The 57671-nt window shown below is 35.1% G+C and carries 52 protein-coding genes (2 of these 52 cut by a window edge); 16 read left to right on the forward strand and 36 right to left on the reverse strand.

All coding sequences use genetic code 11. From position 1 onward, the window contains the following. Together namA and P163_RS08710 are read right to left on the reverse strand one after the other, a co-directional pair. A protein-coding gene (namA, locus tag P163_RS08705) for an NADPH dehydrogenase NamA (protein ID WP_034889692.1) crosses the window boundary here: on the reverse strand, positions 1–126 show its beginning. The gene continues 954 nt to the left of window position 1, outside the view; 126 of the gene's 1080 nt are visible here — the first part of the coding sequence; the start codon lies at positions 124–126; its stop codon lies beyond the left edge, outside the window. 122 nt (positions 127–248) lie between these two features. Beyond that, positions 249–926, reverse strand: coding sequence for a M15 family metallopeptidase (locus tag P163_RS08710; RefSeq protein ID WP_034889695.1), 678 nt, complete (start codon positions 924–926; stop codon positions 249–251). A 105-nt stretch (positions 927–1031) separates the two neighbouring features. Here P163_RS08710 and P163_RS08715 point away from each other — a divergent pair, with 105 nt between their 5' ends. Next, the gene (locus P163_RS08715; protein WP_034889698.1) at positions 1032–3488 is read left to right on the forward strand and encodes a zinc-dependent metalloprotease; all 2457 of its coding nucleotides are present in this window, start codon (positions 1032–1034) and stop codon (positions 3486–3488) included. Between the two features lie 84 nt (positions 3489–3572). Here the strand turns inward: P163_RS08715 and P163_RS08720 are convergent, their stop codons facing one another. From P163_RS08720 to dinB, 7 genes are all read right to left on the reverse strand, one after another. Continuing rightward, on the reverse strand, positions 3573–6035 hold the full coding sequence (locus P163_RS08720; protein WP_051931193.1) for a DUF5916 domain-containing protein: 2463 nt from the start codon (positions 6033–6035) through the stop codon (positions 3573–3575). A gap of 205 nt (positions 6036–6240) precedes the next feature. After that, positions 6241–6486, reverse strand: a complete 246-nt coding sequence (locus P163_RS08725; protein ID WP_034889701.1) for a hypothetical protein — start codon at positions 6484–6486, stop codon at positions 6241–6243. A gap of 85 nt (positions 6487–6571) precedes the next feature. After that, positions 6572–6817, reverse strand: coding sequence for a hypothetical protein (locus P163_RS08730; protein WP_034889704.1), 246 nt, complete (start codon positions 6815–6817; stop codon positions 6572–6574). A gap of 45 nt (positions 6818–6862) precedes the next feature. Further along, positions 6863–7648: a TIGR03915 family putative DNA repair protein gene (locus P163_RS08735; protein ID WP_034889706.1), complete on the reverse strand. Its 786-nt coding sequence runs from the start codon at positions 7646–7648 to the stop codon at positions 6863–6865. After that, positions 7642–8913: a putative DNA modification/repair radical SAM protein gene (locus tag P163_RS08740; protein WP_034889710.1), complete on the reverse strand. Its 1272-nt coding sequence runs from the start codon at positions 8911–8913 to the stop codon at positions 7642–7644. The genes P163_RS08735 and P163_RS08740 overlap by 7 nt, the downstream gene beginning before the upstream one ends. A gap of 4 nt (positions 8914–8917) precedes the next feature. Further along, positions 8918–11953, reverse strand: a complete 3036-nt coding sequence (locus P163_RS08745) for a DNA polymerase III subunit alpha (RefSeq protein ID WP_051931194.1) — start codon at positions 11951–11953, stop codon at positions 8918–8920. A gap of 107 nt (positions 11954–12060) precedes the next feature. Further along, positions 12061–13275 carry a DNA polymerase IV gene (gene dinB / locus P163_RS08750; RefSeq protein ID WP_034889713.1) on the reverse strand — a complete coding sequence of 405 codons (1215 nt, stop codon included), beginning with the start codon at positions 13273–13275 and terminating at the stop codon, positions 12061–12063. 128 nt (positions 13276–13403) lie between these two features. Here dinB and P163_RS08755 point away from each other — a divergent pair, with 128 nt between their 5' ends. Beyond that, positions 13404–14171 carry an XRE family transcriptional regulator gene (locus P163_RS08755; protein ID WP_034889716.1) on the forward strand — a complete coding sequence of 256 codons (768 nt, stop codon included), beginning with the start codon at positions 13404–13406 and terminating at the stop codon, positions 14169–14171. Positions 14172–14412: 241 nt separating this feature from the next. Here P163_RS08755 and P163_RS08760 read toward each other — a convergent pair whose 3' ends face one another. The 3 genes from P163_RS08760 to P163_RS08770 all read right to left on the reverse strand — a co-directional run bounded on the left by P163_RS08760 (position 14413) and on the right by P163_RS08770 (position 16369). Beyond that, positions 14413–14658 (reverse strand): hypothetical protein, encoded by a 246-nt coding sequence (locus tag P163_RS08760; protein ID WP_034889719.1) that lies wholly within the window; start codon positions 14656–14658, stop codon positions 14413–14415. A gap of 106 nt (positions 14659–14764) precedes the next feature. Beyond that, positions 14765–15004: a hypothetical protein gene (locus P163_RS08765; RefSeq protein ID WP_034889722.1), complete on the reverse strand. Its 240-nt coding sequence runs from the start codon at positions 15002–15004 to the stop codon at positions 14765–14767. Positions 15005–15112: 108 nt separating this feature from the next. Further along, positions 15113–16369 (reverse strand): 3-deoxy-D-manno-octulosonic acid transferase, encoded by a 1257-nt coding sequence (locus P163_RS08770; RefSeq protein ID WP_034889725.1) that lies wholly within the window; start codon positions 16367–16369, stop codon positions 15113–15115. Positions 16370–16467: 98 nt separating this feature from the next. On the opposite strand from P163_RS08770, the gene P163_RS08775 reads away from it, so the two are divergent. After that, the gene (locus P163_RS08775; protein WP_034889728.1) at positions 16468–17601 is read left to right on the forward strand and encodes a DegT/DnrJ/EryC1/StrS family aminotransferase; all 1134 of its coding nucleotides are present in this window, start codon (positions 16468–16470) and stop codon (positions 17599–17601) included. A 10-nt stretch (positions 17602–17611) separates the two neighbouring features. Further along, a complete protein-coding gene (locus P163_RS08780; protein WP_034889732.1) occupies positions 17612–18895 on the forward strand; it encodes a metal-dependent hydrolase family protein in 1284 nt (427 codons plus the stop codon). Between the two features lie 71 nt (positions 18896–18966). Here the strand turns inward: P163_RS08780 and P163_RS08785 are convergent, their stop codons facing one another. From P163_RS08785 to P163_RS08810, 6 genes are all read right to left on the reverse strand, one after another. Further along, entirely contained in the window at positions 18967–21339 is a 2373-nt protein-coding gene (locus tag P163_RS08785; protein ID WP_034889734.1) for a hypothetical protein, read from the reverse strand. 45 nt (positions 21340–21384) lie between these two features. Then, entirely contained in the window at positions 21385–22266 is an 882-nt protein-coding gene (gene fabD, locus P163_RS08790) for an ACP S-malonyltransferase (RefSeq protein ID WP_034889737.1), read from the reverse strand. Positions 22267–22361: 95 nt separating this feature from the next. Beyond that, positions 22362–22862, reverse strand: coding sequence for a pyridoxamine 5'-phosphate oxidase family protein (locus P163_RS08795; protein ID WP_034889740.1), 501 nt, complete (start codon positions 22860–22862; stop codon positions 22362–22364). A gap of 97 nt (positions 22863–22959) precedes the next feature. Further along, positions 22960–23826 carry a fructosamine kinase family protein gene (locus P163_RS08800; RefSeq protein WP_034889743.1) on the reverse strand — a complete coding sequence of 289 codons (867 nt, stop codon included), beginning with the start codon at positions 23824–23826 and terminating at the stop codon, positions 22960–22962. Continuing rightward, positions 23813–24295, reverse strand: coding sequence for a dihydrofolate reductase (locus P163_RS08805; protein WP_034889745.1), 483 nt, complete (start codon positions 24293–24295; stop codon positions 23813–23815). The genes P163_RS08800 and P163_RS08805 overlap by 14 nt, the downstream gene beginning before the upstream one ends. Before the next feature lie 2 nt (positions 24296–24297). After that, a complete protein-coding gene (locus P163_RS08810; RefSeq protein WP_316930069.1) occupies positions 24298–24771 on the reverse strand; it encodes a 2TM domain-containing protein in 474 nt (157 codons plus the stop codon). Between the two features lie 38 nt (positions 24772–24809). Here P163_RS08810 and P163_RS08815 point away from each other — a divergent pair, with 38 nt between their 5' ends. Continuing rightward, entirely contained in the window at positions 24810–25898 is a 1089-nt protein-coding gene (locus P163_RS08815; RefSeq protein WP_034889751.1) for an aminotransferase class V-fold PLP-dependent enzyme, read from the forward strand. A 9-nt stretch (positions 25899–25907) separates the two neighbouring features. Here the strand turns inward: P163_RS08815 and P163_RS08820 are convergent, their stop codons facing one another. The 9 genes from P163_RS08820 to P163_RS08860 all read right to left on the reverse strand — a co-directional run bounded on the left by P163_RS08820 (position 25908) and on the right by P163_RS08860 (position 34133). Continuing rightward, complete coding sequence (locus P163_RS08820) at positions 25908–26189, reverse strand: DUF427 domain-containing protein (RefSeq protein WP_034894161.1); 282 nt, start codon at positions 26187–26189, stop codon at positions 25908–25910. 1 nt (position 26190) lies between these two features. After that, complete coding sequence (locus P163_RS08825) at positions 26191–27159, reverse strand: L-histidine N(alpha)-methyltransferase (protein WP_034889754.1); 969 nt, start codon at positions 27157–27159, stop codon at positions 26191–26193. A gap of 14 nt (positions 27160–27173) precedes the next feature. After that, positions 27174–28340 carry an ergothioneine biosynthesis protein EgtB gene (egtB, locus tag P163_RS08830; RefSeq protein ID WP_034889756.1) on the reverse strand — a complete coding sequence of 389 codons (1167 nt, stop codon included), beginning with the start codon at positions 28338–28340 and terminating at the stop codon, positions 27174–27176. Between the two features lie 124 nt (positions 28341–28464). Further along, positions 28465–28878, reverse strand: a complete 414-nt coding sequence (locus P163_RS08835) for an energy transducer TonB (protein WP_034889759.1) — start codon at positions 28876–28878, stop codon at positions 28465–28467. 66 nt (positions 28879–28944) lie between these two features. Beyond that, positions 28945–29769 (reverse strand): thymidylate synthase, encoded by an 825-nt coding sequence (locus tag P163_RS08840; RefSeq protein WP_034889762.1) that lies wholly within the window; start codon positions 29767–29769, stop codon positions 28945–28947. 141 nt (positions 29770–29910) lie between these two features. Beyond that, positions 29911–31617 (reverse strand): NupC/NupG family nucleoside CNT transporter, encoded by a 1707-nt coding sequence (locus P163_RS08845; RefSeq protein WP_034894164.1) that lies wholly within the window; start codon positions 31615–31617, stop codon positions 29911–29913. Positions 31618–31627: 10 nt separating this feature from the next. After that, positions 31628–32248: a bifunctional nuclease family protein gene (locus tag P163_RS08850; RefSeq protein ID WP_034889764.1), complete on the reverse strand. Its 621-nt coding sequence runs from the start codon at positions 32246–32248 to the stop codon at positions 31628–31630. A gap of 86 nt (positions 32249–32334) precedes the next feature. After that, positions 32335–33303, reverse strand: a complete 969-nt coding sequence (locus P163_RS08855; protein ID WP_034889767.1) for an electron transfer flavoprotein subunit alpha/FixB family protein — start codon at positions 33301–33303, stop codon at positions 32335–32337. Positions 33304–33386: 83 nt separating this feature from the next. After that, positions 33387–34133 carry an electron transfer flavoprotein subunit beta/FixA family protein gene (locus P163_RS08860; RefSeq protein WP_034889770.1) on the reverse strand — a complete coding sequence of 249 codons (747 nt, stop codon included), beginning with the start codon at positions 34131–34133 and terminating at the stop codon, positions 33387–33389. A gap of 168 nt (positions 34134–34301) precedes the next feature. Here P163_RS08860 and P163_RS08865 point away from each other — a divergent pair, with 168 nt between their 5' ends. The 4 genes from P163_RS08865 (at position 34302) to P163_RS08880 (ending at position 40957) form a co-directional block, all read left to right on the forward strand. Beyond that, positions 34302–35279 carry a pyruvate dehydrogenase complex E1 component subunit beta gene (locus tag P163_RS08865; protein WP_034889773.1) on the forward strand — a complete coding sequence of 326 codons (978 nt, stop codon included), beginning with the start codon at positions 34302–34304 and terminating at the stop codon, positions 35277–35279. Between the two features lie 60 nt (positions 35280–35339). Beyond that, on the forward strand, positions 35340–37829 hold the full coding sequence (locus tag P163_RS08870; protein WP_034894167.1) for a DUF5686 and carboxypeptidase-like regulatory domain-containing protein: 2490 nt from the start codon (positions 35340–35342) through the stop codon (positions 37827–37829). Positions 37830–37897: 68 nt separating this feature from the next. After that, positions 37898–38410 (forward strand): inorganic diphosphatase, encoded by a 513-nt coding sequence (locus P163_RS08875; protein ID WP_034889776.1) that lies wholly within the window; start codon positions 37898–37900, stop codon positions 38408–38410. A 120-nt stretch (positions 38411–38530) separates the two neighbouring features. After that, entirely contained in the window at positions 38531–40957 is a 2427-nt protein-coding gene (locus P163_RS08880; RefSeq protein WP_034889780.1) for a sodium-translocating pyrophosphatase, read from the forward strand. 83 nt (positions 40958–41040) lie between these two features. Here the strand turns inward: P163_RS08880 and P163_RS08885 are convergent, their stop codons facing one another. Next, complete coding sequence (locus tag P163_RS08885) at positions 41041–41526, reverse strand: ferritin-like domain-containing protein (protein WP_034889783.1); 486 nt, start codon at positions 41524–41526, stop codon at positions 41041–41043. Positions 41527–41802: 276 nt separating this feature from the next. Between P163_RS08885 and P163_RS08890 the strand changes: the two genes are divergently transcribed. After that, positions 41803–42834 carry an App1 family protein gene (locus tag P163_RS08890; protein WP_034889786.1) on the forward strand — a complete coding sequence of 344 codons (1032 nt, stop codon included), beginning with the start codon at positions 41803–41805 and terminating at the stop codon, positions 42832–42834. Positions 42835–42884: 50 nt separating this feature from the next. Here P163_RS08890 and P163_RS08895 read toward each other — a convergent pair whose 3' ends face one another. Both P163_RS08895 and P163_RS08900 read right to left on the reverse strand, forming a co-directional pair. After that, the gene (locus P163_RS08895) at positions 42885–43526 is read right to left on the reverse strand and encodes a sterol desaturase family protein (protein ID WP_034889789.1); all 642 of its coding nucleotides are present in this window, start codon (positions 43524–43526) and stop codon (positions 42885–42887) included. Positions 43527–43537: 11 nt separating this feature from the next. Next, on the reverse strand, positions 43538–44152 hold the full coding sequence (locus tag P163_RS08900) for a deoxynucleoside kinase (RefSeq protein ID WP_034889792.1): 615 nt from the start codon (positions 44150–44152) through the stop codon (positions 43538–43540). A gap of 282 nt (positions 44153–44434) precedes the next feature. Here P163_RS08900 and P163_RS18290 point away from each other — a divergent pair, with 282 nt between their 5' ends. Continuing rightward, positions 44435–44599, forward strand: coding sequence for a hypothetical protein (locus P163_RS18290; RefSeq protein WP_156100676.1), 165 nt, complete (start codon positions 44435–44437; stop codon positions 44597–44599). On the opposite strand, the gene P163_RS08905 is transcribed toward P163_RS18290, so the two are convergent. Together P163_RS08905 and P163_RS08910 are read right to left on the reverse strand one after the other, a co-directional pair. Next, on the reverse strand, positions 44600–44986 hold the full coding sequence (locus P163_RS08905; protein ID WP_034889795.1) for a DUF6122 family protein: 387 nt from the start codon (positions 44984–44986) through the stop codon (positions 44600–44602). A gap of 67 nt (positions 44987–45053) precedes the next feature. After that, positions 45054–48350 carry an amidohydrolase family protein gene (locus tag P163_RS08910; RefSeq protein ID WP_034894170.1) on the reverse strand — a complete coding sequence of 1099 codons (3297 nt, stop codon included), beginning with the start codon at positions 48348–48350 and terminating at the stop codon, positions 45054–45056. A 63-nt stretch (positions 48351–48413) separates the two neighbouring features. Here P163_RS08910 and P163_RS08915 point away from each other — a divergent pair, with 63 nt between their 5' ends. Then, the gene (locus P163_RS08915) at positions 48414–48953 is read left to right on the forward strand and encodes a DinB family protein (RefSeq protein WP_051931195.1); all 540 of its coding nucleotides are present in this window, start codon (positions 48414–48416) and stop codon (positions 48951–48953) included. A 1-nt stretch (position 48954) separates the two neighbouring features. On the opposite strand, the gene P163_RS08920 is transcribed toward P163_RS08915, so the two are convergent. From P163_RS08920 to metK, 4 genes are all read right to left on the reverse strand, one after another. Next, positions 48955–49410 (reverse strand): universal stress protein, encoded by a 456-nt coding sequence (locus P163_RS08920; RefSeq protein WP_034889798.1) that lies wholly within the window; start codon positions 49408–49410, stop codon positions 48955–48957. A 38-nt stretch (positions 49411–49448) separates the two neighbouring features. Further along, a complete protein-coding gene (locus tag P163_RS08925) occupies positions 49449–50369 on the reverse strand; it encodes a 2-hydroxyacid dehydrogenase (protein WP_034889801.1) in 921 nt (306 codons plus the stop codon). 25 nt (positions 50370–50394) lie between these two features. Beyond that, positions 50395–51759: an acyl-CoA dehydrogenase family protein gene (locus tag P163_RS08930; protein ID WP_034889803.1), complete on the reverse strand. Its 1365-nt coding sequence runs from the start codon at positions 51757–51759 to the stop codon at positions 50395–50397. A gap of 160 nt (positions 51760–51919) precedes the next feature. Further along, positions 51920–53176, reverse strand: coding sequence for a methionine adenosyltransferase (gene metK / locus P163_RS08935; RefSeq protein ID WP_034889805.1), 1257 nt, complete (start codon positions 53174–53176; stop codon positions 51920–51922). A gap of 856 nt (positions 53177–54032) precedes the next feature. Between metK and P163_RS08940 the strand changes: the two genes are divergently transcribed. The 4 genes from P163_RS08940 to P163_RS08955 all read left to right on the forward strand — a co-directional run. Next, entirely contained in the window at positions 54033–55325 is a 1293-nt protein-coding gene (locus P163_RS08940) for an O-acetylhomoserine aminocarboxypropyltransferase/cysteine synthase family protein (RefSeq protein WP_034889807.1), read from the forward strand. A 94-nt stretch (positions 55326–55419) separates the two neighbouring features. Continuing rightward, entirely contained in the window at positions 55420–56433 is a 1014-nt protein-coding gene (locus tag P163_RS08945) for an alpha/beta fold hydrolase (protein WP_034889809.1), read from the forward strand. Next, the gene (locus P163_RS08950; protein WP_034889812.1) at positions 56396–57478 is read left to right on the forward strand and encodes an aspartate kinase; all 1083 of its coding nucleotides are present in this window, start codon (positions 56396–56398) and stop codon (positions 57476–57478) included. Before P163_RS08945 ends, P163_RS08950 begins: the two co-directional genes overlap by 38 nt. Positions 57479–57571: 93 nt before the next feature. Then, positions 57572–57671 carry the 5' end (the start) of an OsmC family protein gene (locus P163_RS08955; RefSeq protein ID WP_034889815.1) on the forward strand. It continues 323 nt past the right edge of the window, so only the first 100 of its 423 coding nucleotides appear in the window; it begins with the start codon at positions 57572–57574; its stop codon lies off the right edge, out of view.

The raw sequence follows: 57671 nt of genomic DNA on the forward strand, positions 1-57671 counted from the left end.
ATGCCAGTTATTACTAAATCCATCTTCGCTACTATACATACACATTGGCGAAACGGTAAGTCTATTTTTTATATGTAGATCTCCAATTTGGATTGGAGAGAATAATGCAGGTTCTTTTGTACTCATAATGTCTTATATATTTTGAATTTAACTCAATTTTGATGTCATTTTAGTCGTAGAGTAGTAGGTACATTACTATATCAAACTATAAAATTGCCATAAAATATATGATTATACAAGATTGAAAATTACTGTATCACAAAATCAAAATACGTGTTTGGAAATGGCTCCCCTCGTAATGTAAAATGCCACCACTCTTCAGAATAAGATCTAAATCCATTCCTGCTCATCACCAATTTTAGAAGTTCTCTGTTCTTATGTTGTTTTGCTGTAATACTGGTGGTATACAAATGGGAAACTTCTCCAAACAAATCATAAGTTCCACCCATGTCTAGTTCTTCCAAGGTATTAGCATCAATAATTGTTAAGTCTATTGTAGAACCCCTGGAATGACCAGATCTTGTAGCAATATACCCTAGATTAAAAAGGTTGCGTTTGTCTAGCTCTGGATAGAACTCCTCTTTACCTATTGTATCTTCCGGTTTTTTTGCCCATTCTATAAAATAATTTACAGCTCGTTGAGGGCGATAGGCATCAAATATCTTTAAACACAACCCTCGAGCTTCTAATTCTAATTGTACGTTTTTTAGCGCTTCTGCAGCTTGTTTTGTAAGAATAACTTCAGCTTCATTATATCCAGGAAGAGGTCTTCCAACAAAATTATGAGTACCTGCATATCTTAGATCTACCTGAATATCTGGAATAACCTGCTTTACTTTTACAAATTCTTTTGGTACTGCATTTTCATTGCAAATCTGCAGATTTGTTATGATGAAGAGAGAAATCAGAAAAACAATATGCTTCATTTATAGCTTCAATTTTTTGGAAAGTTAATTAAAAAATGCGCTTTTGAGGGGGGTATCTTTTTAAGATATCAGATGCTTTACATATCTTGAGGCTTAAAAAAATTTATGGTTAGAAAATTTTCGATAATAGTGCTCGCAGCGGCACTCGCAACAGGCTGTAAGAGCCAGGATATAATTTCCGGTAAGAACGGTAAAAGTGCTCAAACCACAACAGAACAGAAAAAGAAAAGCAATGGTCTAAAATCTTATGCGGAGGTAATTACTAAAGAAGCTAAGTCTGATGAAGGCCTATTTACAACTCATCAGGTAGGAGATAAATTATATTTTGAGATTCCATTAACACTTTTTGAAAAAGATATGTTATTGGTTTCAAGAATTGCAAAAGTGCCTTCAGGTTATGGCGGAGGCTATGTAAATGCAGGTTCTAAAGTAAATGAACAGGTGGTGCGCTGGTATAAGCGAAATAACACTATAGATATGAAGGTGATAAGTTTTGAAAATCAAAGCGATGAAGAATCACCAATTTATAAGTCTGTTTCTGCAAATAACTTTTCTCCAATTCTCTTTAGTTCTAAAATAGAAGCTTATAGCACAGATTCTACTAAAGTTGTGATTGAAGTGGGGGAGCTTTTTGAATCTGAAGTTGCTGCTATAGATGGACTTTCTCCTTCACTTAGAAAAGAATACAAAGTTAAAAAGTTTGATAAAAGCAGGTCTTATATAGAATCTGCACATGCCTATCCTAAGAATGTTGAGGTAAGACATGTGATGACCTATGAGGCAGAAACACCACCGGAAAGAGATCAAGCCGGTACAATTTCACTTTTAATGAATCAATCTATGATCTTATTGCCAGATGATAAGATGCAACCAAGAATTGCAGATGATAGGGTGGGATGGTTTAGTGTTAAGAAGTATGATTATGATTCAGATCAGTTAAAATCTGATGATTATGAAATTATTAGACGATGGAGATTGGTTCCAAAAGATATGGAAGCTTATAAGCGCGGAGAATTGGTAGAACCTGTAAAGCCAATTGTATATTATCTAGATCCGGCAACTCCTTTAAAATGGCGGCCATATTTTAAACAAGGTATAGAAGATTGGAATACAGCATTTGAAGAGGCAGGATTTAAAAATGCAATTATCGCAAAAGATCCGCCTAGTAAAGAAGAAGATCCAGAGTTTAGTCCGGAAGATATAAGATATTCCGTAGTTAGATATGTAGCTAGTACTACCAGAAATGCTGTAGGCCCTTCAGTTATAGATCCTAGAACAGGAGAGATCATAGAAAGTGATATTATCTGGTACCACAATCATTTAAGATCTTATAGAAATAGATTTATGATAGAAGCTGGAGCTCAGAATCCTGCTGCAAGGAGTTTGAATACTCCGGAGAAAGAAATTGGAGAGATGATGCGTATGGTAATTGCGCATGAAGTGGGACATGCATTAGGCCTGCCACATAATATGAAGGCTAGTGCTGCGTACCCCACAGATTCTTTAAGATCTGCTAGTTTTACTCAAGAATACGGTCTAACTCCCTCTATCATGGATTATGCACGTGTAAACTATGTAGCTCAACCGGAAGATAAAGGGGTAAGATATATTAGAATGATGGGACCATATGACAAATATGCTATTAATTGGGGGTATAGATATTTGCCATCTACTCAAAATTCTAAAGCAGAAAAGAAGACCTTAGATGCATGGATCTTAGAAAAGTCTGGAGATCCTATCTATGAATTTGGTGGTGGATATGACGGTGTAGATCCTCAAGCTCAAAGAGAAAGTTTAGGTAAAGATCAGGTTAAGGCTAGTGAATACGGACTCGCAAATCTAAAAAGAGTAGTTCCAAACTTAGTAGAATGGACGGCTGCAGATGGTAAAAATTATGATGATCTAGAAGAAGTATATAAAGAGCTTATCAATCTATGGAGAGGATATATCTACCATGTAGTTACAAATGTTGGTGGTGTGTATGAGACCAGAAAAACTAGTGATCAAGACGGTTTGGTGTACGCCGCTGTTCCCAAAGAGATACAAAAGGATGCAGTTAAGTTTTTAAACCAAAATGCTTTTAACACCCCAGATTGGTTGTTAGAAAAAGATATTTTAAATAGAATTGAGGCTTCTGGTGCTATAGAAAGAATTCAGAATTTACAAACAAGATCATTAAGCTATCTTTTAGATGAAGGTAGAATTAAAAGAATGGTGAGCAATGAGCAAATGAATGCAAGAGACGCCTATAGCGCCGTAGAATTTATGGAAGATCTTAGAAAAGGAATCTTTTCAGAATTGTATGCTGGAAAGATGGTAGATGCTTATAGAAGAAACTTACAACGATCTTTTGTGGATACAGCAGCTCAATATGTGCAAGAATTAAAAGCTCAGGAAGATCAGAAAATCTTAAAGTCTGATGTTATTGCGCTAATGAGAGGAGAGATGCAGCGTCTAAAGTCTGATCTAAATTCAAGAAAGATGAGATCTTCAGTTCAATTAACTAGATTTCATTGGGCAGATCTAATTGCTAGAATAGATGCAGGTTTAAGAATAGAGTAGCAACTCAATAAATCTATATACATCTAATAAAAAAGAGGTAATTCCCATAAGAATTACCTCTTTTTTTATATGCATACCTCAAAATTAGATCTTACCATAGGTGTTTGCCATTCTAGGTGGGTCTGGAGAGATCCTGTCATTTTTAAACCAATTTTTCATTCTATTGTAATCTAAAAAGTAACTCACGCGTAAAGACAAACTATTTATCTGGGGCTGATCGAACAGTATGTTGAAATTATTAGAGAAATTAATTTTTGAATTTTCTATGTAACTGTCTATCGCATTTCTGTAAAGTAATGTTAGCTGGCTTCCCGGAGCGAACCACCACGAATATCTAAGATCTATGTTCCAACTATTATAAGTAGTGTCAAATGTATTCTCAAATCCATTTCGGAGATGCAAGGTGCCGTTAGGCTGTAGATTAAAAAATCGATCATATTGAACTTCGGTATAGTAATGTCTAAATGCCAGATTTAGCGCCATTTTATTATTGAAAATATATCTTGATTCTAAAGAATTTATAATGGTATTTCTATTTCTAGAACCTATTACGATCTCATCATCTAAAAGATCTACAAAACCTTGTTCCTTATCAGAAAGGCTAATAGTAGTAGAAAGTAGTACTTTAAATTTATCAGAAACTTGAAAGCTTGGATTCACATCGATATTTAAGATGCCACGTCCTTTTTCATCATATTTATACCAATCTGCAGACGCAGATAATCGTAGCTTTTTACGGTAATCTGTACTAAAATATATCCATTGGTCATAATAAGAAGGAAGCTCTAGATACCTTCCGGCTACGCGTGGTTCATAAATATCCTGTGTTCCTAATGGAGTAGTTTCAAAACCAAATCCAAAATTGAAGAATTCTTTTGTAGTAAAGCTCGAGTTAAAATTTAAGATCAGATTACTAAAAAGGTCTGGTTCTAATCTACGCTGATGGAAAACATTAAAGTTAAGGTACATTGTATTTAAGAAGCCTTTAGGTTGCAAATACCTATATCCATAATATCCGGAATAATTAATGTAATTGGTAAATCCTGAATATCCCAGGTCATTAATATCATAATCCTTACTTCTATAATCCATCTGAACATTCAATCGGTTCTTTCCATTAATCTTCGCAATTCCAAGAACTCCTTCTGTTCCAAATTTTGTTCCTTCATCCATTACCCAGCTACCTTCTGCATTCGCCCAATAATTCATGGTATTCTTTTTATTGGTAAGATCTAGATAGAGCCCGGTAGCGTTGGCATCTCTAAAGTTTCCATCTCTTGTAGTATTAGTATTTACAATAGATACAGAAGAATTCTCTCCAAAGCGTTGGTCTAGTACAAGTATGTTATAATTGGTTAGCGGTTCTACTAATTGTTTTCTGAAAGTATTATTCTCTGTATTTTTTATAGTAGCGTATGTCTTTTTGGTAACGGCATTGAAAAAACCTATTCCTAATCCGTTATCTGTTCTTCCAGAAATCTTTAACGCGTTCAAAAGATCTACTGTTGTAGGAAATGAGGTAAACTCTTCATTTTCCAATAATTCTGGTCTTCCAGAGGGGTTTCCTCCAACTCTTCTGGAGTAAAAAAGATTCCCTTTAGAAAATAATTCTGTCCCTTCAGTAAAGAAGGGTCTTTGCTCATTATACTGAACTTCAAAAGCAGAAAGGTTTAAGACAGCATCATCAAATTTGGTTTGTCCAAAATCGGGTATAAGTATCATGTCTAAGGTAAACGCATCATTAATTCCATATTTAAGATCCATTCCTCCATTCACACTTACCTCTGTAGTTCCATCATAATTATTCAGATATGTAGAAATGTAAGGTTGAAATGAGAGACGGGTAGGAGTGTTGATATTTTGAATTCCGTAGATCTCTCCATCGTAGATAGAAAAGGAACCTTTAGAATTATCTACAGGGCTCCAGCTATATCTAGCACCACTCCTTCTATACTCACGCTCCATATTTAATCCCCATTCCTGAATATTTTTCTTAGGGAATCTAAGCTCAGAGTATGGAATAAATATTTCTACAACCCAGTCTTTTTCATTTATTTGAACCGCACTATACCAAACCCCATTCCAACTGGAATCTTCATTATCGTTGGTCATTTTAGCGTCGTACTGTACCCCGGCAGCAGTTATTATAAACTGTAGACTTTGTTGTCTATCATTATAGCCATTTAAGAGAATAAAGAAAAAATCATCATTACCAATATTGTCACGTTCGGTTAGTTCTTTAGGGATATTTGCAATGTCTGGATCATTTAGGGTGGCTCCAAAATAAATACCCAGATCATCGTACACGATCTTTACATTGGTTTGAAGGCTATCTGGTATGGCAATTCCATTAGTAGGCGTTCGTTCTACAAAATTGGTAGCTATAGGTGCGTGTATCCATACTTCATCATCTAAAACCCCATCAATTTTTGGTGCATTAGCAATTCTAATGATATTTATTGATTTTCTGGGGATGGTATCATTTTCCTGTGCATAGTTAAGCTGAAAAATGAAGAAAGTGATGATGATGATTAATATAGATTTCATTGATGAAGTTTCTTAATAGACATCACTTTAGGTAAATTGTTGCAGAAAATATTGAATAATTAATTTAAAATTTACAAATCGCTATAATTTAGGAGAATATGAAGGTGATTTTTAGTGATCTTTGATCGGTCTTTTTGAGAGATAGAAATAAAAAAACCGTCATTTAAGACGGTTATACTAAAAAATGAAAAATAAGAATTATTAATTACTCCAAATCATCTGCAGCTTCTTCACCATTTACATCATCTGTATCGTGAATTTCTTCATCAATTTCTTGTTTCAATTTTTCAGCGCCTTCTTCCATTTTATCCCCGGCTTTTTCAGCACCTTCTTTAATGTCCTTTCCAATAGCTTTAGCAGCATCTTCAGTTTTTTGTTGGGTAGATTCTCTGCAAGAAGTTAGAGAACCGGTAATTCCGCAGATCATAAGTACTAATAAAAATTTTCTCATGGGTTTAGATTTTAGATATTAATTTAATTAAAAAAAGCCATCACAAAGAAATTTGAGATGGCTTTTTAAATATTATAGTGAAATACTATTGCATGTCGTCTGCAGCTTCTTCACCGTTAACGTCGTCAGTTCCTTGAACTTCTTCATTCATTTCATTAGATGCATCTTGTGCAGCTCCTTCAATTTCGTCTCCAGCAGCTTCAGTGTTGCTTTCAATGTCGTTTCCAACAGCTTCAACAGCATCTTCAGTTTTTTCTTCTGTAGTTTCTCTACAAGAGTAAAGAGATAAAGTTAAAACTGCTCCTAATAATAATAAAGATAATTTTTTCATTGTGAAATATGTTTAATTAGTTGAACAGCAAATTTAAACTAATTTTTAATTTTGCCAAGAACTCTTTTCAGTTAAATATTTCCAATATCTTTTAGGCACATGTTGTATGTGAAGGCGCATATTTACTCGAGATTTGATGTTTGTGCTTTTAAAATATTGTTGCCATAATTGTTCAAATTCTATCTCTTCCTCCTTATAAACTGCAGAATTTTGCACATTTAGATCATTATTTTTTGTAATTTCAAGACTTATATAGTTGGTTTTTTGCAAATTATAGTATAAGCCTATCTTTCTTTTAAGGTCATAAATTATCCAATTTTGATCTGCATATCTTCTTTCAAAATGATCTAATATAATTGGAAGCACATTAAAATCTGGCTCCATAACGGCAAAGAATATATCATCTTTTGTAAGCTTAAATCTTATAAAAGCTTCCATTCTATGCTTCTCCCGATGTACCATTTTTACGATCTGCTGAATTTCGAGAACAACAGGATTAGAAAAATCCTTATCTACAGGAATTTTAGAGAAAAATATAAGCTTTATATAACTTAATAATTTCATCTCAATGCCCAATTGCTCGCTCAGGAAAGCGTAATGAACTTTTCTTAAAACTGCTGAAGACCCTTTTTTTATAAGACCGGAAGTGACTCTTTTTGCTTTAGAATTATCTGTTAGGACATTTTCTATAGTAGAGAACATATCGGGTTGTAGTTGCTCTGAATATGAAATTCCCAGCACATTAATTTTCTCATCGAAGATTTGAAAAATGCAAGTGAGAAAGCCTTCAAAGCTGCCGTCATAACTTAAATGAACTGGTTTTGTTACCATTTAGCTTCAAATAAACTTAATTGATTGCTGTAATCTTTTCTGAATTTTGATGCAGAATTCTGTAATATGAGTCCTTTTATCTTTACTGCTGTGAGGTCTCTTTTTTCAAAATCTCGAGAATCGCACGTTATAAAATATTTTGCTCTGTTTATAGCAATACCAATCTTTTTAAGATGATCCCAATTTAACTTGCTATATCTTCTTGCTTCAATTATTTTGTAAACAGACTTAAGACCTATTCCCGGAATTCTTGTGATAAGGCTTTTATCTGCTCTATTAATATCTATAGGGAACATGTCTAAATTTCTTAATGCCCAGCTAAGCTTTGGATCTATTTCTAAGTCTAGGTTTTGATTCTCCTCATTTAGAAGTTCTCGAATGTCGAATCCGTAAAACCTAAGCAACCAATCTGTTTGATACAATCTATTCTCTCTAAGCAGCGGCACCGGGCTTCCTAAAGCAGGCAGTCTGGAATCTTGAGCGATTGGAATATATCCTGAATAGTATACTCGCTTCATCTGGAATTTCTTGTAATAATAAGCTGCAGAATACATCACGTCTCTATCACTTTCTCCGGTAGCCCCAACTATCATTTGAGTGCTTTGCCCTGCCGGTGCATATTTAGGAGTGCTTCGAATCAATTTTTTTTCGTTTTGATAAATTTGAATACTATTTTTAACCGCTTCCATAGGTTTTATAAAGTCTTCATGCTTTTTATCTGGTGCCAATAATTTTAATCCTGAAATGGTTGGGATCTCAATGTTTACCGAAAGCCTATCGGCGTAAAGACCGGCTTCTCTCATTAACTCGTCACTGGCTCCAGGTATAGATTTTAGATGTATATAACCATTGAAGTTTTCTTCTAATCTCAGTTTTTTAGCCACTTGCACCAAACGCTCCATGGTATGATCTGGACTTTTAAAGATCCCGGAACTTAAGAATAAGCCTTCTATATAATTTCTTCTATAAAAGTTCATGGTAAGACTCACTACTTCTTCCACTTTAAATGCGGCCCTTTTTATATCGTTACTTTTTCTGGTAACGCAATAGGCACAATCAAAAATACAGTGGTTAGTTAATAATATTTTGAGAAGCGATACACATCTACCATCTTCTGTATAGCTATGGCAAATTCCCACGCCATCACTGTTACCCAATCCCTTATTTTTGTTAGATCTTTTGCTACCGCTACTGGAGCATGATATATCATACTTTGCAGCATCTGCCAGAATATCTAATTTTTCTTTTATTCTTTCGAAAGACATATTTTTAAGATTTGGTTTGAACTTCTTTTCGTTCTTCTAAACTTTTCATTTTTTCCAATCGGTGGCCTGTAGCCAAATTTTCTTCAGCAAAACGTGGATCTGTGATATAGGCTTCTTTTCTCATCTTACTGACTTCAATACTCAAAAAATCAAATTCTTCGGTTACTTTTCCATAGAGAGCATAAACTCCGGGGCCTCTAAAACTGAATTTCTTTGCTACTGGTGGAAACAGGATCGTATCAAAAAATTGACCTTCGCTATCTATAAAAGTTCCAAAATGCATGCGATCTCCTTTAGCAGTTTTGGTGTTTTTAACGGTCACCAAATAGCCGTAGATCAAAATATTCTTATTTAAAAAATCTTTAAGATCTTTCTGGCCGTGTGTGGTTTTAGGATCTTCTTTTAGAAGTTCAAAATGACCACACAAAGGGAATCCTAAAAGCTCTATTTGCTCAAAAGCTTCTTCTAAACTGGTAGTGTTAAGTGCAGGAAGTGTAAAATCTTTATGCTTCGGAACAAAAAGTGGTAACTGGTCTGGACGTTTTGGAGCTTTGCTAAGCTTAAAATGAGCTTCCCATAAGAGCTTATATTTATCTACTCCTGTAAACCGAAAAGCGTTGATTCTTATAAGAATGCTTAATTGCTCAATCCCAATACTTACTCTATTAATAAAATCTTCTAAAGATTTAAAAGCACCATGAAAATTTCTATTTTCTATAATTCTTTGTGCGGCGCGCTGCTCCAATTCTTTTAGATATCCAAAGCCCAGATAGATGGTTTTCCCGTGTATGGTATTATGAAAATCTCCTTTATTTATACAAGGTGGTTCTATAGTAGCCCCCTGCATTTTAGCCTCATGCACATACATCTCTGGAGAATAAAAGCCCCCGCCATTATTAAGGGTTGCCACCATATATTCTAATGGGAAATAAGTTTTTAAAAATAAACTCTGATAGCTTTCTACAGCATAGCTGGCAGAGTGGCCTTTAGCAAAAGCATATCCTGCAAAACTTTTTATCTGATCCCAAACTTCAAAAATGGTCTTCTCTGCTATTTTCTTTTCTTTACAATTAGAAATGAACTTTTCTTCTACCTGCTGAAATTCTGCTCTGGAACGATACTTCCCGCTCATTCCTCTTCTTAGCACATCTGCTTCTCCTAAGCTAAGTCCGGCAAAGTAATGTGCTACTTTTATCACATCTTCTTGATAGACCATAATTCCATAAGTATCGGGCATAATACGAGCCAGTTCTGGGTGCGCATTGCTGCGGCGTTCTGGGTATCTATGTCTCATAATATATTCTCGCATCATTCCGCTTTTAGCAACACCGGGTCTAATAATAGAACTTGCTGCTACCAAACCTAAATACGTATCGGTTTGAAGTTTTCTTAGCAACATGCGCATCGCCGGAGACTCCACGTAAAAACATCCAATACAAGAAGCTTCCCTAACCAGCTTGTTAATATTAGGATCCTGTTTCATTTTATGTATGTCGTGAATATCAAAAGGAGCAGCATTTGGCTGATTTTGTGCAATAATTTCTAAAGAATCTCTAATCTTTCCTAAACCCCGCTGCGCTAGGATATCAAACTTATATAAGCCAACATCTTCGGCAATTACCATATCAAATTGTACCGTAGGAAATCCTTTTGGAGGCAGGTCTAAAGCAGAAAAATAGGTGAGGGGTTTGTCTGAAATTAAGATACCTCCAGCATGTATACTAATGTAATTTGGCATTCCCTGAATAAGATCACCATATTTTAATACGATCTTATGTAAGTTGTCTATTTCAGATTTTGGAAGATATCCATCACATAGTTTGTCTATATCTTCTTTTGGCAATCCAAAAACCTTTCCTAATTCTCGTATCACTGCTTTGTATTGAAAGGTGTTATAAGTTGCTAACAGCGCAGTATTCGGAAACTCTTCAAAAATAAATCGGGTGATATCTGCTCTGTCATTCCAGGCAAAATCTATATCAAAATCTGGCGGACTCGTTCTGTATTCATTGATAAAACGCTCAAAATATAGATCGAGTTCTATGGGATCTACCTCGGTGATCTGCAGTAAATAAGCAACAATACTATTGGCGCCACTTCCTCTACCTACATAAAAATATCCTTTTTCACGAGCATATTCACAAATGCGCCAATTCAGAAGAAAATAAGAGACAAAGTTCAATTGCTTGATCACCTTCAGTTCAGAATTCATACGGGTATAAACCTCTTCTTTAGCTTCAGGATATCTAAAGGATACCGCTTTCTGGCATAATTCATCTAGCAATTGCTCATCAGACGCTCTGCTTTCCCTAAATATCTGCTGATTTTGAGGCTTCCTATTTGCTGAAAAATCAAAATGAATTTGACACTCGTCTAGTAATTTCTGAGTATTCTCCAGTATAAATGGAAAGTCTTCAAATTTTTCTTTCAACTGTTTTAGCGGAAGCATTCTTTCATCGATACCTGCCTGCTCTTCTGGCTGAAGTTTGCTTAGAATAGTATTGTTATCTATAGCGCGTAAAAGTCGATGCGCATTAAAATCTCTTTTATTTCTAAAGGTTACAGGCTGCAACACCACCAATTTTGTGGTGAGTTCTCTCAGTTTTGAAAATCTAAGTTTTCGCAATTCGTTTATAGAAACCCCTATAAATTCATTGGGTTGAAATTGAGTGATCTCTGCCGCCATGATCTTCTCGAACGGATAGATCACAAAAGCTTCTTTAAATGCAGGAGCTTTTTCCGGGATCGTAGATTTTTGATGCAGATGTATAGATAGATAATCGTTAAGTTCTTTAAAACCGTCGTTATTTTTAGCAATGGCGACAAATTGTTGCTGTGCACCATTTCTAAAATCAATTCCCAATACAGGTACTATGTTATATTCTGAAGCTTTTCTTACAAAATTTAAACATGCAGAAGTATTGTTGATATCTGTAAGTACCAACTTTTGAACATGATTTTCCTTGGCCAGTTCCAGTAAATCAATTTCTGAAAAAGTGCCGAAGCGCATGCTGTAATATGTGTGGTTATTTAGATACACGTTAGTATTGAGTATTGAGTAATTAGTATTTAGTGGTTGTTTTTTGTTGATATTTTGGTGCTTATATTTTTTTCATTCTAGCTTTAAAATTTTTTCTCAATTCTCAATTACTGTTTTCTATGTGCTAGTACCACCGGTGGTTCTCCGTTAAAAGGATTGGTAAAGCGGCCAATGGTTTTTGCACCCATGGAGGCTGCCCGTATCACACTTCTGTCTCCATACCTGTTTCTTATTTTATCCATTGCATTATAGAGGTGAAGTACATCTTCATTGTCATCAAATAGATTGATCTGATAATTTCCTCCTGCTAAATGGCTAAATCTTATTCCTATTAAGCGTACCAGCAACCTTCGGTTATAAAGCTTTTTAAAAATATCTTGTACAAGCGGGATCAAAACATGGTCTGCACTGGTATAGGGTATTTTAAGCTGCTTAGTATACGTATTGAAATCTGAATATCGAATCTTTACCGCTACACAAGAAGTAAGTTTATCTCCACGCCTTAATTGATACGCGAGATTTTCTGTCATAGCAATTAAGATGGCAGAAAGTCGCTGTACGTCTATAGTATCCTTATCAAAAGTTCGCTCTGTAGAAATAGATTTACGCTCTGAATAGGGAATAACGGGGGTATGATCTACTCCCTGTGCTCTGTTCCAAATAGTAGTACCGTTAGACCCTAAAACCTTCTGCATCATTTCCAGCGGCATCTCCTGAATGGTCTTGATCTGGCGTACTCCTAAATTCCGAAGGGTTTGATAAGTTTTATCTCCCACCATAGGAATCTTTTTTACAGAAAGAGGTGCTAAAAACTCTTTTTCAAAACCAGAATCTATTTTGAGCTGATTGTTAGGTTTTGCCTCATTGGTAGCTACTTTAGATACGATCTTGTTCACAGAAAGGCCAAAAGAGATTGGAAGTCCGGTTTCTCGGGTGATCTTTTTTCTCAATTCTGAAGCATATTTATAACAACCAAAAAAGCGATCCATTCCGGTGAGATCTGCGTAAAACTCATCGATGCTCGATTTTTCAAATAGCGGAACATCGATCTTGATAATATCGGTTACATCTTTAGAATATTTGGTATACGTGCTTGCGTTTCCTCTAATAACTGTAGCCTCCGGGCAGAGTTGTTTAGCTAATTTCATAGACATTCCGGAGTGCACCCCAAAAGCACGCGTTTCATAACTACAAGCAGCAACCACTCCACGATCACTAGTACCACCCACCAATAATGGCCTGTGTTGAAGGCGCGTATCTATTAACCTTTCTACAGAAACATAGAAAGTATCAAGATCTAGATGTAACACGGTTTTTTCCATAACTTTTATATCTTCCTTTCTATAACAGTGTTATTTGGAATCTTTACAAAATTATGGAATAATTCCATGAAATAGGAAATAATCCAATGTTAAAATTGGACTTATTCCAAAAAAAGTTATATTTGTGTATGGGAACAGATGTAACACTGGAGGTTAAGCGTTTTAAAGAAATTCGTGAAGACCATAATTTCACTCAGACCGAGTTTGCGGAATTACTGGGAATTAAAAATTCTACTGCTGATATTGAGCGTGGAAGAACAAAACTATCTGGCAAGATGGTAGCAGAATTATTGCGCCAGTTTGGGGTGAATCCGCTTTGGATCTTTGGAGATAGCAATCAGAAATTCTTACCAATTAATAGAGGAGATGTAAGTCCTAAGGTGGTTACTGTAAATAGTGGGGAAGAAGAGAATATTGTGTTGGTAAATCAAAAGGCGGCAGCCGGATATCCTCATAATGTTCAAGATGTAGAGTGGTATCATCAACTTCCTGCTTTCGATATTCCTTTACCAGAATATCGAAATGCCAGTTATAGAGGATTCCAAGTGGAAGGAGATAGTATGATGCCTAATCTAAGACCCGGAGAATGGGTGTTAGGGAAAGCTATTTCCAGTGTTAATGAAGTGAGTTATAGTAAGATTTATGTAGTAGTATTATATGATTCTGTACTGGTAAAGAAAATTCAGAAATTAGAAGACCCACAAAAAGCCGTGCTAATCTCTTTAAATGAAGAATATGCACCCATTCAAATTCAGGTAAATGATATTCAAGAACTGTGGCAAATTAATAGTAAATTGACTTTTAGTGTAGATGCTACTTCAGAAAGTGGGTTGTTAAGACAATTACAACAATCTATGGATGAGCTTAAAAGCGAGTTCAAAACTTTAAAACAATAAAAAAATCCATCCCTTTAGAGGATGGATTTTTTGGTTTAAGTTGGATTGAAAATGCTAGTTAATCTACTGCATCTTCAACATCATCTGCTACTTTCTCTACAGTAGATTTCTCTCTGCAAGAAGTAAAGGCAATACTCGTTGTAAAAGTAAGTGCCATCAATAAGATTAATCTTTTCATAATTTAAGTTTTAAAACATTCAATTGGTTAGTTGAACTTAAGAAAGCTTAAAAAAAAGCGATATTACATATCGTCATTTCCTTCAACTTCATCTTCTATTTCGTTAGCTGCATTATCAACTGCATCTCCTGCATCGTTTGCTGCATCTTCAACATCATCTGCCACGTCGTCCATGTCATCTTCAACATCATCCATATCATCGCTTACCTCCATTTTATCGTCAGTGTCTGCAGTGTTGGTATCTCTACATGAAGTGAAAACTGCAGATAAAGAAAAAGCTGTTGCTAATACTAGAATTGATTTTTTCATAATTATTTGTTTTATCAGGTTTAATATTGGTTAGTTCGTTTATTTATTAATTAGCAATAATATATAAAATTAAGTAAATTTCAATATAAAATGTAAGAATATACAATTAATTGTCGTCTCCTATGGTTTCGATCCTTTTATCGATTTCTTTATTAACCTCTCCATCTACCTTTTTAGCAGTTCTTTCTAAGATCCCTTCTTTTTCTTCTGCTTCTACTTTTACAGGTTCTGCCTTTTCAACTCTAACTTCACGTACTATGGTCTCTTTCTCTACATTGTCTCTACACGAAGTAAGACTTGCAGCTGTAGTTACTAGTAACGCGGTTATGTATATAACTCGTTTCATACTATAAAATTTGCGATTTGTAAAGGTCGAAATTACTACTATTAAGCTATGGGCAGTCTCGTTTTTAGAATATTTTAATATAAATTAAAATGAAATTTAGTTTTCAGCCTACATTTCATGAGTTTTTAACGCTGTATTTTTTAAATATTTACGCACCATTTCTGTAGCTCCTATATTTTCTTGAATATAGCTTTTCGAAATTCTTCCTGTTTCAGCTCTAAATGCTTGATCACAAAGTAGTTTATTTACAATTAATGTGAAATCTTCAGTGTCTGATACAGAATATAGTCCTTGAAGTTCTTTTAGCTGAACAGCTTCCGGGAACTTATTGAAATTCTTTCCTATAATAATAGGTATCCCAAAGGTTGCCGGTTCTAAGATGTTATGCAGCCCTGTATTACCAGCAGCGCCCCCTACGTAGGCAATATCTGCGTAATGATAGATCTTACTCAAAAGACCAATTGTATCTATTATAAATACATCGTAATCTTGTATAGCCTTGTTGTTTTTTTCTGAAAATAAAAGAGTTTTCTTAGTAAGCTTACTCCTAAAACTAGCTATTTGATTTGCCTTGATCTGATGTGGTGCTATGATAAATTTTACGTTGGCAGAAGAATTGTTTATGAGTTCATGTAACATAAGTTCATCTTCAGGCCATGTACTTCCTGCCACTACACATGATTTATCTGCTTTGAAGGTTTCTATGAAATCTAATTTGTTATTGTGAGATAACTGTTTGGCAACTCTATCAAATCTTGTATCTCCACTAACGTTTACATTATTAAAACCTATCGAATTTAAAAGCTCTTTTGACCTTAAATTCTGAACAAAGAAATGCTCGAAGGTTTCGAGATATTTTATCATCCATTTGCCGTATGCTTTAAAGAAAACCATATCTTCTCTAAATCCACCAGAGATAAGCAAAGTTCTTATACCTCGATCCTTAAGTTCTGAGAGATAATTAGGCCAGAATTCATATTTAATAAAGAATACAAGATCTGGATGAGCCAGATCTAAGAATTGGTTGGCATTTGCTGCAGTATCTAATGGTAAGTATACTATAGCATCTGCAACATTAGAGTTTTTCTTTATTTCATATCCGGAAGGAGAGAAAAAGCTAACTACAATTTTATGTGATGGGTATAAGTCTTTAACAATTTCTATTATTGGTAATCCTTGTTCAAATTCTCCTAAAGATGCGGCGTGAAACCATATTACAGCATCATTGCTCTTAATTTTGTCTTTCAAAATAGAAAAGGTTTCCTTTCTTCCATTTACAAAAAGTTTCATCTTTTCACTAAAAATGGAGGTAATGGGAAGCAAGCTTTTAATGATCTCAATTAATATGTTATAAGCTAGTTTCAATCGATTTTATTTTAGAGGCTAAAATACCGCTTTCCTAAAAATAGCATTGGTGAAAGGGGCTATATTTTGTATTTTCGTTGTCTTAGAATTAAAGATACATGAAAAAGATACAAATGGTTGACCTTCAGGGTCAGTATAGTCTTATTAAAGATCAGGTTAATAATTCTCTTCAGGAAATAATGGAAACTTCGGCATATATAAATGGACCGGAAGTTCAGGCCTTTCAGAAGGAATTAGAGGAATATTTAGGAGTAAAACATGTAATTCCATGTGCCAATGGAACTGATGCATTACAAATTGCAATGATGGGATTAGATCTTAAGCCCGGAGATGAGGTTATAACGGCAGATTTTACATTTGCTGCTACTGTAGAAGTTATTGCACTCTTACAACTTACTCCTGTTTTGGTTGATGTAGAACCAGATACGTTTAATATAGATCCGGAAGCAATTAGAAGAGCAATTACACCAAAAACAAAAGCTATAGTTCCGGTACATTTGTTCGGGCAAACTGCAAATATGAATACTATTATGGAAATTGCTAAAGAGCATGATCTTTATGTTATTGAAGATAATGCACAGGCAATTGGAGCAGATTTTCATTCTAAAGAGGCAAAAACCTACAAAACCGGGACTATAGGGCATGTTGGGTCTACATCATTTTTCCCTTCTAAAAATCTTGGAGCGTATGGAGATGGGGGAGCTATCTTTACTAATGATGATGATCTAGCACATATAATTCGTGGTATTGTAAATCATGGTATGTACGAGAGATATCATCATGATGTGGTTGGAGTAAATTCTAGATTAGATAGTTTTCAGGCAGCTGTTTTAAGGGCAAAGCTACCAAACTTAGATATGTATAACGAAGCTAGAAAAAAGGCGGCGTTTATGTATAATGATTATTTTAAAGGGCAAGAACATATTCAGATTCCATTTAGATCTGGAGATTGTGATACTCATGTATTCCATCAATACACATTAAAGATCACTAATGGAAAGCGAGATGCATTGGTGAAACATTTAAATGAAAAGGGAATTCCGTGTGGTGTTTATTACCCAATTCCTTTACATAGTCAAAAAGCATATGTAGATGCAAGATATAATGAAGCAGATTTCCCGGTTACCAATCAGTTAGTGAAGGAAGTTATTTCTTTACCTATGCATACAGAGTTAGAGGAAGACCAAATAGAGCTGATCTGTAAAACGGTAATAGATTTTGTAAACTCTTAAATTTTTAAATATGAAGAAACTATTATTGTTTTGCATTGGAATAGCATGCTCCGGAGTAATTAACGCTCAGGATATCTATATTCAAAGTGGTAAACTTATAGATACTAAAAATGGAAAAGTTCTCAATGAAAAGACCATAATAGTTTCTGGAAATACTATAAAAAGTATTGAAAATGGATTTGTAGCACCAGCTACAGAGGCAGATAGTTTAATAGACCTTAGAACCATGACAGTTCTTCCCGGACTTACAGATATGCACGTACATCTGGAAGGGCAATCCAATCCAACTGAATATCTGGAAGAATTTACAAGTAATGAGCCAGATGTGGCATTTAGATCTGTAGGTTTTGCTAAAAGTACGCTTTTAGCGGGGTTTACTTCGGTAAGAGATCTAGGAGGAAGCGGTGTAAATATAGCTTTAAGAAATGCTATTAATAAAAAGGAGATCTCTGGTCCAAGAATTTTTACTGCCGGTAAATCATTAGCCTCTACTGGAGGTCATGCAGACCCTACCAATGGTAGAAGCAGAGATCTTATGGGAGATCCGGGACCTAAAGAAGGTGTGGTGAATAATGTAGATGATGCTAGAAAAGCGGTTAGGCAACGTTATAAAAATGGCGCAGACCTTATTAAAATAACTGCAACTGGAGGGGTTCTTAGTGTGGCGAAAAGTAGTTCTAATCCTCAGTTTACTTTAGAAGAGATAAAGGCAATTACAGAAACTGCTAAAGATTATGGTTTTCATGTTGCAGCTCATGCACATGGAGATGATGGGATGCAAAGAGCTGTAAAAGGTGGTGTTCTTACTATTGAACATGGTACTTTAATGAGTGAAGAAACCATGGAAGTGATGAAACAATATAAAGCTTATTTAGTACCAACAATTACAGCAGGAAAAGAAGTAACAGAGAATGCAAAGAACAAAAATTACTATCCTGCTATTGTAGTCCCTAAAGCCTTAGAAATAGGACCAAAGATTCAGAATACATTTTCTAAAGCCTATAAAAAAGGAGTGATGATCGCCTTTGGAACAGATGCAGGAGTGTATCCGCATGGAGAGAATGCAAGAGAATTTAGTTATATGGTAGAGGCAGGAATGCCGGCAATGGAAGCAATACAAAGTGCTACGATTACCCCTGCAAAGATCTTAAATATTGAAAATAGCTCTGGGCAAATAGCGCCTGGATTTTATGCTGATATTATAGCCGTACAGGAAGATCCTACTCAAAATATAAAGACGTTGGAAAATGTACGGTTTGTAATGAAAGACGGCAAGACCTATAAAAATCTTTAGATTATAAATACACATTAAAAGAAAAGCCCTCATCATTTGATGAGGGCTTTTTTTATATTCTATTAAAAATTCTAATTCGTTTTAATTATTATTTCTTCAGAAATTAAACTTCCATCTGTAGTAATTCCTTCAATAAATAGGGATAGTTCTTGTTGTAACGTATTAAGAACTTTAAAACTAGCCGTGCCATTTTGTTTTAAATTAATATTAGAAATCCAGTCGATAACCCCATAATGCTTAAAGGCGTCACTTGTATAAGAGGTATATTTTGGAGCATAGAATTCTTTATCTGTAGTAAATCCATTTCCATTTATGATCTCTTTAATTGTTTCTCTTGAAGAGATTCCAATACCTCTTCCTTTGCGGGTCGTGATCTCAATAACACCATTATTACCATTCATTCCATAACCAAGACCATTTTTGCTAATAATAATAGATTCTACTTCAGAAGTTTTAAGATATACAAGTGGAGAAGTATCTGCACCCAATCGCATTCCGTTAAAGAAAATTTGTGGGATAGGTGGTCTGCCTTCGTCTAGTGATGAGGGAGTTCTATTTTCAATAACTAAATTCCCATAACCACCTTGTAAAACTCTAAATCCGTTAGCTCCAATATAATCTGTAATAAATAAATATCTACGGGCTAACTCTTCAGTAATTGTTACCTCTGGCTTTATCACTTTTAGATCATTACGATATTTGTCGGTCTTTTTATTTTCTCCAACTAACTGTATGGTATCAAGACTTTCTGTATCTCCTAAAAAATCATTAAAATTAACGTTAGAATTGTCAGTAACTTTTACATGGCGACTACTATAGGCATCCTTAAGCTCAGATCGTGTTTTATTAGGTGATATTGTTGCATAAATAGCAGGTTTAGAGATCTTACTATTTCTATCATTCATCAATCCATAAGATAGTGAGGAACTATCTTGAACATATACATTTTGAAGTTGGAACGTATTGTCCTCTTTTATTTCTACCATTTCGAATAATCCAGTTTCTTCAGATTTTATAAAAACTGTATTTTCTTTCTTTTCATTTCTATCAGAGACTTTACCATCTATGGTAAACCCTTTTTCGTGCGCTACTAATTTAGGAGTGCTAGAGTTTGCAATATCTTTCCAGCTATATTTGCTCCAACCTTGAGTAAGCATTAAAATATCCAGATCATAATCTACTTTTCTCTCATTGGTATCAGAGAAATAATAAGCTCCATTTTCCAAATTACCAGATAGGTAAGGTTTTAAATAGAATGCAGAGAGAATATTGTGTCTGGGTTTATAAGCTTTTGTAGCTGCAGGAAGAACAGATACACTTAAAGAGTTGCTATTTATAGCGGTTACCGCTTTAAGATCTATTCTAATAGAGTCTGTAATGGAGCTAGATACACTTGCTTTAACTCGTTTTCTACCTATATTATTTCTATTAAAGAATAAGCGCTCCAAAATTGGATTAAAATCTTCATCAAAAATAGTAACCGTATTAATTCCCGGGTAAAGAGAATCTTTACTCACATTCATGGTTACTTCTAATTTGTCTTTTGGAAATTGAAAGGCAAAGTCTTTGACGTTCCCATTTTGATGAATAGCTGCGAAGAAGGTTTTATCTTTTACTAATTCTTCAGAACTAGCATTGGTATTAACTTTAAAAATTATTTGATCATTTAAATTATTACCAGCAATATTAAATCCGGTAACATCTATATTTGGTAATGGCTTTTTTATTTTCTTACCATTTTCTGTTGTAACCTCTATACTATAGCTCTCCTTGGTAGTAGGTAAGAAATTAAATTTAGAAAGTCCGAATTGATTAGATTTAAAAGTAAGTAGAACTTCCCCAGATCCATTTAATAGCTTGCCATCATAAAAGAATGTAGAACTCCCATTGGAGTCAATTAACTTTATACCGATATTATTTCGAACATCAGCAAGAATATGGCCACCTTCCGGAAGCACCTGCAGATCAAAACTTATATCCTTGAGAGTATTTGGATCTGCGGAATCGCCTAAAATTTCGAAAGCCTGTACGTAAGACAGATCTTCTTTGAAATTTTCCATATACTTTGTGGAAGCCTTGATAAAATACCTTCCTGCGGTATAGTTCTTATTAGAAAGATCTATAAAGACAGAGCCTTTGCCTTGAGCAATTAGAACTGTTTTAGATGCTACAAATTCTCCAGAATCCTTAAAAATCTCTAAGTTGAGATTCATAGTTTCCGCATGAGGAGAATTTAATGTGGCATTGTACACATAGGCAGAAAGCCATAAATTCTCTTTTTTAAGGAAAGAGGTCTTATTTAAATGTAAAAAAACAGATTCTCTGTTGAGTTTAAAATAACTGGTGTAGTTATTTTCAAAACTTTCTAGTTCAGAGGATCTGTTTTGAGCGTTGCTATTGAGTGCAATTAGGCACGAGATAATAATTACCAATAAGTTTTTCATTCTTAATTAAATTATCTTCTAGAGTAGGGCCTAAAAGGTGGGGGTTTAAATACTAGCTGAAGAGACTTCAGAACTTCTGTTTATTTTTTTTACTAATCCTTGTAATACTTTTCCTGGTCCAACTTCTGTGAAATTTGTAGCACCATCTGCGATCATGTTTTGTACAGACTGGGTCCATTTAACCGGAGCTGTTAATTGAAATACCAAGTTCTTTTTGATCTCTGCAGGATCTGTTACCGCTGTAGTGCTCACATTCTGATAAATTGGGCAGATAGGTTCACTAAATAAAGTAGACTCTATAGCTTCGGCCAATTCTTTTCTAGCTGGTTCCATCAATGGGGAATGAAATGCTCCACCTACAGGTAATAATAATGCCCTCTTAGCGCCACGCTCCTTTAAAAGCTCACATGCTTTTTCTACTGCACTTGTGGCTCCAGAAATTACAAGTTGACCCGGGCAGTTATAATTCGCGGCAACTACAGTGCCCTCTACTTGTGCGCAAACTGCTTCCACTAATTCATCTTCCAGACCCAAAACCGCAGCCATTGTAGATGGTTCCAACTCGCAGGCATGTTGCATTGCCATAGCCCTTTTTGAAACTAGCCTTAGTGCAGCTTCAAACTCTAGAGTCTTATTTGCTACCAGTGCAGAAATTTCTCCTAAGGAGTGTCCTGCAACCATATCTGGCTTAAAGCTATCTCCCATGATGGTACTAAGAATCACAGAGTGTAAAAAAATTGCAGGTTGAGTTACTTTGGTTTGTTTTAGATCTTCAGCAGAACCTTCAAACATGATGTCTGTAATTGAAAAGCCTAAAATATCATTGGCTTTTTCAAACAAAGCTTGCGCGTCATGAGATTTTTCGTAAAGATCTAATCCCATTCCTGAGAATTGTGCCCCTTGACCGGGAAATATGTAAGCGTTCATTTTATTTAATTTTAATTCAGCTAAAATAGAAATAATAAAAAAGACCTCACAAGAATTATTCCTTATGAGGTCTTTTTAAATGTTAAAACAAAAAATTAAACGTTCAACTTTCCTTTTTCTCCAACATCTGCTTTATCTCCGGTAAGCGCTGCAACTCCCATTTTAAATAAGCTTATATATTTATTTTGTTTTGTATCCCAATAATATGCTTCATTCGGATCAAATTTGATAGCTGTAAGATTTGGATCATCTACACCGTCAAACCACGCATCATCTGTTTTTCCATAAAGATCTTTTAAGATGGATTTATCTGTAACGATACTCGCATGTCCAAAAATGCTAATAAACTCCATATCTGATGGCTTGCTATATAGTAGCTGTACTTTTGAATCTTTAACGATATTAGTATTGTGGTCACTATTCATTCCGCTTAAGAACCATATATCACCATTTTCATCTACCTTTTTGGTAGACATTGGTATGGCGCTAATAGGGGTTGTTTTAAGGTCTGTAAGCATCATACAGAAATCTATATCATTTACCAATTTCATCATTTTGTCAAGCGCATCTTGGCTTGTAAGATTTTTTGTGCTCATAACTTTTTTTGATTTTCAACTAAATTACCTTAAAGCTTTATGACAAAGCGCTAACAAAATGCCAAAAGATAACTGCGGCATGTTAAGAAATGTGAAATCAGTTAAATTTCATTAGAATTTGTTCAACGCGAGTTTTATAGCCAAGTCCAAATATATTGAGATGTACTAAAAGATAGTATAGTTGCCAGATCTCAAGGCGCTCCTTAAATCCATCTATAATAGGGAATTGTAGGTGGTAACTTTCAAATAGTCTCTCATTAAATCCACCAAACATATGCATTAATGCCAGATCTAGTTCTCTGGGTGCAAAACTCACAGCAGGATCTATTAAACAAGGTTTGCCATGTTCATTTATAATAAAATTGCCATTCCATAGATCTCCATGTGATAATGCCGGAGCTTCATTAGGAATTAAATTTGAAATATTCTTGAAAAATTTTTTATAGGAATCATTCAGATAGCCATTATCTTTTGCCAGTTGAAGCTGCGGCTCTAATCTTTGCGAGATATAAAATTCTGAAGCTGATGAATTCCAGGTATTATATTGACGGAGATTTGCGATGTAATTATCTTCTTTAAAACCAAAATTCTCTGAAGTAGCTTGATGTAGCTTCGCTAATTGATTTCCAAACACCTCCCAAAAATCCTCATTTGGGGCACTGGCTCTTTTATGTTCTAGTAATAAATAGGCGTGATGCTTATATTCACCAGTATATAAGGCTTTAGGAATATCTATGCAATTTGGAGCAGCTAGCGCATTTAATCCAGACATTTCTGCCGCGAACATCCCCGGAAATTTGTTGGCGTTGTTGATCTTAATTACCAACTTTTCATTGCTAGCGGAGGTTAGCAGATAAACTTCATTAATATCGCCACCGGTTAAAGCAGAAAAAGATTGCAGATCAAAATTGATCTCACTTGAAGCTTTTTCAATGAGCTCTTTAATATCATTACTTCCTGTCATAGGTTAGATAAGTAAATGCATAATCATGCTTTTCATCTTTATCGTGAAATACTTCAGATACAAGATTCCACTTGCTTTCATCAATCTCAGGAAAAAAAGTATCGGCTTCAAAAGTTCCATGAACTCTGGTAAGTTCTATTCTATCTGCCAGTTCCAAGCCCATTTTATAAATCTCTCCACCGCCAATTATAAAAGTCTGTGGGTCTTCCTTAGAAAATTCTATTGCTCGCTCTATGGAGTGAACTACAATAATACCTTCTTTCTTATAATTATCTTTTCTTGTAATTACAAGATGTGTTCTTTTAGGTAAAGGTTTTGGAAAAGATTCAAATGTTTTTCTGCCCATAATTATATGATGCCCGGAGGTAAGTTCTTTAAACCTTTTAAAATCATCTGGTAAATGCCATACAAGATCATTCTCTTTTCCTAATGCATTATTCTCTCCTGCAGCTGCAATTATTGTAAGCATAATTATTTCTGATTATATGGATTTGAAGTAGTGTTATCTCGGGTAACAGAGGTAGTGCTATAACTATCTTTAGGTGTAAGCGGATACTCTCTATCTACTTGTTGCTGTAATTCTGCAATTCTATCCTTTTGCTTTTTCACCAACTTCTCTAGTTGTCTTTGTTCCCATTCTTTACCCATAAATGCGCTTGTAACAAATACATTAATTACGTGGATTAAGAAAAAGAATGTCCATAGCAAAATTGCCCATACAAACCAATTATAGCCCAATGGCATAAAGTCTTCTCTATATCCAATAACAACATTCACTACTATTAAGAGTACGGCTCCCACCAGAAATATTACAAAATGTTGAAAAAGTCTTTTCTTTTGTCTTGCTCTTAATCTAGCATTCTCATACAACTCACGTTGCTCGGAATCTAGTTTACCTGGGTTTTTCTTTTTAGAGAACATATTTAGAATTACATTAGTATTCATTCAAATTTAAAGGTTTTTAAACCAATGTTAAAGCGCTTATGAAGAATTTAAGAAAACCCTTCCCGGTTCTAGCTCAATATATTTATTTTAATACTGCTGCATCCGGACTCTTGTCTGAAAAAGTATTGGAGTTTAGACAAGATCATGATCTTGATTTTTTGATTTCCGGGAGTATCCTTAAAGATAAACAAGGCAAGTTAATTTCTCAAGTTCGAGAGAGTGTGGGCAAATTCTTTAAATGTGAACCTCATAGAGTAGCTTTGGTTCCTAATTTTTCTTTCGGATTTAATACTCTTATGGAAAGTATAGACAAGTCTAAAAAAGTTCTTTTGCTGGAAGGAGACTATCCATCTATTAATTGGGCTGTAACTTCTAGAGATTTTAAAGTATGTTATGCAGATTTAAATGAAAATTTAGAAGCTACTATTGAAGCTGCTATAAATGATCAAAAGCCAGATGTCTTCGCCTTTAGTATCATTCAGTACATTAGTGGTATAAAACTTTCTATCTCATTTTTAAAAACACTAAAGGAAAAGTATCCAGACATCATCTTTGTTGCAGACGGCACTCAATTTTGTGGTACCGAAGATTTCAATTTTGATGATTCTGGAATAGATGTTCTACTATGTAGTTCTTATAAATGGTTAAACGCAGGTTATGGAAATGGCTTTGTTCTTTTTAACGAAAATGTACAAGGGAAAATAGCGCCTAGATCCTTAGGCTTTAATTCGGTTAAAGGAAAATATAAAGAAGCAGAAGGAAATCTTATAGGAAAGTTTGAACCAGGCCATCAAGACACTCTAAATTTTGGAAGTTTAAAAGTTGCTTTAGAGTTATTAACTGAGGTTGGAATGGAAAAAGTTCAAAGTAATATATCAGAACTTAGCAAACAGGCTAAAAATGAATTCGCATCATTAGGCCTTTTACAAGAAGATGTTGTTAATAGAGATACTCACTCTTCGATCTTTAATATAAAAGGCGATGACAAGCTATTTAATTATCTTAGAAGTAATAATGTAATTTGTGCGCAAAGGGGAAAAGGAATTAGATTGAGTTTCCATTATTTCAATACTTCAGAAGAGATAGAAAATTTAGTGCTGTTGCTTAAAAAGTTCCTTAATAAGTAATTAAATTATTTACTCAGTAACCTTTATCTCTTTCCAGAATGCAACATAATTTTCTATAGGTTTTGCAGCATGACTTGTATTGGGGTAGTACCAGGCGGCATCCTTGTTTATTTTATCTCCTACAGTTACATTATAATAAGAGGCAACTCCTTTCCATGGGCAGCGTGAGGTAGTGTCACTGTTATTAAAGAATTCAGACTTTATAGATTCTTTTGGGAAATAGTGGTTGTTCTCTACGATCTTAGTGTCATTACTTTCAGCAATTACGGTGTTGTTCCAGATAGCCTTCATATTATTGTTTTTTAAAAATGTAGTTCTTATAATATTTTTTTTCGTCAACAAAGGAGTGAGTTACTTTTAAACCTGCTTCTTCCGCAAGCCACTCTACAACAGCATCATCATATTTTTGTGATATCTCTGTATGAATTGTTTCCCACGCATCAAAATGAATATCTATCCCCAGACTTTCTATACTTACATTTTGCTCTTCTCTACTTACCAAAAAGCTTTTTGCAGTGCCAGACTCCGGATCATAAGTTTCCCAGTGAGAAAAGGTTTCTAAGTTAAAATTACCTCCAAGCTCTGAATTAATTCGTGCTAGCAAATTTTTGTTGAAGGCAGCGGTTACCCCAGTTTTATCGTTATAGGCTTCCAGTATGATTTCCGGGTCTTTCTTTTGATCAAATCCCATAAAAAGCATATCCTCATCACTCATTGCAATTTGAATATGTTTTAGAAAATCTATAGCATCTGTATGTAGAAGGTTACCAATATTTGAACCCAACACCAGAATCACCTTTTTTCGGGTATTATAATCTGATAGTTTTTCTAATGTTTTGAAATAGGTTCCTTGCTGAATCTTTACCTGAACTTCTGGGATCTCCTTTTTAAGAGAATCTTCCAGTTCTAGAAGTACATTCTCGCTTATATCTATTGGCAGATAATTAAAGTGTATTTTTTGAGCTACTAATTCTTTAAGCAGAAGTTTCGTCTTTTTACCATCACCTGCCCCCAGCTCAATTAGATCAAAACCATTATCGCTCTTAAATATTTCTGTAATTTCTGAAGTATGATCTTTTAGGATATTGAATTCACAATTGGTTAAATAATATTCTGGTAAGTTCATGATATCTTGAAACAACTTATCGCCCTTTTTATCATATATATACTTTGACAATAAATATTTGGGATAGGTAGTTAGCCCTATATGTACATCCTCTTCAAATGCTGAAGAAAAAGTGGTCTTTATATTTTCTTTCATCTTTAGTTGTAAAATTATCTAGCCAACCTTAATCCTGTGAATTGCCATCTTAAATGGGTTTGGAAAAAGTTTCTGTAAGTGGCTCTGGTATGATCTTTAGAGGTTGCAACGGATCCCCCTCGAAGTACTTTTTGATTCACCATGAACTTCCCATTGTACTCTCCAAGTGCCCCAGGAGCTTTCGTATAATTAGGGTAGGGGCTATATGCACTTTCTGTCCATTCCCATCTGCTTCCCCAATCAAAATTCTTTTGAGCAATTTCCCATTCAAATTCTGTGGGCAGTCTCATACCTTTCCATTGAGAGTATGCAAATGCTTCAAAATAGGAGATGTGAGTAACGGGAGCTTCCAATTTTAAATTTTCTAAACCTTGAAGGGTGTATTGTTGCCATTTACCATCTATGTGGTGCCAGTACGCAGGAGCTTTAATGTTATTGGTATTTACCCATTCCCATCCTTCAGCATGCCATAATAATACATCCTTGTAACCTCCGGCTTTAATAAATTCAAGATACTCTTTATTGGTAACTAACTTATTTGCTATTTCGTAATCCTGAAGGTACACTTTATGTCTCCCAAGTTCATTATCATAACAAAAAGAATCAGTATCATGCCCTATTTCATAGATACCGGCAGGTACTGTTATCCACTCAGTATCATATTTCTGGATGGGATTTTCTTTAAATGTTAGATTGTAATGGGGGAGTAAGGGGTTATTTCCTAATATGTATTTAATATCCGTAAGGAGTAACTCCTGGTGTTGTTTTTCATGATGACAACCAATCTCTATCACTTCTAGCATTTTTTTAGAAAAATTGGAAGTATATTCAAAAAGCTTCATCATTGCATCAGTCACATGCTTTCTGTAAGAATAGATCCAAGCAACTGTGGGTCTAGAAAGATTACCTCTATCTGTTCTAACCACTTTCTCACCAACGCTTTCATAATAACTGTTGAATACAAATGCAGTGTGATCGTCAAAAAGCACATAATCCTTATAGAATTCCTTAAGAACAAATTCTTCGAAGAACCAGGTAGTATGGCCTAGATGCCATTTAGGCGGAGAAACATCTACTACGGGTTGCACCACGTAATCTTCTGTTTCTAGAAAAGAACATATTTGCTCTGTATCTTTTCTTGTATTTGAAAATAAGTTAAGTAATTCGTTTTTTGAGATCATATAAGTAGTAATAGAGGCTACTACTCAAAGTTACAATAATTTAGAAATGACAGAAATATACATGAGTTAAGGAGGAGTTAAAAAATAACTCCCTCTTAATTCAATGTTAACCGATTTTAAATACCTAAAAGTTAAGGGGAATGGTATATTCGATAGGAGTAGGTTTTCCGGCTAAACTACCTGGCTTCATTTTAGGCATCTTCATGATCATTTCTTTAGCAGCAGCATTTATTTTAGCGTCCTTTCCCTCAATAGAAGTAACTTCAACCATTCCTTCTTTATTGATGACCATAGAAATTATTGCCTTCCCTCTAAGGAATTCTCCTTTGCTATTCTTAGGATATTTATAATTTTCGCGTACGTGTTGTCCTAACATCTTATTAAAACAAGCTTTTGTGTCTTTGCTATTTTCGCAACCAGGCCATACGGGCGCAATTTCTGTAGTTGAAACAGAATTACCAGAAACTTTTACTCCTTCTTGTGCAAAAGAAATGCTTGCTACAAAAAACAAAACAACAAATGAAATTACTTTTTCCATGATTTACGTAGATTTTAGTGCCTTAAATTTGGGTTGTAAGGCGTTAAGGTAGGTCTAATACAATTATTATACCGCTACTTTTCCTTTTATATGCGGGTGCGGATCGTAATTTTCAAGACTGAAATCTTCAAATTTAAAACTGAAGATATCTTTTACCTCAGGATTTATTTTAATTTGAGGTAATTTACGAAGATCTCTAGATAACTGCAATTCTACTTGTTCAAAATGATTGTTATAGATATGTGCATCTCCAAAGGTATGTATGAAATCTCCGGGTTCATAACCACATACCTGAGCCATCAACATGGTAAATAGGGCATAGGAGGCTATATTAAAAGGTACGCCAAGAAATACATCTGCACTGCGCTGATAAAGTTGACAAGACAACTTTCCATCTGCAACATAGAATTGGAAAAAAGCATGACATGGTGGTAAAGCAGCTTTTCCATTGGCTACATTTTCAGAAAAAGTTTTTGAAGTATCAGGCATTACAGATGGATTCCAAGCAGAAACTAACATTCTTCTACTATTTGGGTTTTTCTTTAAAGTCTCAACTATTTCTTTAATCTGGTCTATATCTTCTCCATTCCAATTTCTCCATTGGTATCCATATACAGGACCAAGATCACCATTTTCATCAGCCCATTCATTCCAGATCCTTACCCCGTTATCTTGAAGATATTTTACATTGGTATCTCCGTTTAGAAACCACAATAGCTCATATACTATAGACTTTAAATGAAGCTTTTTGGTAGTTACCATTGGGAATCCTTCGCTAAGGTCAAATCTCATTTGGTATCCAAAAACGCTTTTGGTGCCTGTACCTGTGCGATCTCCTTTTTGTACCCCGTTATCCAGAATATGTTTTATAAGGTCGTGATATTGTTTCATAGCTTTAATATAGTCCTTTTATAATAGAAATGGTATTGTAAGAATAGCTAAAATATGGAATAGAAGAGTAGGATAAAACTTTGAGGTTCTACCAATTATTAATAGTTATTAACTACATAATTTTAATATAGGAATTGCTGTTTAACCTATAATCATTCCAGCTAATGTGGCAGAAAGTAAAGAGGCTATGGTACCACCAATTAGTGCTTTAAGTCCAAATTCTGAAAGGGTTTTCCTCTTGCCGGGAGCTAAAGAACCAATACCTCCAATTTGAATTCCTATAGAAGCAAAGTTGGCAAATCCACAGAGCATATAGGTAGCCATAATCACAGATTTCTCATAGTTAAGGCTTAATGCATTTGCAGGATTCTTAAGATCTGCAAGCTGAATATATCCAACAAATTCACTAGCAGCTAGCTTTATACCTAATAATTGCCCCATTAGCATCATATCTTCTTTAGCCACACCAATTAACCACATTAAAGGCGCAAATACAGTTCCTAATATAGATTCTAAAGAGAATTTAGTGTAAGGTGTATAGGTAGCCAAAAGTGAGTTTAGGTGAGTGAGAGAACCAAAGTATCCCAAAATATAGTTTATCATGGCTATAAACGCGATAAATACAAGAAGCATAGCGGCAACATTGGCGGCCAATTTTAATCCTTCTGTAGTACCATTTGCTATTGCATCTAGTATATTAGATCCAATCTTTTCTGAAGAGATCTCAACATTGGTATTTACCGGTTCCTGTTGCGGATATAGTATTTTAGAGATTACAATAGCACCTGGAGCTGCCATTACAGAGGCTGCTAATAAGTGTTTTGCAAACTGAAGTCTTAATTCTGGATCGTCTCCTCCCAGAAAACCTATATAGGCAGCTAATACACCACCTGCTACGGTTGCCATACCACCAATCATTACCAGTAATATTTCAGAACGATTCATTCTTTCTAAATAGGCTTTGATCATTAATGGTGCTTCTGTTTGTCCTAAAAAGATATTTCCGGCTACACTTAAACTTTCTGCTCCAGAAATTCCCATTAGTTTGGTTAGAACCTTAGCTAAACCTTTTACTACCAATTGAATTACTCCTAAATAGAATAATACTGATGTAAGTGCAGAGAAGAAGATAATTGTAGGTAATACTTGGAATAAAAATATGAATCCAAAACTGTCCACATCCATCATTCCTCCTAATAAGAATTCACTTCCTGCTCGGGTAAAGTCCAAAATGAGTACAAAAATGTTTCCAACAAATTCAAAGATCCTTTGAACAAAACCTATCTTTAATACACCAATTGCCAATAATAATTGAGCACCAAGTCCTATTCCTACAGTTTTCCAGCTTATAGCTTTTCTAGCGCTGCTGAATAAATAAGCTATTAGTAGTAATACGAACATTCCAAGCACTCCGCGCCATATACTGGAAAAAGAAATACCAGTACTTGGGATCATGGTTTTTTCTGTGGCTACCGGAATAACCTCAGAAATTGTTTGAGGAGATTCTTTGAAAGTGTAGGTGCTATTATTATCTAGAATTACAAGTGAAGAATCTGTAAGTTCAGAAATTCGAAAGTTTCTAATGGTATCTTTTGGTGCGCTGTAAAAGAAAACCAATAAATTGTTCTGATAGAGATAATCTCCTTTGGCTTTTACAGAATCTTCTTGATTTGTTCTGATCTCAAACTGACCTTCGTCTAAAACCAATTTGTCTCTGTCTGAAAAATTATTTTGGATGATGCTGGTGTCTTGTGCGGACTGATAGCTCCAATTTTTAGAAATGCTTTGGGAATGGGCCGTAACTATTCCGAATAAAATAAAGAACAGGCAATACCAGTAATTCTTCATAAACAAATGCTTATTTGCGTTTTGAAATTTCATCTCTTAAACGCGCAGCTTTTTCGTAGTCTTCATTCTTAACTGCTTGAGAGAGTAACGTTTCGAGTTCGTCTAATGACATGTTTTTATAATTGGGTCCCGGAGTTTCCATTTCCTCTGCATGTATATCATCTACATCCATAGTCATGCTTTCTCTTCCGGTAGGAGGTGTCATGGTGCCAGTTTCTCCTTTAAGGAAGATCCCGGCTTTATCTAAAATATTCTTATAAGTAAAAATTGGAGCATCAAACCTCAAGGCAAGTGCAATAGCATCGCTAGTTCTGGCATCTATGATCTCTTCTATCTTATCGCGTTCACAAATAAGACTAGAATAAAATACTCCATCTACGAGTTTGTGAATAATTACCTGTTTCACGATGATGTTGAATCGTTCACAGAAGTTTTTAAAAAGATCGTGGGTAAGGGGTCTAGGTGGTTTTATCTCTTTCTCTAGAGCAATGGCAATAGATTGTGCCTCGAAAGCTCCAATAACAATTGGTAGTTTTCTTTCCCCATCAACTTCACTAAGTATTAGTGCGTAAGCTCCATTTTGGGTTTGACTATAAGATATTCCTTTTATGTTAAGGCGTACTAAGCTCATATAGCAATAATTGAAAAGGGCTGTCTAAAATAAGGACAATGTTACCATATTTAGACAGCCCTTTTAAGGGGTGCAAGTTAAAAAAATTATGCGTTTTTCGCTTTAAATTCTTTTAGTTTTTCATTAAGCTTTGGTATAATCTCAAACGCATCTCCTACTACTCCGTAATCTGCAGCTTTAAAGAAAGGTGCTTCCGGGTCATTATTTATAACGACTTTAGTTTTAGATGAGTTGATTCCTGCTAAGTGTTGGATAGCTCCAGAGATACCAATAGCAATGTATAGGTTAGAAGCTACAGGTTTACCAGTTTGCCCTACGTGCTCGCTATGAGGTCTCCATCCCATATCGCTTACAGGTTTGGAACAAGCGGTAGCTGCTCCAAGAGTATCTGCTAATTCTTCTATCATACCCCAGTTTTCAGGTCCTTTAAGTCCTCTACCGCCAGAAACAACAATTTCTGCATCTGCAATAGTTACGGTATTTTTGGCTTTATCTACATTGGTAACCTTAACAGAAAAATCTTCTGCTGTAAGTGTTGCATCAAAATCTTCTGCAGTTGCAGAAGCTTGATTTTCTTTTAGACCAAAAGCATTCTTAGAAAGCCCTATGATCTTAACATCTGTATCAATTTTTGTGAAATTGAATGCCTTGTTAGTAAATGCTGTTCTTTTAACAACAAATGGACTTTGGCTTTCTGGTAATGCAACAACATTGGAAGCATACCCAGCATTTAAGTGTACTGCTAAAAGTGGTGCTAAATATTTGCTATTAGCACTTTGGCTAAGTACCACCACTTTAGTTTCTTCTTTCTTTGCAGCTTGTGTTAGAACATCTGCATAAGCTTCAGCATTAAAGTTTGATAATTTATCATTATTTACTTTTAAAACTTTATCTACTCCATAAGTTCCAAGTTCTGAAGTGTCTTCTGTATTAAAAGTCACTGCGGTAACAGTAGTTTGCAACATTTGTGCAACTTCTCTAGCGTAAGAAGCTACCTCAAAAGATGCTTTTTTAAATTTTCCGTCTTCGGATTCTATATATACTAAAACTGACATGTCTTTAATTTTTTGTTATTGAATAAATGAATTCTGATTATGCATTATCATTAAATCGATTTCTCGATTTGAAAAGACAATAATTAGATCACTTTTGCTTCATTGTGCAATAGGTTGATCAATTCATCTAAATTGTCTGGATCGATCAATTTCACAGCTCCCTTAGGTGCTGGTTTTTCAAACTTTTCAGCCTCTGTTTGAGCAACTACCTCTACCGGAGCTACTACATTAAGAGGTTTTTTACGCGCTTGCATAATCCCTCTCATGTTTGGTATTCTAAGATCGCTCTCTTCTACCAATCCTTTTTGTCCACCAATTACTAAAGGTAGAGAAGTAGTAACACTTTCTTTACCACCGTCAATCTCACGAATGGCTTTAGCTTCAGTTCCTTCAATTTCAATACCTATACATGTGTTTACAAAATTTGCGCTAAGCAAAGCTGCTAACATTCCTGGTACCATTCCTCCATTATAATCAATAGATTCTCTTCCGGCAATTATTAAATCATATCCACCTTCTTTCGCTACGTTGGCAAGTTGTTTTGCAACCTGAAATCCATCTGTAGCAGGAGTATTTACTCTAATAGCATTATCTGCTCCAATTGCTAATGCTTTTCTTAATGTAGGTTCTGTTTCTGCACCTCCCACATTTACTACATCTACACTTGCGCCTTGCTTTTCTTTAAACCACATAGCACGGGTTAGACCAAATTCATCATTAGGATTTATCACAAACTGAACCCCGTTAGTATCAAACTGGGTATCATTATCTGTAAAATTGATCTTTGAAGTAGTGTCCGGTACGTGACTAATACACACTAATATTTTCATCTATATACTCTTTTTGAATGATTTATTTTTAATGTTTACGAAGATAAGGAAATTAAATCGAAATTTACTATGCATGCATAGTAAATATTTTATCTAGAAGTAGTAGTTAAACTTTTTTGAATTACTATTTTTGTTTTTTTAAGTCTACAATTAATATTTTATCATAGAATGAAGACAATTCAGTTTAGAGAAGCCGTTCAACAGGCAATGAGCGAGGAGATGCGTAAAGATGATACCATTTATTTAATGGGAGAAGAAGTTGCAGAATATAATGGAGCTTATAAAGCGTCTAAAGGGATGTTGGATGAGTTTGGTCCAGATCGCGTAATTGATACTCCTATTGCAGAGCTAGGTTTCTCTGGAATTGCTATTGGAAGTGCTATGAATGGCAATAGACCAATTGTGGAGTTCATGACTTTTAACTTCTCATTGGTTGGAATAGATCAAATTATCAACAACGCTGCTAAGATGCGCCAAATGAGTGGTGGGCAATTTAATATTCCTATCGTTTTTAGAGGGCCAACAGCTTCCGCAGGTCAATTAGCTGCTACTCACTCTCAAGCTTTTGAAAGCTGGTATGCAAACTGTCCTGGACTTAAAGTGGTAATTCCATCAAATCCATACGATGCTAAAGGTTTATTGAAATCTGCAATTAGAGATGATGATCCTGTTATCTTTATGGAGAGCGAGCAAATGTATGGTGATAAGGGAGAAGTGCCTGAAGAAGAATACACTATTCCTTTAGGAGTTGCAGATATTAAAAGAGAAGGAACAGATGTAACTATAGTTTCTTTTGGTAAGATCATCAAAGAAGCTTATATAGCTGCAGAAGAATTAGAAAAAGAAGATATTTCTTGCGAGATCATAGATCTTAGAACTATCCGCCCTATGGACCATGATACTATATTGAAGTCTGTGAAGAAAACAAACAGATTAGTGATCTTAGAAGAGGCATGGCCTTTTGGAAATATTGCTACAGAAATAACCTACCAGGTGCAAGCAAATGCTTTTGATTATTTGGATGCCCCTATTATAAAGATCAATACGGCAGATACTCCAGCGCCATATTCACCAGAACTATTCAAAGAATGGTTGCCAAATAGTGAAGATGTTGTTAAAGCTGTGAAAAAGGTGCTTTACAAGTAATAAGATAAACATATCTTTGCGGCTTCATCTTAACAGATGAAGCTTTTTTTTTGCCCTATTATGAAAAACTTCCTTGCCTTTTCCTTATTATTTCTAGTATCTTTCTTTGCTTTTTCTCAAACCAGAATTGAGGGGAAAGTGGTAGATGAATCTGGAATTCCATTGCCATTTGTTAATGTTATATTCTTAAATTCTTCTGAGGGAACTACTTCTAGTGAGAATGGAGATTTTTATTTAGAGACTAAGAATAGTTACAAAGCCCTAGAGATTTCTTATATAGGATATACCACTTTAGAAGTTCCATTAAAGAATGGGGATAATCTCAATTTAAAGGTGGTCTTAAAAGAAGCCTCAGAATCTTTGGATGAAGTTGTGATCTATCGCGGTAAAACTTCAAAAAAAAATAATCCGGCAATAGATATACTTCGGAAGATATGGGAAAATAGAAGAAAAAATGGTGTAAAGGAGTTTGATCAATATCAATATAGAAGGTATGAGAAGCTAGAATTCGATCTAAATTCTATAGATAGCGCGCTGGTTGAAAGTCCTATTTTTAACGGGATGGAATTTATATTTGATGATCTAGATACCAATGCTTTTACCGGTAAAGCTTATTTGCCAATTTTCTTAAATGAAGCCGTTTCTAAAGTTTATGGAGATAATACTAATGGACAGTTAAGAGAAGAGTTGCTTGGAAATAAGAATTCTGGATTTAGCAAAAATCAAACCTTGATCTCAGATCTTAAAGATATTTATGATGAGGTAGATATTTACGATAACTATTTACAGTTCTTCGATAAAAGTTTTATAAGTCCACTTTCTACTACAGGTGTTAATAATTACAATTATGTATTACGAGATAGCTCATTCATTGGTGATAAATGGTGTTATAACATCTTGTATTATCCAAGAAGAAAGAATGAATTAACCTTTAGTGGAGATTTTTGGGTAAATGATACTACTTGGGCGGTAAAGAAGATTAATCTTGAGATGGATGAAAGTGCCAATATAAATTGGGTAAATGGTGTATATATAGAACAGGAATTTGATGTTTTAAATGATTCTGTTTTCTTAATGACTAGAGATTTCTTTCAAGCAAACTTTGCACTTCGTAAGAAAAAAGATGCTCGAGGAGTTTATGGAAAGCGTACTGTTCTCTATGATAATTATGAATTCAATAAAAAGAAATCTGCAGAATTCTACAATAGGCCTCTAAATAAATTTCAAGAAACCAAGTACGATAAGAGCGATGAGTTTTGGGCCGAGAATAGGCTTGAACCTTTAAATGGAGATGAGCGAGGGGTATATGATCTTATAGATACCTTACAAACTGTAAAAGCATTTAATAGGATTTACGATGTTACCACCACGCTTGCTACTGGTTATATAGAATTAAATGATTTTGACTTTGGTCCCATCTATTCTACGGTAGGTTTTAATGATGTTGAGGGCCTTCGATTACGTGCCGGTGGTAGAACTTATTTTGGTTTTAATGATCTCTGGAGATTAGAAGGATATGGAGCCTATGGATTTAAAGACAATCAATTTAAATATGGGATCTCTGGAAAAGTATTATTAGATAGAAGATCTAGATTAACCTTGTCTGGAGGAAATAGAAGAGATATAGAGCAATTAGGAACCAATCTTACCAATTCTACAGATGTTTTAGGCAGAAGTTTAGCTTCTTCATCTCTTATTAATGTGGGAAATAATGACAAGCTTAGTTCTATAAATCTTTCGGTATTAGCTTTGGAAATAGAACCTTTCAAAAATTTCACATTTAGGGTGGGGGCATCCTATAGATTCTTAAAACCTGCTTCTCCAACTTTTAGCTTAGATTATTATACAGATGAAGCCAGAACCCAAACTGCTTCTAATATAAATCAAACAGAGATCTCTACCATAGTTAGTTTTACTCCTGGAAGAGAAACTTCCGGATACGGCGTAGAGCGAAATGTAGTGAATGAAGGAGATTTTCCAACATTCTTTCTTAATTATAGTGTTGGAGTAAAAGACTATTTCAATAGCGATTTTAATTATAAGAAGGTTCAATTATTTTATAATCAGCCATGGATGGTTGGAGGTTTTGGTAAAGCCAATTTTAGTTTGGAAGCAGGAAAAACTTTTGGAGAAGTTCCACTGGGTCTTCTAAATGTAGTTCCTGGAAATCAGACCTATTTTCAATTATTCAACACTTTTTCGCTTCTTAATTTCTATGAGTTTGTTACAGATACCTATGCTGCAGTTCATTTTGAACACAATTTTAATGGTAGACTGTTCTCTAGGGTTCCGCTTCTAAGAGACCTTAATCTAAGAGAGATTGTTGGAGTAAAAGGAGTATGGGGAGAACTTTCGGATGATAATAAAAGATTAGATGCTTCTGGCTTAGAGCTTATAGCTCCTAGTAATGAGCCATATTATGAGTATAGCGTAGGAATAGGAAATATTTTAAAATTTATTAGAATAGACGCCCATTTTAGAGGGAATTATTTTAATAATGTAGACGCTAGATCTTTTGGTGTAACAGCAGCTTTCGGATTTCACTTTTAAATAATGATTTTAAGGTTGAAATGTGCTATATTTGCGCCCTCGAAAATAGAATAATAAACACGTATACAATGTCTGAGACTTTTGATGTATTGATAGAAATCCCTAAAGGGAGTAGAAATAAGTATGAGTATGATTTTGAATTAAAGAAAGTTCGTTATGATAGAATGATCTTTTCTTCTATGATGTACCCTGCAGATTATGGTTTTATTCCAAATACCCTTGCGTTAGACAGCGATCCGCTAGACGTATTGGTATTGGTTGCAGAACCAACCTTTCCAGGAATTGTAATGGAAGTTAAACCAATTGGAGTATTCCATATGGCAGATGAGAAAGGTCCGGATGAGAAAATTATCTGTGTGCCGGTTTCAGATCCTATTTGGAATAGAATTAATGATCTTCCAGAACTTAATGGTCATCTTACAAAAGAGATCGAGCATTTCTTTAAAGTGTATAAAGATCTTGAAAAGAAAAAAGTAGATGTTGGTGGATGGGGAAATGCTGCTGAAGCAAAAGAAATTATTCAACAATGTATCGATAGATATAAGAATTATGAAGGTGATAAGGAGAGATTTGGGATATAAACCCAATCCTTTTACATAATCATTAAATATTTAAAAGCAATAACCTTAAAAAGTTATTGCTTTTTTAATTATCTACGTTTCACTACATTAGCTTAATTAACTAATAATTAACAAGCTAATATGGAGTCAATAATGATTTATGTGCCTATTGTTTTAGCCGTTTTCGGTTTAATTTACATGTGGATTAAAAAGTCTTGGGTATTAAAACAGGACGCCGGAGACGGAAAAATGAATGAAATAGCTACTCACATCTATGAAGGTGCATTAGCTTTTTTAAAATCTGAATACAAAATACTTACCTTTTTTGTAATAGCCGCAAGTATAGCCTTAGCGGTTGTTTCGTTTATAGTACCCACTACACATTGGCTTATTGTAGTAGCTTTTATCTTCGGAGCTTTCTTTTCTGCCTTGGCAGGAAATATGGGGATGAAAATTGCAACACAAACTAACGTAAGAACTACTCAGGCGGCAAGAACCAGTTTGCCACAAGCATTAAAAGTAGCTTTTAGTGGAGGAACCGTTATGGGGTTGGGTGTGGCAGGATTAGCAGTTCTGGGGCTCACTTCCTTCTTTATATTTTTCTATCATTTTTTTATGGGTGGCGTTTGGACTAATACAGATCAAATGACAATAGTATTGGAAACGCTGGCAGGATTTTCTTTAGGGGCAGAATCTATTGCATTATTTGCGAGAGTTGGAGGAGGAATCTATACCAAAGCTGCAGATGTGGGTGCAGATCTTGTGGGTAAGGTGGAAGCCGGAATTCCAGAAGACGATCCAAGGAACCCTGCAACCATTGCAGATAATGTTGGGGATAACGTGGGAGATGTTGCTGGAATGGGCGCAGATCTTTTTGGAAGTTATGTAGCAACCGTATTAGCGGCCATGGTTCTTGGGAATTATGTTATAAAAGACATGGGTGGAGATATAATTCAGGAAGGTTTTGGAGGAATTGGTCCTATTTTACTGCCAATGGCAATTGCAGGAGTAGGAATTATTATTTCTATTGTAGGAACCTTGTTGGTAAAGATCAGTAGTAACTCAGCTAAAGAGAAGGAAGTTCAGCAGGCTCTTAATATTGGAAACTGGGTATCTATAGTTTTAGTGATGGTGGCATGTTTCTTTCTGGTTAGAATGTTACTACCTGCAGAAACTATGACTATGGGATTCTTTGTAGGCGGCCAAGAGGGGTTTGAATATAAAAGTATTTCCTCTATGAGAGTTTTCTACGCCACTTTAGTTGGATTGGGAGTAGGAGGGTTTATATCTGCAGTCACAGAATATTATACAGGACTTGGTAAAAAACCAGTGCTCTCGATAGTACAGAAATCCAGTACAGGCGCGGGAACCAATATTATTGCCGGTTTAGCAACAGGAATGATCTCTACTTTTTCTTCAGTTCTATTATTTGCTGCAGCAATATGGGCATCATACGCCCTTGCAGGATTTTATGGTGTTGCCATAGCAGCATCTGCAATGATGGCCACAACTGCAATGCAATTAGCTATAGATGCTTTTGGACCAATATCAGACAATGCTGGTGGTATTGCAGAAATGAGTGAATTACCTGCAGAAGTGCGCGAGCGTACAGATATTTTAGATTCTGTAGGGAATACCACAGCGGCTACCGGAAAAGGTTTTGCTATTGCCTCTGCAGCGTTAACATCTTTAGCTTTGTTTGCGGCTTATGTTACTTTTACTGGAATAGATGGGATCAATATTTTTAAAGCTCCAGTGCTAGCAATGTTATTTGTTGGTGGAATGGTGCCGGTAGTATTCTCTGCATTGGCAATGAATTCTGTAGGAAAAGCTGCTATGGAGATGGTAAACGAAGTAAGAAGACAGTTTAAAGAGATTCCTGGAATTATGGAGGGAACCGGAAAACCTCAATACGATAAATGCGTAGCGATCTCTACAGATGCTGCACTAAAAGAAATGTTATTACCGGGAGTTCTTACGATAGGATTTCCAATCTTAATTGCGTTTTTCCCAATGCTTTTTGGTTATGAAAATATTTTAATTGCAGAAATGTTAGGAGGTTATATGGCTGGAGTAACTGTGAGCGGGGTATTATGGGCGATTTTTCAGAATAACGCTGGAGGAGCCTGGGACAATGCTAAAAAATCTTTTGAAGCTGGAGTTCTTATAAATGGAGAGATGACCTATAAAGGTTCTGAAGCGCATAAAGCAGCGGTAACCGGAGATACCGTTGGAGATCCTTTTAAAGACACCTCGGGCCCATCTATGAATATCCTTATTAAACTAACATGTCTTATAGGTTTGGTAATTGCTCCTATTTTAGGAGGACATGCTGTAGGAGATATTGATGCTATTAATAGAGAAGCATCTACATTGCAAACAGAAACTATCACCTCAGATTCCAACTTAAATTCAACAAAACAAGTTGAAGTTAATATCATTTCAGAAGGGAATAATACAATAGCTAAAGTTAGAACTACCACCATTAAAGATGGAGAGACAGATGTGAAAGTTAAAACCTTTTCCGGTTCTAGAGAAGAAGTACAGGAAAGCTTAGATAATATGTAATAATTTTAAAAGACTATAATAAATCAAAAGATCTTCAGTCACAACGATTGAAGATCTTTTTTTAGTTCAGAAATTAAGCGAACTTATTCTTTTGCTTTTTTATTTAAACGCTTTTCTGCAAGATCGTCCAATTTTTGATCTGCATTATATTCCTCGTCTAATGTTTTTTGCAATTTCTTCGCAATTTTATCATGACCCAGTTCTTTGGCAAAACGCACGGCAGTACCGTAACCTGAGATCTCATAATGTTCTACACGCTGAGCTTCAGCAATTAATCCTGCATCTTTAACTTCAGGATCTGCCTTTTCATCTATCATAGATTGTGCTTCTTTAATAAGCCCTTCCATAGCTTTGCATTTTTCTCCCGTTGGTTTAATAGATAGCTCTTTGCAAACCTCTTCAATACGCTCTTTATGAATCTTGGTTTCTTCTAAATGCCCTTCAAAGGCTTTTTTCAATTGTGAATCATGAGCTGCTTTTACCATTTTTGGTAAGGCATCCAAAAGTTGACTTTCAGCACTGTAAAGATCTTTTAATTGATGTTCAAATAAATCTTCTAAATTTTTCATGATGGTTTAATTTTTAATGGTTATTCATCAAAATTAATCTGTAAAAGAATTGGTGGTAGTTAAAGCTGTAATAATAAAAACAAAATTTTTGCTCCCCAATTATTAAATTTCAGCCAATTAAATTGCTTTAAAAATTCTAGAAGGATCATTCATCTTATTCAGAACATTTCAACCTAGAAAAGCTTCTCTTAAAGTTTATCTAAAATTGCTGCCTAAAATCTGACGTGCATAGTAATAATAGTAAATTACTCCTCTTTTTAATTTTTAAATTATACAATGCTCAAAAGAATAAAGAAACTATTTGGTAAAGGCAAGATCGATAATGTTCTAATAACCCCTTATAGAAGTTATGGCACCAGTCATCATCTATATTTATTAGGGCGAGCGTTGGATGATGTACCTCTTAAAATTCTGGAAGATCAAAACATTTTCACTAATCTCAAAAATGCATACAAGCAATTTAATAGTTATGAGATAAGAAATGCTAAGATTAGAGTTAAGGTAGGAGAGGAGATACAATTGCAAGGAACAACTAATGGAGAAGGCTACTACTTGTTTGATGAGAAAACCACTATTGATCTTTCTAATTTGGTAAATGAAGAAGGTTGGTTAACAGCAGAAATATTCTATGAGAATGAAATAGCCCCGAACACCACTTTGGTAAATGATCATTTTCAGGGAGAATTACTTATACCAGAGAAAAATGCGGAATACGGAGTAATAAGTGATATAGATGATACTATAATGCACACCGGGGTGACTTCTTTTCTTAAATGGAGGTTGCTTAAAAATTCTCTGCTAACAAATGCATATGATAGAATACCGTTAAAAGGAGCAGCAGAACTATATCAAAAATTTCATCTGGGAAAAAGTGGTAAAAATAAGAACCCAATGTTTTATTTAAGTAATAGTCCGTGGAACTTATATCAATATCTTAAACTGTTCTTAGATTTTAATAAATTTCCAAAAGGCCCAATGTTATTAAGAAACTTTAGAGGTCCTTTTGATCAGTCTTTAAAACCAGAAAAACCTCATAAGCAAAAAGAGATCATAAATATCTTGAATACCTATCCTGAGCTAAATTTTATTCTGATTGGAGATAGTGGAGAGCATGACGCTACAATCTATACAGAAATTGCAGAAAAATATGCAGAAAGGATCTTGGCGATCTATTTAAGAAGCGTTACCCACAAAAAAAGTATGAGGCGTGTACAGGGAGTTATAGATGGATTTAAATCTGTTCCTGTTTTAATGGTAGAGAATTCTATAGATGCGGAAGCTCATGCAAGAGAAAATGGTTGGATATAGGATTAAAATATAATCATATAAAAAATGGGAGCTGTTTGAGCTCCCTTTTTTTATTTTCCTGCAGCTTCTACAGGAGATTTTCTTGGCATAGTTCCAAATACTACATCCCATAGCGGAGACGAAACTCCATAAGCTCTATCTGGCTCTCTATAATGATGAATACTATGGTGATGCCATAAGATCTTTAGAAAATTGTTAGGAACCTTAAAGGCATGCACAGAATAGTGTACTCCTAAGTAAGCTGTATAACCCATTAAGAAACCAGCTAAAAATCCAAAAGCATAATCGCCCATAATACCTCTATATATTACAAAAAATATAGTAGCTAGTATTAAGCTTAAAACAGGAGGCATGGCCAATCTATCTTTATCTTTTGGATAATCATGATGAACACCGTGCATAGTATATACAAATTTTTCCCTTTTTGGATTGGTAACAGGAAGGTGGTATAAATATCTATGCATAAGATATTCTATAAATGTAAAAAAGAACAGTCCGCCTAAGAATAGTAAGATCATGTTAGGGACTTCAAAACCTTTTTCAACAATTCCGAAATAAATAAGAATTGCAGATATCACCGTGAAAATTATTAAAGGTGCAGCAATATGAGTGTGTGTAAGTTTCTCTAAGATCGGGTTAGAAAATAATTTAGCCGATCCTTTATGATTAGGTCTTCTTTTTGAATTGCTCATAACAACATTTATTAAAATAAGCCGTTTATTTCGGCGTCTATCTTATTAATTATATTTCCGAGATCCTCAGGTTCATCCACAAAGTTAATATCATCTACGTCTATAATAAGTAAGTTCCCTTTGTTGTAATTATGAATCCAGGCCTCGTAGCGCTCATTTAATCTACTAAGATAATCAATAGAGATAGAATTTTCATAATCTCTACCTCGTTTATGAATTTGTGAAACCAGATTTGGAATGCTGCTTCTTAGATAAATTAAAAGGTCTGGTCCTTGAACAACGCTTTCCATAAGGTCAAAAAGAGATTTATAATTTTCGAAATCTCTATTAGGCATTAATCCCATAGAATGAAGATTGGGAGCAAATATATGCGCATCTTCATATATGGTTCTATCCTGAATGATATTTTTTCCGCTCTCTCTAATCTGAAGCACCTGTCTAAATCTACTATTTAAAAAGTATATCTGTAAATTGAAAGACCAACGTTCCATTTTATTATAGAAATCTTCTAAATATGGATTTTCAAGTACATCTTCAAATTGAGGTTCCCATTGGTAATGTTTTGCTAATAATTTGGTAAGGGTGGTTTTTCCTGCCCCTATATTTCCCGCAATGGCTACGTGCATAATTTATATTTAATGGCTAGTTAGAGTTGAAGCTCTTGAAATTAATTTAAAGTGGATAAAGATACAAGTTTTCCTGAAAAAACAACCGCGCATTGATAATAGGTAGCATCTAAATTCTTTAATAAGTTTAACCTGTGAATCATTAAGATGTATTACAAGAAAAAAGAAAAAATCACTAGGTACAAGTATTTGATTTTGACGGTTTTTATTGGAATTTTTGGTTCTTGCAGTACTACTAATGATACAGACGATGTAATAATTTAAACTGAGGCACTAAATGTAGTGAGAACAAAACATGCTGTAGGTAAGAATTATTTTATGGAAACCTATTCCACATTTTTAGAATCGCTCAATTCGATCGATGCTATAACTATAGTTGCAGAAGTAGATCATTCATCAAACGCTAGTACTGTACTTAATCCTAAAAGAAATGTTTTCGGGATGTAATCAATTATAATTTCTGAAAATCTTAAACCATTTAAAAACTTCAGAGTTCTCATAGCAACCAGAACATTTAGAAAACATCCAAAGGCAATCAATAAAATCTGTGATCATATGAAAGAGAAGTCCTATGAAGATTAATCTCAATATTTTATTCTTTGTAAAGATGATTCCAAGAATGTAAGTTGCAATAGCCACCTCAGAATGTAAAGGGTGGAAACCAATACTGCATCTATTAGGAGCAAAGATGGGAACTGCTAAAAGATGATCTAGATCTACCAGCATAGTTGCAACTAAGATCAACCAATTTCGTTTCCAATTCTTTTTATCATATAAATACGCTATCAAGCCTACAGCCAAAAAATGAAGGGAATAATGTACTAAGGTCTGCATAAGTTGAGTAAAAGAAAACCCATATTTCAAAATTTGAGCTATGGGTTTTTAAAATAATAGTTAAGATCTAATCGCATATAAATCCGTGAGGCGTAGTAAAGCTTTGAGTACTTTCATGCCAAGGAAATGCTTGGTTATATTTGCTGTTTTCCCAATAAAATTTACTTCTTTCTTTAGGATGATTCCCAATTTCATTCATGGTTTCAGAATCAAAAAGTCTTCCATTTACCATAGTGTAAATTACAGAATTGGAGTTTTGAATATCCTCTAAAGGATTTTTTTCCAACACTATAAGATCGGCAAGTTTTCCAACTTCTAAAGATCCAATTTCCTTATCCATTCCTAAGTAATGAGCTCCGGTAATGGTGGCAGATCTTAAAGCTTCCATATTACTCATGCCACCCATTTGTAATAACCATAATTCCCAATGTGCACCAAGACCTTGTAATTGTCCGTGGGCTCCAAGATTTACTTTTACACCGGCATCTGCTAATTTTTTAACCGCTTTTGATACTAAGATAGGTCCATTCTCGTATTCTTCATCTGGCACCATGGTTCGGTTTCTAGATCTAGAATCTACAATATATCGCGGAGTAAAGTTTAATAACCTTTCGTTTTCCCAAACATTGGTCTTTTGGTACCAATAATATTCTCCATTAATGCCACCATAATTTACAATTAGAGTAGGGGTGTAGCCGGTTTTGCTATTTCCCCAAAGAGTTAATACGTCTTTATATACCGGTGCTACAGGTATGTTATGCTCAATACCCGTATGTCCATCCATGATCATACTCATATTGGTAAAAAATGTACTTCCTCCTTCCGGAACTACATTCATATCTAACTCTTTTGCAGCCTGCATAATTTGCTGACGTTGCTCTCTTCTTGGTTGATTGTAGCTCTTTACCGAGTTAGCTCCGTAAGCCTTTGTTCTTCTCAATGCAGATCTTGCGTCATCTAAATTATTGATAACTGCTTTAAAATCTCCCTCGGCGCCATAAAGAATTATTCCTGTGGAAAAAATTCTAGGTCCTACCATTTCTCCGCTTTGTACTAGTTCCGAAAGTCCGAATACTGTTTCACTTAATGCTGAAGGATCATGAGAGGTTGTAACACCAAATGCAAGATTTGCATATGCAGGCCAATGTTTTTGAGGGCTTATTCCTGCTCTAAAAGCACCAAGATGTGCGTGAACATCAACAATTCCCGGCATGATAGTTTTGCCTGCTACATCATAAACTTTAGCTCCGCCCGGAATAGTTACTTCTGAAGATTTTCCAATCGCAAGGATCTTGTTCTCCTTGATAATTATTGTTCCATCTTCAATTATTTGCTCACCATTCATTGTAATTATACGAGCATTTTTAAATGCGATCTCTCCAGAAGGGACATAAGTTTTTGCTTCTAGGCCAATCTTGATCCCTTTCTCGGTAATTGGTGAAACAGCATCAGAAGAGTTTTCTAAATAGGTAAATTTGTTAGCTACTTCATTAGTGAAATATTCATCACCTAGAGTCCAGTGAACCTGTTTGGAATTATTAGACCAGTGTAGATTTACACCTGCATCCCTGGTGATTTTAGTCACTGGGAATGTTTTGGTTTTAGCATCCAGATCTATAGGCTTTCCGGTTATTACAAAAGGCGCCAAATAAGCTTCATGTAAATTTGTAAAAACTAACCACTCATTGTTTGGGCTAGGCACCAATCTATTGGCATATTTTGAATTAAAATGAGTACGCTCATCATTTCCATTTAGATCTACACTCTTTAAACTTTTTGTGAGTTCTCCAAAAAAAGTACCTCCGGTTTGATAAATAATTCGTGAGTCGTCTTTATTAAATACTGGATAAGCACCTTCTTTAATAAGTATATTCATATTCTTTCCATCAGCATCCATAACATAGATTCCGGGATCGTTGGTAAAAGTCTGACCAAGATCTGAGTTTCCATCTTCCTTCATAAATACTATTGACTTTCCATCGTTAGAAAAAGATGGAGTTCTGTAGATACTTTTCTGGGTAGTAATAGTTTTTTGATCTCCACCAGAAATATTCATGGTTTTTATCTGCCCTTTAGATTCGTCATTCCAAGTAACGTAAACAATTAGATCGCCATTTGGTGAGAAACTAGGTTCGTATTCAAAATCTTTACCTTCTGTAAGTCGCTGAGGTTTTCCGTTAGGTAACTTCTTTTTCCATAAATAGCCTACAGCATGAAATATCAAGGTTTTTCCATCTGGAGAAGTCACCGCATCTCTAATTGATCTAGGAGTGAATTTATTTTTAAAAACTGGAGTCTTTGCGCGATGTGTTTCTGCAATTTTAATCTTTGTATCTACCTGAAATGGAATATTGGTAACCTCGAGATTATCAATACTTATTCTTTTGATCTTTCCTTCACTCCAAAGAACGATACTTTTGTCTCCGGGCATCCATGAGAATCCTGGATATACACCAAAAATAGCCCAAGCCTCTTGCTGGTCTTTACTCAAATTATCATAAATAGGCCACTCTTCTCCTGTTTCAAGGTCATGAATAAATAACACAGATTTTGTTCTTACTCTCTTTACAAAAGCAAGTTTTTTACCATCTCGAGAAACTTCCGGTCTTGCAGCGCCGCCTGGTCCACCTGTAATAGTTTCGGTTTTTCCTGTTTTAAAATCATAGCGTTTTATAACATAGATCTGCTTGTTTGGATCTTTGTTGTACTGAAAATTTCCACCAGGATACATATCTTCACTATAATAAAGATATCTCCCATCTGGAGAAATACTAGGCTCATTTACATCTTGCTGATCATTCTTGCGCTCTGTAAGTTGAAGTCCGGCGCTACCAGCAATATGATATTGCCACATTTCTCCAGCCCCTAAAGAACGTTCTGAAGTAAAATGTTTTCTTGCGATTATGGAATTTCCATCTTTGGTCCAAACCGCATTATTCAGTAAATGAAAATCTTCTTTGGTGATCTGCTTGGCATCTGTACCATCCAAATTCATAGTCCAAATATTATCTCCTCCGTCCGCATCACTGGTAAAAGAGAGTCTTTTTCCATCTGGATTAAACCTTGGTTGAACTTCAAAAGGCATTCCTTTTCTTAAAGCAGTAGCTTCTCCTCCAGAAATTGGCATAATATAAATATCACCTAGTAAGTCAAAAGCGATTTTTGTTCCATCTGGACTTACATCTAAATCCATCCAAGTACCTTCATCGGTGCTTAAGGACACTTCATTTATCTTCCAATCTTTTGTATAGGGATTTGCAACATCCCAAGATTCAATTTTGTCTTTATTATTGTCCTTTTCCTGTGCGAAAATGGTAGAGGTAGACATTACAACAAGTAATGCCAGAAGAAATTTATAAAGCATATTATATAATTTAAGAAGTCTAAAGATACTATTTCTTTTATTTTTTCCGATTTTGCATTTCGAATGAAAGATCAAAATATTAAATCTGAAAAACCTCAACAAAAACCGGAAGTTTGGTTGAGAGGTCCTGTTCAAGGAATCCCAAATTTGTTGCAACCGGCAGCGCATGCTTTACTGCAAGCAGGTGAGGATATGCATAGCTATGCAGATAATTTTCCGAAGGAACTTTTATGGCGAAAACCTGCGGGACGGGCTTCGGTAGGATTTCATCTACAACACTTAACGGGAGTGTTGGATAGAATGCTTACTTATGCAAAAAAGGAAAACCTAAGCGATCTTCAATTTGAACATTTAAAGAATGAAGGAGCCGAGAATCCTGAGATTTCAACAATCCAATTATTACAAGATTTCGATAATAAGGTTTCGGAAGCATTGCAGTATTTTAAGACTGTTGATGCAGATACCTTAACTGAAGAAAGATCTGTAGGAAGAAAAAAAATGCCTTCAACTCACTTGGGCTTACTTTTTCACGCAGCCGAGCATAGTCAAAGGCATATAGGACAAATGTTGGTAACTATTAGTATTCTAAAAGAGCGATCTTAATTTAATTCTTTTCTTCTGATATTGGAATAGTGAGCAATGGTATGTTGCCATTTTTAAGCAATTCTAAAGAGACACTTTCAGATAACAGATTATGAAGAAAACTATGCTTGTGATTCCCGACAATTAAAAGATCCACCTCCAATTTTCTTGCTTCAGCCAATACGGTTTCTACAGTAGATCCCTGAATTAGCAAAGCGCTTTTTTCGATCTCCGGAGCTAAGAAGGAGTTACAAATATCATGTAGTTGCTTATGTTCTCCTTTCAACTCATCTGCTCTAAAATCTCTTATATATTGAGGTCCGGCTTCATAACCAACAAAATCGGGATGTGGAGCAGCAATATGAACAACCCAAACTTTTGCTTCAAATTTCAACGCTAACATTTCTGTGTAAGCCATAAGTTCACCAATAGCATCATTAAAATCTATAGCTACTAGAATTGTTTTAAGATTGTTCATAATTTTAATTTATTACAATTTTATAGGAAATGAATTGATCAATATCCTTTTTTTCTTTCAACTACATTTAGAAGATCTTGCTCTTGGCTCATTCGTTCGAAATTATCAGCCATTTGTGGTACTACTTTCTTCGGATTCGTAACGCTTGCAATATGCGGTGTGATCTTTATTTTACTATGATTCCAGAAGGGATGTTCCTGTGGTAAAGGCTCTTTTCTGAAAACATCTAAACTAGCGCCACACAATTGCTCACTATCTATCATTTCCAAAAGATCTTGTTCTACCAAATGCTCACCTCGAGCTACATTAATAACATGGGCACCTTTTGGTAGTTTTTCAAAAAGTTCTTTATTTAAAATGTTTTCTGTTTCAGGGGTTAATGGGAGTAAACACACCAATATCTCTGCATTACTCAAAAATTTTGTTAGATTTTCATCTCCACAAAAAGTATGTATTCCATCTATATCTTTGGTGGATTTAGACCAGCCATAAACATTAAAGCCAACGTTTTTTAAGGTCTTGGCAACGCCTTTTCCAAGCACACCTAATCCCATTATTCCAATCTTTGTATTTTCTATACTTCGATAGGAAGTTGGTTCCCAATTTTTCTGACTGTAATAATGAGAAATGCTTCTCATTTTATCCATGATTAGAGCTAAAACAAATGCGCTCATATCTTCTGTAAGCTGCTCATCTACAACTCGAGTGATTTTTATATTTTCTGGGATGTCTGGATCACTTGTTATATGATCTACTCCTGCACCCATAGAAGCTATCACTTTTAAATTAGGATAATTTTTGAAAATACCTCTTGGGTGCTTCCAAGAAATGGCATATTCCACCTCTTCCTTATCATGATCTTCTGGATAAACATAAATATTCATTCCCGGGTGCTCATTTTTTAAAGCTTTAACCCAAGCTTCGGGGTTTCTCCCCGGACTTACTACTAAAACTGACATTTTTTGTTTTTTTACTTATTAGTATCTAATTCACAAATGCACTGTATCCTGTAATGGCTCTACCAACAATTAATGAATTAATTTCTTTTGTTCCTTCATAGCTATAAATAGCTTCGGCATCTGCTACAAATCTTGCTACATCATATTCCAGCAAAATCCCATTTCCACCTAATACTTCTCGTGCTCTACTTACTACATCTCTAGTTCTCATACTACAGAAAACTTTAGCTAGCGATGCATGCTCATCTGTTAGTATCTCTTGATCTTGCAATTCTGAAAGTCTGGTAACCATAGTTTGCATAGCGGTAAGATTAGAAAGCATTTCAACTAGATGGTTCTGTACTAGTTGATAGGACGCAATAGGTCTTCCAAATTGTTCTCGTTTTTTGGTGTATTTCAATGCACTTTCATAAGCACCTCTTGCGCATCCAACCGCTTGCCACGCAACCCCGGCTCGTGTCATTCTTAAGACTTTTGCAGTATCTCTAAAAGAATTGGCGTTTTGCAATCTGTCTGATTCTGGAACCACACAGTCTGTTAGAGTGATGAGTGCATTTTGCACAATTCTTAACGCCATTTTATCTTCCATCTTTTCTGCATGGAATCCTGGATTTCCCTTGCGTATTAAAAACCCTTTAACTTGGTTACTGTCTTCATCTCTTGCCCAAATTATTATAACATCTGCAAAAGTTGCATTTCCTATCCATTTTTTTTCACCATTTAAAATCCAGTTCTTCCCATCGAACCTACAGGTGGTTTCCATTCCCCCGGCCACTCCAGATCCAACATTAGGTTCTGTGAGTCCAAAGGCTCCAATCTTCTCTAATTTTTGCATTTGTGGCAACCATTCTTGTTTTTGTTCTTCACTTCCACATAAATAAATAGATCCCATGGCGAGGCCGCTATGCACTCCAAAAAATGTGGAAATAGAAACATCTACTCGTGCCATTTCCTGCGCAATTATACCCTCCATTAAAAAAGGTAAATTAGGGCAGCCATATCCTTCATAAGGAATACCGGCAATATCTAATTGTTTGAATTTTTCAATTATTTCAAATGGAAATTTTGCTCTGTTCCAGTGATCGTTCACTAATGGTTTTACCTCATCTTCCATAAAGTTTCGCACTTTAAGTTGAAGTGTTCTTTGTTCTGGAGTTAGTTTAAGATCGAGATTATAAAAATCTCCATCTATAGGAGGTAAGTCATGCTGACCTTTTTTCTTTTTAGTTTTTAACATTTTCATCAAACCCTTCAACTGTCGCTCATCTAATGTGCCTAAGGCCTTCATAGCTTCGGGTAGATCTATTTGTTCATTGATTTTAGCTAGTTGGTCCATATCAACCGATTTTAATAGGTTGATCGTATTCTTAACTTTTCCGAAGATTGACATAGAAGTGTTTTTGATTTCATCTAAAATTAAGGATTAATAGAGCTCCTAGTTGTTAAAGCTTTCCGAAGAAAAAGTCAAAAAAAAAGGCCGTCATATCTGACAGCCTTTTTTGCTTTATATTAATTTATGTCACATCGAGCGGAGTCGAGATGAACAACTATTACAATCCGAATGCTTCTTTTACTTTATCTACGTAATCTAACTTTTCCCAAGTAAATAATTCTACTTCGCGAGTGATCTTCCCAGAATAAGGACTTTCAAAAACCTTGGTAATGGTACGAGGTTCTTTCCCCATATGCCCATACGCTGCAGTTTCTCTGTAGATAGGATTTCTTAATTTCAATCTATCTTCAATTGCCGAGGGTCTCATATCAAATATCTCTGCTACTTTTTTCGCTATTTCTCCATTGCTAAGATCTACTTTTTTACTTCCGTAGGTGTCAACATAAATGGAGGTTGGCTCAACAACTCCAATTGCATAAGAAACCTGCACTAAAACCTCATCTGCAACTCCCGCTGCTACAAGATTTTTAGCAATATGTCTGGTTGCATAGGCAGCAGAACGGTCTACCTTACTTGGATCTTTTCCTGAAAATGCACCACCACCGTGAGCACCTTTTCCACCATACGTATCTACAATGATCTTTCTTCCGGTAAGTCCGGCATCTCCATGAGGTCCACCAATTACAAATTTCCCAGTTGGGTTAATGTGATAAGTGATCTCATCATCAAACAATTCCTGAACATATTCCGGAAGTTGAGTTTTTACTCTAGGAATTAAAATTTCAACAATATCTTTTTTGATCTTGTTCAACATCTTATCATCATCCGGATCAAAATCGTCATGCTGCGTAGAAACTACAATGGCAACAATTCTTTGTGGCACATTATCATCACTATACTCAATAGTAACCTGACTTTTAGAATCGGGCCTTAGGTAAGAGATTTCTTTATTTTCTCTTCTTAATTTAGCAAGTTCTATCAAAATTTTATGAGAAATATCTAGTGCCAATGGCATATAATTCTCAGTTTCTTTGGTAGCATAGCCAAACATCATCCCTTGATCTCCGGCACCTTGCTCTTCTTTGTTTCCGCGATCTACCCCTTGATTGATATCTTGAGATTGTTCATGGATCAATGAGATCACACCACAAGAATCACCACTAAATTTATAAGCGCCTTTGGTATAACCAATATCATTAATTACCTCACGGGCAATATTTTGCACATCTATATAAGTGTTACTTCTCACTTCTCCGGCAAGTACTACTTGTCCTGTAGTTACTAAGGTTTCACAAGCAACTTTGGAATTCTCATCAAAAGCAAGAAAATTATCTAAAAGGGTGTCGCTAATTTGATCTGCAACTTTATCTGGGTGTCCTTCAGAAACACTCTCTGAAGTGAATAAATAAGCCATTTTCGAAATTTAAATTAATAGTGTAGAAAACTATTTGACGTGAAAGGCTAGAGGAGTTTACACTGCTTTAGCATTTTTTAAGGGTTGCAATCAGTCAAATCATTCCCTGTAATAATTAAAGCAAATGTATAAAATAAGATTGAAATGCCTTATCCTTTAACGTCAAATTAAAAGTTGTTGGGCGCTCCGCTTCGCTAAAAAGCTCGCGTCTGGCTATCTCGGCTCGCTTCCCGATAAAAAAATATCGGGAGAGCTCAAACAACCGTTCTATCCATAGCGCAAACTATAACTCTTAAAATTAATTACTCTAAATACTGATTTTTAAAGACTTATGAATAATGATTCAAAAAAATATAAAATTATGTTTGTTTTATAAAACTTTCTGTCGTTAACTTTGCGGTATAGAATTAAAAAAGATGAATCAAGTAATGTGTAATATTTATATGATGATGTGGGGAAACCTCGCAGCGTATCCTATTGCATAAACCTTAACTTATAAGAATTGCAAAAAGCCGCTGCCAACCGCAGCGGCTTTTTTGTTTCCATAAATCGCCATCAAATAAATTTAAATTCTAAAAATAAGAACATGATCAAAAATTTCACAATAGCAACTAATATGTATCAAATGATGCAAATGTGTATGATGTACGCAACAAACCGCTATTGCCAAAAATTCAGGATATAAATTAGTTTTATATAGTTCAATTCCTAAATCCCTCTGGCAAACAAGCCAGAGGGATTTTTTTTTACAACAAAGTCAAGATCAATTATCAATGAACAATATGCAATTATCAATTATCAAAAATTAATTTACTCAATACTCAATACTAATTACTAACTACTAAATTCAATAAAAATGAGCACACAACAATTCGCAACCAACGCATTACACGCAGGACATGATGTAACCGCCAATGGAGGAACCAGAGCAGTTCCTTTATATCAAACTTCATCCTACATCTTCAAGAATTCAGATCACGCTGCAAATCTTTTCTCTTTAGCAGAACCTGGATTTATCTACACCAGACTTAACAATCCTACCAACGATGTTTTGGAGCAACGATTAGCATCTTTAGAGGGTGGGATAGGAGCAGTGGTTACAGCATCTGGTGCAGCAGCTATCAATACTACCTTATTGACATTACTTCGCTCCGGAGATCATATTGTTGCTTCTAGTAGCGTTTATGGTGGAACCTATAATCTGTTAAGTGTCACTTTGCCAAGATTTGGGATCACCACCACTTTTGTAGATCCATCTGATCCTGAAAATTTTAAAAAAGCATCCAAAGAAAATACCAGAGTTTATTTTATAGAATCGCTTGGAAATCCAAAGCTGGATGTGTTAGACATTCAAGAGATCTCTAAGCGAGCAAAAGAACATAAGGTTCCGTTGATCGTAGATAATACGGTAGCCACTCCCTCTCTTTTAAATCCAATAAAATATGGAGCTGATATCGTAATTCATTCGTTGACCAAATACATCAATGGCAATGGAACTTCCTTGGGTGGCGTAATTATAGATGCCGGAAAATTTGATTGGGCGAACGGGAAATTTCCGGAATTTACAGAACCATCTGCCGGGTATCATGGTTTAGTATATCACGATGCTTTAAAAGAAGCAGCCTTTATTGCCAAAGTAAGAATAGAAGGTTTGAGAGATCATGGTGCCGCATTAAGTCCGTTTAATGCCTTTCAGATCATTCAAGGATTAGAAACTTTAGAATTACGAATTAAGAAACACAGTGAAAATGCATTGGCACTGGCCAAATGGTTAAAAGAACAAACTCAGGTAAAATGGGTGAATTATCCTGGACTTGAAAACAATGAGTATTATGAGCTCGCTCAAAAATATCTTCCAAAAGGGCAGAGTGGGATCGTAACCTTTGGAGTGGAAGGCGGATTTGAAGCTGCAAAAGTTATTGCAGACGAAACTAACATCTTCTCGCTACTTGCAAATATTGGAGATACAAAGTCTTTAATTATTCATCCTGCAAGTACAACCCATCAGCAGTTGAGTGACGAGCAACAAGAGTCTACAGGAGTTACTAAAGACCTCATTAGACTTTCTGTAGGTCTTGAAGATCTAGAAGATTTGAAGGCAGATCTTCAACAGGCCTTTTCAAAAATAGGAAGTAAAATTCTTCAATAATGTTTGTTGGTGGATCAAGGCAGCCGGAATGTTCAAATCCTCATGCGGCAGTTTCGGTTGCCCTTGATCAAATCAATAATTAAAAGTAGCAACAATGCTTCAAGAAATAAAAATATCAGAATTTAAAAATAGTGCAGGCAGCGTTCAGGACATTCATCTTACATATGAAATTTTCGGGAAGCCATTGGCAAGTGCTCCTGTAGTGCTTATCAATCATGCACTCACGGGAAACTCTTCAGTAATTGGAAATACCGGTTGGTGGAAAGAGATCGTAGGAGATGTTAAAAGTATAGATACCCAAGAATATACCATCTTGGCTTTTAACGTTCCGGGAAACGGATATGATGGTAAGGAAGATCATCTACTTAATAATTATAAAGACTTTACGCTACGGGACATTGCCAAGATCTATCAAATAGCACTTAATCAGCTTGGAATTACTAAGATATTTGCAGGTATTGGAGGGTCTATTGGCGGAGCGTTACTTTGGGAACAGGCAGTTTTAAGTCCGGAGCTTTTTGAACATATTATTCCCGTTGCATCAGATTATAAGGCCACACATTGGGTGAAAGCACTGTGTAAAGTGCAAGAACAGATCTTGAATAATTCAAATACCCCGGTTGCCGATGCCAGAATGCAGGCAATGACCTTTTATAGAAGTCCGCAATCTTTTATTTCAAAATTTGGATCGCTGCATGGAGAACAGAATTCTAATTGGAATATAGAGGGTTGGTTAGAGCATCACGGTAGAAAACTGGAAGAGAGATTTCAGTTGGCGTCTTATAAACTGATGAATCATCTACTAACAACAGCAGACATCAGTTTAGGTAGTGGAGATCATATTACTGCAGCTTCCAAGATCAATTCCAATATTCATATTATCACTATTAATTCTGATGGATTTTTTACCCCTTTTGAAAATTGGGAAACCTACGTCAATCTATCTCTCATCAAAAATAACATCAGCATCCATGAGATTAAATCTATTCATGGGCATGACGCCTTTTTAATAGAACATTCTCAGGTAGCAACATTTTTAAAGCCAATATTCAACATTAATAAAACACAAAATGAAAAAGATAAACATAGTACTGTTTGGAGTAGGTAACGTAGGGAGTACTTTGATCAAACAAATATTAGAAACCAGACAGAGCATTTTAAAATCTTTAAATGTAGAGATCAATATTCCTATAGTGGTAAATTCTAGGATCGCTTTTTTCGAACAAAAAACGGTGAGACCTTCATGGGAAACAGATTTTAAAGCATTTGGGCACCCTTATAAGATCTCAAATATTATCAATCATGTTAAAGCGGAAGGATTGCAGAATGTAATTGCAGTAGATGCCACCGCCAGCGAAGATTTTGTAAAGAATTATAAAGAGCTAATTAGAAACGGGTTTCATATTGTAGCCGCTAATAAGGCCGCCAATACCTTATCTGAAAAATTCTATAAAGACCTTAGAGTTGAGCTTAAAAAGCACAATAGACAATTCTTATACGAAACCAACGTAGGAGCAGGGTTGCCAATTATCAAAACATTACAAGATCTACACATTTCCGGAGAGGAGGTTACTAAAATGAGAGGTGTTTTTTCGGGTTCTCTGAGTTATATTTTCAATACTTTTTCTAATGAGAACAAGTTGTTTTCTGAAGTATTGCAGGAGGCGAGAGAGAAGGGACTTACAGAACCAGATCCAAGAATAGACCTTTCTGGGAAAGATGTTGGAAGAAAATTGTTAATTCTTGCAAGAGAGATCAAGATCAAGAAAGAACTTTCAGAAATTACAATAGAAAATCTTATTCCTAGTCATCTTAACGGGAAAAGTTCTATTGCTCATTTTATAGATAATCAGAAAGATCTTAATATTGGGTTTGATGAACGTAAATCGAACTTAAAAAAGGATGAGGTGTTACGACATATTGGAGAATTGGATGTCGCCAGCGGAAAATTAGAAGTGAAGTTGGTTTCAGAAAAAAGAAGTTCTCCATTTGGAAGTCTTCAGCAAGCAGATGCTTCTTTTGAGATTTATACCAAATCTTATGGAGAAAGGCCCATCGTAATTCAAGGTGCAGGTGCTGGAGCAGCAGTAACTTCTAGAGGGGTATTGTCTGATATTCTAAAACTTTCAGAAAAAATAGAATTTAGAAATTAATTTAAATTTGCACTAATATTATTCAAGGATCTCTATGTTTTTGAACAGAACTATTTCTCTAAAATTGTTTAGATTTGGATAAAATCAAACTTTATGAAAATCAATCTAAAACGCCTAAACGATAATTACCTTTTTGAAACTAAAAATGAACGTGGAGACGTCGTTCTTTTAGATAACAAGTCGGAAGATGAGC

The sequence above is a fragment of the Gillisia sp. Hel_I_29 genome (genome assembly GCF_000744275.1).
Taxonomy (GTDB): domain Bacteria; phylum Bacteroidota; class Bacteroidia; order Flavobacteriales; family Flavobacteriaceae; genus Gillisia.

What these genes read in the sequence shown, in the direction of transcription:
- P163_RS08710 (WP_034889695.1), bottom strand. Translation starts at nt 926, where the DNA reads ATGAAGCATATTGTTTTTCTGATTTCTCTCTTCATCATAACAAATCTG.
- P163_RS08715 (WP_034889698.1), top strand. Translation starts at nt 1,032, where the DNA reads ATGGTTAGAAAATTTTCGATAATAGTGCTCGCAGCGGCACTCGCAACA.
- P163_RS08720 (WP_051931193.1), bottom strand. Translation starts at nt 6,035, where the DNA reads ATGAAATCTATATTAATCATCATCATCACTTTCTTCATTTTTCAGCTT.
- P163_RS08725 (WP_034889701.1), bottom strand. Translation starts at nt 6,486, where the DNA reads ATGAGAAAATTTTTATTAGTACTTATGATCTGCGGAATTACCGGTTCT.
- P163_RS08730 (WP_034889704.1), bottom strand. Translation starts at nt 6,817, where the DNA reads ATGAAAAAATTATCTTTATTATTATTAGGAGCAGTTTTAACTTTATCT.
- P163_RS08735 (WP_034889706.1), bottom strand. Translation starts at nt 7,648, where the DNA reads ATGGTAACAAAACCAGTTCATTTAAGTTATGACGGCAGCTTTGAAGGC.
- P163_RS08740 (WP_034889710.1), bottom strand. Translation starts at nt 8,913, where the DNA reads ATGTCTTTCGAAAGAATAAAAGAAAAATTAGATATTCTGGCAGATGCT.
- dinB (WP_034889713.1), bottom strand. Translation starts at nt 13,275, where the DNA reads ATGGAAAAAACCGTGTTACATCTAGATCTTGATACTTTCTATGTTTCT.
- P163_RS08755 (WP_034889716.1), top strand. Translation starts at nt 13,404, where the DNA reads ATGGGAACAGATGTAACACTGGAGGTTAAGCGTTTTAAAGAAATTCGT.
- P163_RS08760 (WP_034889719.1), bottom strand. Translation starts at nt 14,658, where the DNA reads ATGAAAAAATCAATTCTAGTATTAGCAACAGCTTTTTCTTTATCTGCA.
- P163_RS08765 (WP_034889722.1), bottom strand. Translation starts at nt 15,004, where the DNA reads ATGAAACGAGTTATATACATAACCGCGTTACTAGTAACTACAGCTGCA.
- P163_RS08775 (WP_034889728.1), top strand. Translation starts at nt 16,468, where the DNA reads ATGAAAAAGATACAAATGGTTGACCTTCAGGGTCAGTATAGTCTTATT.
- P163_RS08780 (WP_034889732.1), top strand. Translation starts at nt 17,612, where the DNA reads ATGAAGAAACTATTATTGTTTTGCATTGGAATAGCATGCTCCGGAGTA.
- P163_RS08785 (WP_034889734.1), bottom strand. Translation starts at nt 21,339, where the DNA reads ATGAAAAACTTATTGGTAATTATTATCTCGTGCCTAATTGCACTCAAT.
- fabD (WP_034889737.1), bottom strand. Translation starts at nt 22,266, where the DNA reads ATGAACGCTTACATATTTCCCGGTCAAGGGGCACAATTCTCAGGAATG.
- P163_RS08795 (WP_034889740.1), bottom strand. Translation starts at nt 22,862, where the DNA reads ATGAGCACAAAAAATCTTACAAGCCAAGATGCGCTTGACAAAATGATG.
- P163_RS08800 (WP_034889743.1), bottom strand. Translation starts at nt 23,826, where the DNA reads ATGACAGGAAGTAATGATATTAAAGAGCTCATTGAAAAAGCTTCAAGT.
- P163_RS08805 (WP_034889745.1), bottom strand. Translation starts at nt 24,295, where the DNA reads ATGCTTACAATAATTGCAGCTGCAGGAGAGAATAATGCATTAGGAAAA.
- P163_RS08810 (WP_316930069.1), bottom strand. Translation starts at nt 24,771, where the DNA reads ATGAATACTAATGTAATTCTAAATATGTTCTCTAAAAAGAAAAACCCA.
- P163_RS08815 (WP_034889751.1), top strand. Translation starts at nt 24,810, where the DNA reads ATGAAGAATTTAAGAAAACCCTTCCCGGTTCTAGCTCAATATATTTAT.
- P163_RS08820 (WP_034894161.1), bottom strand. Translation starts at nt 26,189, where the DNA reads ATGAAGGCTATCTGGAACAACACCGTAATTGCTGAAAGTAATGACACT.
- P163_RS08825 (WP_034889754.1), bottom strand. Translation starts at nt 27,159, where the DNA reads ATGAAAGAAAATATAAAGACCACTTTTTCTTCAGCATTTGAAGAGGAT.
- egtB (WP_034889756.1), bottom strand. Translation starts at nt 28,340, where the DNA reads ATGATCTCAAAAAACGAATTACTTAACTTATTTTCAAATACAAGAAAA.
- P163_RS08835 (WP_034889759.1), bottom strand. Translation starts at nt 28,878, where the DNA reads ATGGAAAAAGTAATTTCATTTGTTGTTTTGTTTTTTGTAGCAAGCATT.
- P163_RS08840 (WP_034889762.1), bottom strand. Translation starts at nt 29,769, where the DNA reads ATGAAACAATATCACGACCTTATAAAACATATTCTGGATAACGGGGTA.
- P163_RS08845 (WP_034894164.1), bottom strand. Translation starts at nt 31,617, where the DNA reads ATGAAGAATTACTGGTATTGCCTGTTCTTTATTTTATTCGGAATAGTT.
- P163_RS08850 (WP_034889764.1), bottom strand. Translation starts at nt 32,248, where the DNA reads ATGAGCTTAGTACGCCTTAACATAAAAGGAATATCTTATAGTCAAACC.
- P163_RS08855 (WP_034889767.1), bottom strand. Translation starts at nt 33,303, where the DNA reads ATGTCAGTTTTAGTATATATAGAATCCGAAGACGGAAAATTTAAAAAA.
- P163_RS08860 (WP_034889770.1), bottom strand. Translation starts at nt 34,133, where the DNA reads ATGAAAATATTAGTGTGTATTAGTCACGTACCGGACACTACTTCAAAG.
- P163_RS08865 (WP_034889773.1), top strand. Translation starts at nt 34,302, where the DNA reads ATGAAGACAATTCAGTTTAGAGAAGCCGTTCAACAGGCAATGAGCGAG.
- P163_RS08870 (WP_034894167.1), top strand. Translation starts at nt 35,340, where the DNA reads ATGAAAAACTTCCTTGCCTTTTCCTTATTATTTCTAGTATCTTTCTTT.
- P163_RS08875 (WP_034889776.1), top strand. Translation starts at nt 37,898, where the DNA reads ATGTCTGAGACTTTTGATGTATTGATAGAAATCCCTAAAGGGAGTAGA.
- P163_RS08880 (WP_034889780.1), top strand. Translation starts at nt 38,531, where the DNA reads ATGGAGTCAATAATGATTTATGTGCCTATTGTTTTAGCCGTTTTCGGT.
- P163_RS08885 (WP_034889783.1), bottom strand. Translation starts at nt 41,526, where the DNA reads ATGAAAAATTTAGAAGATTTATTTGAACATCAATTAAAAGATCTTTAC.
- P163_RS08890 (WP_034889786.1), top strand. Translation starts at nt 41,803, where the DNA reads ATGCTCAAAAGAATAAAGAAACTATTTGGTAAAGGCAAGATCGATAAT.
- P163_RS08895 (WP_034889789.1), bottom strand. Translation starts at nt 43,526, where the DNA reads ATGAGCAATTCAAAAAGAAGACCTAATCATAAAGGATCGGCTAAATTA.
- P163_RS08900 (WP_034889792.1), bottom strand. Translation starts at nt 44,152, where the DNA reads ATGCACGTAGCCATTGCGGGAAATATAGGGGCAGGAAAAACCACCCTT.
- P163_RS08905 (WP_034889795.1), bottom strand. Translation starts at nt 44,986, where the DNA reads ATGCAGACCTTAGTACATTATTCCCTTCATTTTTTGGCTGTAGGCTTG.
- P163_RS08910 (WP_034894170.1), bottom strand. Translation starts at nt 48,350, where the DNA reads ATGCTTTATAAATTTCTTCTGGCATTACTTGTTGTAATGTCTACCTCT.
- P163_RS08915 (WP_051931195.1), top strand. Translation starts at nt 48,414, where the DNA reads ATGAAAGATCAAAATATTAAATCTGAAAAACCTCAACAAAAACCGGAA.
- P163_RS08920 (WP_034889798.1), bottom strand. Translation starts at nt 49,410, where the DNA reads ATGAACAATCTTAAAACAATTCTAGTAGCTATAGATTTTAATGATGCT.
- P163_RS08925 (WP_034889801.1), bottom strand. Translation starts at nt 50,369, where the DNA reads ATGTCAGTTTTAGTAGTAAGTCCGGGGAGAAACCCCGAAGCTTGGGTT.
- P163_RS08930 (WP_034889803.1), bottom strand. Translation starts at nt 51,759, where the DNA reads ATGTCAATCTTCGGAAAAGTTAAGAATACGATCAACCTATTAAAATCG.
- metK (WP_034889805.1), bottom strand. Translation starts at nt 53,176, where the DNA reads ATGGCTTATTTATTCACTTCAGAGAGTGTTTCTGAAGGACACCCAGAT.
- P163_RS08940 (WP_034889807.1), top strand. Translation starts at nt 54,033, where the DNA reads ATGAGCACACAACAATTCGCAACCAACGCATTACACGCAGGACATGAT.
- P163_RS08945 (WP_034889809.1), top strand. Translation starts at nt 55,420, where the DNA reads ATGCTTCAAGAAATAAAAATATCAGAATTTAAAAATAGTGCAGGCAGC.
- P163_RS08950 (WP_034889812.1), top strand. Translation starts at nt 56,396, where the DNA reads ATGAAAAAGATAAACATAGTACTGTTTGGAGTAGGTAACGTAGGGAGT.